Raw genomic sequence first — 57,671 nt, 5'->3', positions numbered from 1 at the left:
AAATCCTGTCAATTTCTTACAAGACACATTACATAAGATGCCGCTCGGCAATAGAAATTGTTTTCCACATTTTTCTTTGAAACACTCAAACAGATCTCTGAATTGTTCTTTTGCAAATTCAATTGCTTTCGTTTGAATGCTGGTATGCGGCCGAATGTTACTCCCTTTCTAACCTGTACCTCAGAACTTTGATTCTATCTGACCACCTATGAATTTAACCGAACTCAAGAAAAAACCGATTGGCGAACTCATCAAGATTGCCGAGTTTATGGGCCTCGAAGGTATGGCTCGTAACCGTAAGCAAGACATTATTTTTGCCATCTTAAAACGTCATGCAATGAATGGCGAAGAGATTTTTGGTGATGGCGTTCTAGAAATTTTGTCAGATGGTTTTGGCTTTTTACGCTCAGCCGCAGGTTCTTATTTAGCAGGTCCTGACGATATTTATGTCAGCCCTTCTCAAATTCGTCGTTTTAACCTCCGTACTGGCGACACCATTACTGGCACCATTCGCCCGCCGAAAGAAGGCGAACGTTATTTTGCTTTACTTAAAGTCAATCAAATTAACTACGACACACCTGAAAATTCACGTAACAAGATTCTGTTTGAAAACTTGACGCCATTATTCCCGACTGAACAGTTGGTGATGGAGTTGGGCAATGGCACCACTGAAGATTTAACCACCCGTGTGATCGACTTAGTTGCACCGATTGGTAAAGGCCAGCGTTCAATTATTGTGGCTCCGCCGAAAGCGGGTAAAACCATGCTGCTGCAAAGCATTGCACAGTCCATCGTTCGCAATAATCCTGAAGTTATTCTGATCGTTCTCCTAATTGATGAGCGTCCAGAAGAAGTGACTGAGATGGAGCGTACGGTTCGTGGTGAAGTCGTGGCTTCTACCTTTGATGAATCTCCTGCACGTCACGTTCAAGTCGCTGAAATGGTGATTGAAAAAGCAAAACGTCTGGTTGAACATAAGAAAGATGTGGTGATTTTGCTTGACTCGATTACCCGTCTGGCACGTGCTTATAACACTGTGATTCCTTCATCAGGCAAAGTACTGACTGGTGGTGTGGATGCACATGCCTTAGAACGCCCTAAACGTTTCTTCGGTGCTGCACGTAATATCGAAGAAGGCGGTTCACTGACCATCATTTCTACTGCCCTGATTGAAACCGGTAGTAAAATGGATGAAGTGATTTACGAAGAATTCAAAGGTACAGGTAACCAGGAAATTACCCTTGATCGTCGTATTGCTGAAAAACGCGTGTTCCCTGCAATGAACATCAAGAAATCTGGTACTCGTCGTGAAGAACGCCTGATGTCAGAAGACAATCTGCGTAAAGTCTGGATTCTGCGTAAGCTGCTGCATACTCAAGACGAATTGGCGGCAATGGAATTCTTACTGGATCGTATGAAAGAAACCAAGACCAATGATGATTTCTTTGATCAGATGAAACGCAAAGCTTCAAATTAAAATTTTAAATGAAAGGTCATCTAAACGGTGGCCTTTTTTAGGTTGACATAAATTACAGAATGAAACAATGAAGCCTGATTTATGTAAACTTATTTTTAAGTTTTTGATTAATAAAATATTCAGATTAAAAATTGTATAACTTTTAAGTATTTAATAAGCCTTTCTCCAATCTAAATCTTTCATTCCATTGTTATTTTCTGTTAAAAACTTCTTATTTTTTATCGTTTTTCCGTACTTTTTTGATCATTGCCAGTAGCAATTAAAAATGCGCAGTGATAGCATATTTGCAGACCAGTTAGACTGCTCCTGCGTTGTTAGTCCCTAACACAATTAGGAACAATAAAAGCACTTAACAGACTAACTTTGGTTTTTTTTAATCTCAATTTTTAGAGAGTGATGCCATGTTATTCAAAAAAATCGCTATTGCTGCTGCAGTTGCTACTACTCTAGCTTTCGTTGGTTGTGCTAAAAAAGCTGACGACGCTGCTGCTGACGCTAACCAAGCTGCATCTGAAGCTGTAGAAGCTGCTTCTGAAGCTGAAGCTGCTGCTGATGCTGCTGCTGTAGAAGCTACTTCTGAAGTTGCTGCTTCTGATGCTGCTGCTGTTGCTGAAGCTGACGCTGCTGCTGCAGTTGCTGTTGACGCTGCTGCTGACGCTACTGCTGCTTCTGAAGCTGCTGCTCAATAATCTTCTAGATTATTCAGTACAAAAAAAGAGAGCCTTTGGCTCTCTTTTTTATTTTAAAAACTGAAAATTAAAAATATTAGATTCCAGTTTTTAAAAAAGCAGATCAGTTGACCTGCTCATTTCCCACACGTTGACGGAACTTCTGTCCGGCACGAAAGGTGACCACGCGGCGTGCAGAAATCGGAATCTCTTCACCCGTTTTCGGGTTACGGCCTGGACGTTGACGCTTGTCACGCAACTCGAAATTACCAAAACCCGAAAGTTTTACTTGCTCGCCTGAGATGAGCGCCTGGCTAATCTCATCGAAGAACAACTCAACCATTTGTTTTGCTTCACGACGGTTTAAACTCGTGAGCTCACTTAAATGATCAGCCATTTCTGCTTTAGTTAGTGCTGTCATGAAGCCCTCAATGTCGCTTGGTAAGTGTTTTCTAACACTTGAAGGATATTATCCATACCTGATTTAATTTCAGCATCTTCCAGTGTACGGCTTGGATGCTGCCAGAGAAGTGCAAATGCCAGTGAGCGTTTCCCTTCTTCTACTCCTTGTCCAGTGTACACATCGAACAACCAAGTTGAGTCTAAAAGCTCTCCGCCTGTTTTTTCGATAAGTCCCTGAATTTCGCTAACATTAATCTTATCACTAATTAAAAGCGCAATATCACGTCGAACCGATGGAAAACGTGATAATTCTGTAAAATTAGATACATAAGTTTGCAAAACAGCCGCTTGATCCAATTCTGCTACCCATGTGGTTGCCAGATCAAGTTCGTCTTCAAGTGAGGGATGTAAACGCCCCAAGTAACCAATTGATTGACCATTCACGAGAATTTCTGCGGATTGCCCTGGGTGCAACCAGCTACGCTCTGAACGCACATATTCTACGTTGACACGACCAGCAGCCAGAATTTCTTCTACATCACCCTTAAAGTCAAAGAAGTCCATTGGCTGTGCCTTGCCATGCCAAGACTCAGGGGTACGTGAACCTGTTGCAATCAGGGCAAAGGTTGGAATCTGTTTTAAATCATGGATGCTGCGAGCTTCTTGATAGTCAAAACGCAGACCCAGTTCAAAGAAGCGTACACGACTTTGCTGACGGTTAACATTGTACTGCACACAAGGAATCAGGCTAGACAGCAAGGTTGAACGCATCACCGCCAAATCACTTGAAATTGGATTGGCTAATGCTAATGGATTCACACTGGAATTAAGTTGCTTTTCAAGTTTTAGGTCTGCGAAGCTAAAGCTGATCGCTTCTTGGTAACCTAAAGTTACGGCAGTTTGACGGAGTTGACCCAATTCAAATTGATCTTGGTATTTCGCCAATTTCACATCAATCACAGGCAGGCTGATTTGAATATTGTCATAACCGTGAATACGCGCCACTTCTTCGATCAAGTCCTGGTAAATCACCATATCATAACGATGTGACGGTGGAACCACTAACCACTCGCCTTCTGTTTTAACAGTTACATCACAACCTAAACGGGTTAAAGCATCAGTAATGAACGCTGAATCAACACTATAACCTAGCAGTTGATCGACTTGTGCTTGATTCAACTCAATTGCGTCGCGTGTTGGCAATAGGGCTGCATTTTCGGCAACTGTAATTGGTCCGAACTCACCGCCAGCAAGTTCCGCAATCAATTGTGATGCGCGGTGCATAGCGATCAATGGCAATTCAAAATCGACGCCACGTTCATAACGCTGAGAAGCATCAGTATGCAGGCCAAAGCTACGTGCACGACCGGCAATATGCAGTGGTGCGAAGAATGCTGATTCCAGGAAAATTTCAGTGGTTGCATCGCTGACTGCTGAAGACAAGCCACCCATAATACCGGCAATGGCCAATGCTTTTTCATCATCTGCAATCACCATCACTTTTTCGTTGAGTTCAACTTCTTGTTCATTGAGCAAAACTAACTTTTCAGCTTCCGTCGCTTGACGTACGTGTACCGCGCCTTGCACTTTACCACCATCAAATGCGTGTAGCGGTTGACCAAGCTCGATTAATACATAGTTGGTAATATCGACCAGAATGCTGTGCTGACGGATACCTGAACGTGCCAATGCACGCTCCATCCATTCAGGCGTTGGTGCTTTGGTATTCACATTCTTGATCACACGACCTAAGTAACGTGGGCAGCCTTCAGTTGACACAACGACTTTCTTTTCGTCGCTAATAGTTGCAGTAACTTCTTTAATTTCAGGCGCAGTCACCGGAAGCTGGTTAATCACACCAATTTCACGTGCGATCCCGCGAATACTGAAACAGTCACCACGGTTTGGTGTGATGCTGATGTCAATCACGTTATCATCAAGATCCAGATATTCACGGATGTTCATACCTACTGGTGCATCTGCAGGCAGCTCTAACAGACCATCGATTTTATCTTCCAAATCGATTTCTGAAGCGCCGCACAGCATGCCTTGTGACTCGATACCACGAAGCTTGCCTTTCTTGATTTTGAAATCACCCGGAAGTACTGCACCGATAGTCGCAACTGGCGCTTTCATGCCGGCACGTACGTTTGGCGCACCACATACAATTTGCAATGGTTCACCAGAACCGATATTGACAGTGGTCACACGCAAGCGATCTGCATCAGGATGTTGTTCTACTGTCAGGACTTCCCCCACTACTACACCAGTAAAGGGTTTCGCTGCAGGAGATAAGTCATCAACTTCAAGACCTAACATGGTCAATTGATCAGAAAGTTTATCGCTATCGATGGCTGGGTTGACCCATGTGCGTAGCCAATTTTCGCTAATTTTCATTGATATAAAACCTGTAATTCAAATCTCTAGAATCCCCCTCTGCCCCCCATTTTCCAAAGGGGAAGAACTCCATCTATTTCGCGGAGTCCCTCTCCTTTTTAAAAGGAGAGGTTAGGAGAGGATTATTAAAAAGTTTTAAGCAAACTGGCGTAAGAAACGCACATCGTTTTGGAAGAACATACGTAAGTCATTCACGCCATAACGAAGCATTGCAAAACGTTCAACACCCAGACCAAAAGCAAAGCCTTTGTATTTTTCAGGATCAATGCCTGCAGCTTGCAGCACATTTGGATGTACCATACCGCAGCCCAATACTTCCAACCAGCGACCGCGTTCATCCATAATATCCACTTCCGCACTCGGCTCGGTGAACGGGAAATAAGATGGACGGAAACGTACTTTCAAATCTTTTTCGAAGAATTCGTTCAGCAGGTTAATCAGCAAACCTTTCAGTTCCGCAAAGCTGGTATTTTCAGCCACGTATAAACCTTCGATCTGATGGAACATCGGCGAGTGAGTTTGATCCGAATCACAACGGTAAACACGGCCCGGACACACGATCTGGATTGGTGGCTGCTGTGTTTCCATGGTACGAATCTGCACACCAGACGTATGCGTACGCAACAAATGGTTCACATCGAAATAGAAAGTATCGTGCATGGCACGCGCCGGGTGATGCCCCGGAATGTTCAGTGCTTCAAAGTTGTGATAGTCATCTTCAACTTCAGGACCTGTTGCAACCGTAAAACCTGCCTTGGTAAAGAACTGGCAAATACGCTCTTGCACCTGGGTCACTGGATGGATACTGCCCACCTGCTGGCCACGACCTGGTAAAGTAATATCAATGGTTTCGCTTGCCAGTTTTTGTTCTAAGGCAGCTTTATGCAGTTCTGCCTGACGTGATGTCAATGCAGCGGTAATGGTTTCACGTACAGCATGGATTTGTGCGCCGAAGACTTTACGTTCTTCAGGATCCATTTTACCAAGCGACTTAGATTGTTCCGCGAGCTGGCTTTTTTTCCCCGTAAATTGCACTCGTACTTGATCAAGTGCAGCAAGGTCTTGAGCTGCTGCAATCGCAGCGAGCGCTTCAGTGGTCAGGGCTTCCAGTGACATAGTAACTCTCAAAGCAACAGGTTAAAAAATATTTTAAAAACCCCACATTCTAACAGTTTTTAGACACTTTGATGAAGATGCGTTTTAAGGAAAATTAGATTGGCGTGATTAAATATAAAAAGTATAAGATAAACACAATATCAATCAGATCAAATCACTATGGCACTCGATCAAATTTGGAAACAGCAACTGACCCTCGTCACTTACGGCAATGAGTATTTGACTCAGGACCTGAGTTTCAATCGTTGGATTCAACATTCCATTTTTAATCAGCATCAGTTTGCCTTTCGGGATCTGATGTCACAACATCTGCTGGCCCAGCATTTCCAGATCTGGCTGGAAGGTCTGAAAAAACAAGGTGTACGCCGACTGAGTTTGCATCGCTCTGATTTACTGGTTGATGAAAAAAATCCGAATGCCAATGTCGAGCTATTACCACTAGCGCATTTTATTGTCAGTCATGATGCCAAAACCAAAACTGCCTGGATCATTGGTAAAGAACTGCCTGAATGGTACAGCGCGGACAATGACTACGAAGCGCCTAAATCACAACAATCCCCTTTACGCCATGAAACATTCTGGTGTTATGAGTTAAATCCCAAACTGGCCAAGCGCATTGATGTGGATCTAGAAGCGCCAAACTGGGATGATATCCAGACCTATACCGATCATGAACTGTTTGAAAGTAGCCTTGCCCAAGATTTTATCGAGCCGGCGTATACCAATTTGCCTTATTACGGTACCATGCCTGCCATTCAGGCCGATAGCGAAAGTCATTTGGCCTTAATTCCCACTGACTATTCAGCGGATTATGCTCACCAGACTTTGTACCGCCTAGACGCCTTAAACGACTTTATTCAAACTAAAATCCAGCATCCCTATCGTGCAGATGGCGAAGTACTCAGCCCGGAGCAGCAACTCAATCTGCGACATTTTTCGCAAAAAATTGATGATTTAAGTGCTAAATTCATCAGCAAAGTCGCCAACCACTATAAAACTGCACAGCTAACACCTAAAGTTGCACCTGACCCATTTGTCGGTATGAGTACTGAAGATCGTTCACCAAAAATTTCTAAAGCAGAAAAACCTCAAGATCCAGGTAAAGCCAGTTCTTCTGCAAATGTAGTGACCTTAATTGTGATTACCGTGATTATCTGTCTGATTGGTTACTATTTCGGGCTTTAAAAGAATTTTAAGAAGCTATTTTTTTAGCAGCTTTTTTAAACACAAGAAATTTTAAAAAATTAATGGACAAAGTCAAAATTGGTTGACTTTTTCTATAATCAGAAATAATTTGGTTGACGTTTTTATAAAAATGAAATAAATTAAAAATTCGCTACTTAGGATTTCCACATTACATTAAGTAAAGGATACGTTATTTATGGTCAAATACCCCCACCCTTCAACATTTGATAAAGAGTTAACAGATGACAAGTTAACTTATATTGCAAAATTAATGCTTCAGTGTTTCGATAAAAGTTTTCGAGACACCCGTGATATTGATGATGACAATTATACCTTTGGTACTGTTTTCTTTAAGAGAACTCATAATTGTTTGAAAAGAGAATTCCTCAATGATTCTTGTCCTTACAAATTTGAAATAGTTGATAAAACGAATAAATTTATTTTCAAAGTAGGACAAACACCTTGTCGTTTTTTTGAGGAAAAGAATTATTTTTATCCAACCAAGAAAGGTGCATTTGTCTTAACAGAACAATTAAGCCTTTTCAATGAAGTTGGCTTACCTTGCTATTCCAATTTCTTACTCATGTATTCAATTGATGAAGATGGATTCCCATTAGCCACTGTCCGTTTTGTCAGCTATGACATTAACGAAAATATAGTCGCTTTCTGGGAATATAATTCATCTAGCTTTGCTCCTTCAATTCAAACAAATGATTTGTTTACCCCTGATAGTAATGGCAAAAAACGCACTAGAAATCTATCTAGTAAACGTAATAAAGCTAACAAATCACAAGAGAATTGAATCAATTATTAGGTTCCACAATGTTTAATTCCTTTAATGGATTAGAACTAAAACTGCTGCGTTTATTTAATGAGTTATCACTTGAAGACGTAGCAGCTAAAGTTCAAAAGTCAAAACAATATATACATAAACTCGAAACAGGTCTTAGTTATCCTACTGAGGAACTGTTAAATGAGTTATGTGATATTTTTAATGTAAAGAAAGATTTTTTCTATCAAGTACATTCTCCTTTACAAGAAGACCAAATCCATTTTCGTAGTCTTAAATCATCACGACAGTTTGCAAAACAAGTCGTTATTTCTAGAGCAGAACAATTAAATCGGTTAATTAGATATATTGAACATCATGTGGATTTGCCCGAATATTTAATTAATTCTATTGAAATTGATCATAATCAATTAACAGGTGAGCAAATTGAGAAAATTGCAGAGGAATTTAGAAAACAATTTGATTTAAATTTAGCTCCCATCGAAAATTTAACGGAGTTCTGTGAAGATATTGGCATTGTTATAACTGATTTTGACTCTATTTCAAGTGAAGTTGATGCTTTATCATTGATTTGTCAAAGACCTATTATTGTTCGAAACACTAGTAAAAAAAGTGCCTGCAGACAAAGATTTGATATTGCACATGAGATAGGTCATATGGTACTTCATAATGGAGTTACTACTGGCGACAACCTAACTGAGTCTCAAGCGCATAGATTTTCTAGTGCACTACTATTACCTCAATCCATGCTAAGAACAAATTTTCCAATCTTATTTAAAGGTGGAAGGTTTGATTGGAATAAAATGAGTGAATTCAAAAGAATTTGGGGAATTAGTAAAGCAGCTATTCTATATAGAGCAAAGCAACTTAATCTAATTGATGACAATCAATATAAAACTGGTGCTATCCACCTAAGAGTCAATGGCGAGGCAAGACAGGAATCGGAGGATATTAGTATGCCTATCGAAACTCCTACTCTTCTTCAAGAAGCTTTAAATATTATATTAGATGATGGTATTTCTGCTGAAGAAATTTCCAATGAGTTAAATATTTCTATTTCTATGCTCGAAAAGCTTACCAATATGAAATTTCATACTCAGGAAAGGAAACTTAAAATTATCTAAAAAAAAGACCGCTAAAAGCGGTCTTTTTCAAGTCATAAAGACTTATGCAGCCAATGCATCTTTAGCTTTAGAAGCTAAAGCAGCAAACGCAACTGCGTCATGCATAGCGATGTCAGCAAGTACGCGACGGTCGATAATCACTTGAGCTTTTTTCAAGCCAGCGATCATACGGCTGTACGACAAACCATTTTGACGAGCACCAGCATTGATACGTGCAATCCACAAAGCGCGGAATTGACGTTTCTTCTGACGACGGTCACGGTAAGCATATTGACCAGCTTTGATTACCGCTTGGAACGCTACGCGGTAAACGCGTGAACGAGCACCATAGTAACCTTTAGCGCGAGCAAGAATTTTTTTGTGACGGCGATGAGCCTGTACACCACGTTTTACACGAGCCATTTATAATCTCCTTAGATGTACGGGCACATACGACGAACTGAAGCAACGTCACTTACGTGAACCATTACACAGCCGCGCAATTGACGAATACGCTTAGCAGATTTTTTGGTCAAAATGTGGCGTTTGAACGCTTGTTTACGCTTAAAACCGTTAGCAGTCGCTTTAAAGCGTTTAGCTGCACCACGGCGAGTTTTCATCTTAGGCATAACAACCTCTTTTGAACACCTGTTCGGCTCGTTTGCACCATTACAAAACGACCTGCAGGTAAGGGAGCGAGTATTCTAAAGCATCTTTGTTTAAAACAAAAGCATCTTCATTCAATAAGCGAATTTAAAGAATGATTTTAGGATTTAAGTCTGAAAAAATATCCAAGACTGAATCAGGAAAACTATTTTCAAGTTTAGAACATGGCAAAGGCCGCATAGACAAATAGATAACGGCCAACTTTGGCAATACTGACCATCAGCAAAAAACGGGCAAAATTTTCTTTTAATAGTCCCGCAATCAAAGTAATCGGATCACCAATGATAGGCACCCAGCTCAGCAATAAAGACCAGTAACCATATTTCTGATAGGTCGCTTGCGCTTTAAGCATCTTGTCTTCTGAAACCGGAAACCACTTTTTATTTTTATAATGCTCAATCTTGAGACCCAGATACCAGTTCACACAAGACCCCAGAATATTGCCCAGACTGGCCACGGCAATTAACAGCACTGCATGCTGCTTGTTCTGCACTAAAAGCCCCAGCAAAACCGCTTCAGACTGTAAAGGTAGTAAGGTCGCTGCACCAAAGGCCGACAGAAACAGTAAAAATAGGCTCATTACAGCATTAATGGCTCAAGCCCATTTTTTTCTTGGCTTTACTGTATTCCCAACTGGACCAAACGACTGCCGTCACCATCGCCATGATCCGCGCCCACTTATACTGCTCATTGAGCGGTGCAATTGCAGTACGGAGAATCTGCTGATCTTTGGTATTTAGGGCAGCAATCATCTGATCGATATGCACAATTTCAGCAACATACAGCACTAAACATGCAGCAATGCCGAAAAGAATGCTCCAGTAAATTCGGGTATTACTTTCAACAATCTTGGTAAAGTTCAGAAGAAAATCGTTCATATATCCATCCAATAAAAAACCACCGTAAGGGTGGCTTTATTTGCTTAAGGCTATTTTAACATAAAGGCAGACGCTTAACTGACCTGTATTGCCAACGCTTTCTGAACCGCAGGACGAGCATTCAAACGATCGATATATTTGGAAACTTCAGGATAGTCTTCCAGAGTGATCTGCTGCCAGTCATGCCGTAATAACCAAGGGAAAATGGCCATATCTGCAATCGAGTATTCGCCAGCCACATACTCCTGCCCGACCAGCTGTTTATTCAACACCCCATATAAACGCTTGCTTTCATTGACATAACGCTCTGTGGCATAAGCAATCCGCTCAGGTGCAAAACGGCTAAAGTGATGATTTTGCCCGAGCATCGGCCCCAAACCGCCCATTTGCCACATCAGCCACTGTTCGACCTGAATACGCTTCACTTCATCGGCTGGATAAAACAGACTTGTTTTGCGACCCAGATATTGCAAGATCGCACCTGACTCAAAAATTGAAATGGCGCGGCCATGTGGCCCATCCTGATCAACAATTGCCGGGATTTTATTATTGGGAGAAATAGCCAGAAAATCGGACTGGAACTGGTCATTTTCCAGAATATTGATGGGAATAATTTGATATTCCAGCCCCATTTCTTCTAGAGCAATACTAATTTTATGGCCGTTGGGGGTGCCCCAATAATATAAATCGATCATTTTCTTCTAATACTCCCTGCACTTTTACTATGCGACGATGTACTCAACATAGAGGATTTAGAAAGAAACAACAAGTCTGCATTTTAAAATTATTTTTCAATAAATATCAAAATCTTATTAAAAATTTATATATTTTTTTCTTTTTGATCTTGAAAATTTCAGCTCCAAACACATATTTATTTCTGCATAAGGATTGCGTCAATCTTATGCGCTGTTGATGTCTGACATGACAGATCTTATTTTCTTGTTTTTATAACTTTGCTTTAGTGAGAAGGTTCTAATCATGAGTAACTTAAATCTTCATCCATTATTTCGTCGTAGTATTGGCTTTGATCGCTTGAATGACTTTATTGACTATGCCATGCAAAGCGATGCACCGAATTACCCACCGTATAATATCGAAAAGCGTGGTGAGAATAATTACCGCATCGTGGTGGCAACTGCGGGTTTTCGTCAGGAAGAACTCGACATTCGTCTGGAAAATAAGTTGCTGACCATCCTAGGCAAGCCTGAAAACCAGAGCAATGACAGTATTGAATTCCTGTACAAAGGCATTGCGCGACGTGCATTTAAATTGTCTTTACGTCTGGATGAATATATTGAGGTACAACAGGCAGACTATGAAAATGGTTTATTGATCATCGACTTGCAGCGCATTATTCCAGAAGAAAAATTGCCACGTCAAATCCCGATTGGCAATAAACTGCTCATTGCAAACGATGAAAAATCAGTGGAATAAGCTTGATTAAGTACGCAAAGGAAGGTCCGAAAGGGCCTTTCTTTTTGGCTAGAGATTACCTAAGCTCATGGAGGCAATACGCTTTCTGATCATAAAAATAAACCATGAATGCGCCAGAAAACATCCTGTTTCATCAAGCTAGCCCGATCATGCGCACTACGGGATATTTGCTGTTTTGTTATCCGATCGGAATATTCAGCATTTTTTATTTCAGCAGTGTGCGTAGCAATTCCAGTTTTTTCCAAGGACTATTATTTTTATGGCAGGAGTCTCCTAGCTTTTATGTTTATATTGGCGGCTTTCTTGGTCTTTCGCTGCTTATGCTGGGAACCAAACTCAAAATAACCTCATACTCTATTTATTATACTTTGGCCGGTTTCCGCATCAGCCTGTGCTTAAAACGACATTCGGTACAGTATAGCTTTCTGAATCCACGCTATGCTTCTCTCAAAGCACATCTCAAAAGCTGGCTCTATAACATGCCAGCGCATGTGATTAGTCAACGTGATGGCACTTTGGATTTTAAATTGCATCAATCCGGTCTAATAAATCAAATTTGTCTTGGATTTTTCCGGATTCAGCTGTCGATGTTTTCCCGCCCGCAAGCTCAACAGATTATGCAGGCCATACAAAGTGCCTGGAACTTTAGAGCATAAAAAAAGCCCTGCATATGCAGGGCTTTTTTCGCTTAATGAGTGCTTACTTTTTCTTTTTAGGACCAAGTAGCATACCCATTTGACGGCCTTCCATTTTCGGCATCTGCTCAACAGTACCGAATTCAGCCACGTCAGCTTCAATTTTTTGCAATTGAGCTAGACCCAACTGTTGGTGCGCCATTTCACGACCACGGAAACGAAGCGTGATTTTCACCTTGTTACCTTCTTCAAGGAACTTGATGATTGCACGTAGTTTTACGTTGTAATCACCAACATCAGTACCCGGGCGTAGCTTGATTTCTTTCACCTGGACTTGATGTTGTTTTTTCTTCGCTTCTTTCTGCTTTTGCTTAAGATCAAACAAATGCTTGTTGAAGTCCATGATCTTACATACTGGTGGCTCAGCGTTTGCTACGATCTCAACAAGATCAAGCTCAACACTTTCTGCTGCGCGTAGGGCGTCAGCTAAGCTTACAATCCCTTTTTGCTCACCATTTTCGTCTACAAGACGGACTTCTTTCGCACGAATTTCATCATTCAAGGCAGGACGGTTTGATTTGTTACCGCCCTGTTGATTACGGTCAGGCTGTTTAATCGCTGTTACTCCACAATGTACCGGCCGCGTTCGGCTACGGCTGCTTTTACTAAGTCAACGAAAGCATCGATTGACATAGTACCCAAATTTGTTCCTGAGCGGGTACGCACGTTTACGGTACCTTCCTCTACTTCACGGTCCCCAAGTACCAGTAAGTAAGGAATACGCTCTAATGTACGTTCACGAATCTTAAAGCCGATTTTCTCATTTCTCAAGTCAGAAATTGCACGGATACCGTTTTCTTTAAGTTTTGCGACGACTGACTCACATGCCTCAGCTTGAGAATCGGTAATGTTCATCACACATGCTTGCATTGGTGCCAACCAAGGTGGCATGAAGCCTGCGTAGTGTTCGATCAGTATACCAATAAAACGCTCGAAACTGCCAAGAATTGCACGATGTAACATTACTGGCTGATCGCGGTCATTATCTTCAGTGACATAAGACGCATCTAGACGTTCTGGCAAGTTAAAGTCACACTGAATGGTACCACACTGCCAGACACGACCTAAGCAGTCTTTCAGAGAGAATTCAATCTTCGGACCATAGAATGCGCCCTCACCCGGTTGAAGCTCCCACTCAAGACCCGCAGCATCTAAAGCATCTGCCAAAGATTTTTCTGCCATATCCCAAAGCTTGTCATCACCCACACGTTTTTCAGGACGCGTCGACAACTTCATTTGTACTTCTTCGAAGCCAAAATCTTTGTATACATCCAGTGTCAATTTGATAAAGTCTGCAACTTCAGGACCAATCTGTTCTTTGGTACAGAAAATGTGCGCATCATCTTGAGTAAAGCCGCGTACACGCATAATGCCATGCAAAGAACCAGATGGTTCGTTACGGTGACATGAACCAAACTCTGCCAGACGTACCGGAAGATCACGATACGACTTCAAGCCTTGATTGAACACTTGTACGTGACAAGGACAGTTCATTGGCTTCACCGCATAGTTGCGATTTTCAGAATGCGTGGTGAACATGTTGTCTGCATAGTTGGCAGCATGTCCTGATTTTTCCCAAAGCGTGAAATCAACAACCTGTGGTGTACGAATTTCTTCGTAGCCGTTGTCTTGTTGTACCTTACGCATATATTGTTCAAGCACTTGATAAATGGTCCAGCCATTCGGATGCCAGAACACCATACCCGGTGCTTCTTCTTGCATGTGGAACAAATCAAGCGCTTTACCGATTTTACGGTGGTCGCGTTTTTCTGCTTCTTCAATACGTTTTACATAAGCAGCAAGCTGTTTTTTGTCTGCCCACGCTGTACCGTAAATACGTTGTAGCTGTTCGTTTTTCGCATCACCGCGCCAGTAAGCACCAGAGATTTTAGTCAGCTTGAATGATTTTAAGAATTTGGTATTTGGTACGTGCGGACCACGGCACATATCCAAATAGTCTTGATGGTAGTACAAGCCCATTTGGGTTTCTTCAGGCATGTCTGCAATCAAACGCAATTTGTATTCTTCGCCACGCGCAGTGAATTCAGCAATCACTTCATCACGTGGTGTCATTTTTTTCACAACATCATAGTCTTGATCGATGAGCTTTTTCATACGCTCTTCAATCGCTGCCATGTCGTCTAAGGTAAACGGACGTGGCATCCAGATGTCATAGTAGAAACCTTCTTCAATGACCGGACCAATGACCATCTTTGCTTCTGGGAACAGTTGCTTAACCGCATGACCGACCAAATGCGCGCAAGAATGGCGAATGATCTCAACACCGGCTTCGTCTTTAGGCGTGATAATTTGTAGTGTTGCATCTTCAGTGATGAGATCAGACGCATCAACCAAACGATCGTTGACACGACCAGCAACTGTATTTTTTGCAAGACCAGGACCAATGCTAAGTGCAACGTCCATCACAGATACGGCGTGATCAAACTGTTTTTGATCGCCATTTGGCAAAGTGATAATTGGCATAAGAAATCCTTAAGGAGTGATGCCCCGTACCATGGAGCATATCACCGCGAGATTATGATCGAGGCACAGCCTCAAAAGATAAAAACGGTGGATAAATAAAATCGATTCGAATTTTACACGGCTTAGCCGCATGATTAAACCTTTTCCCAATAAAAATAAGATTTACCGCCAAATCTGTGCCTGATCTTTAAAGGCTTAAGCTCATTTTTGCCTTCAGAATGTAGTTACTCCCGCAAAGTCTGCCACTGGATAAACTCTCCCTCTGTATAAACATAAAGCTGAGCGAATTGCGGGATGATAGCTTCACTTTGTGTCGGTCTTAAAAACACATAATCATCGACATGAATATCGCACTGCATGGGCACCTGAAGCATTTCCTGATTACTGCTTCGGCCATACAATACATGCGGCCGGCTTTTTTCAGGGTAGATATAATCTGCTCGCCAATAACCCCCGTAAATAAATACGGCTTTATATTTTTTTGGAAAATGATTCAGCAGCTCCAGACCGGGAATCTGACTACAAGGCAACACTTTTAAAATGGGTGCGGCAATCCAGAGTGCACATTGCAGTTCAGCCAGATTCGCCAGATCAAAATCACTGGGCTTAAGCAGCATCGAGCCAAAGGCTAGATCATTACAAACACTTTGCTGGCAATGCTGCATAAAGGTCGGACTACCACCACCATTAAAACACAGCCCCTCATGCCATAAATCGGGGAATTGCTGCTGAATCATCGTTTTGTATTGTTGATACATCTGCTGTGATTGCTGATAACTTTTGTCGGGACTTTTCAAAATTTTTGGCAGTTTGGCGACATGTGCATCATAGCCCATTAGACCCGAAAGTTTGAGATAAGCCGCGTTGTGCTGAATCAGCTTCATTAAAGCTATAAATTGCTGCTGCGTTTGTACGCCGCCACGATGCAGTCCTACATCAATTTCAATATTGACATTCAGGCAGATATTCAAGCTTTGCGCGAGTTGCAGATATTGTTTTAATCGTTCCACATCATCAATCAGCCATTGAATATTTTCTTGATCATTGGCTTTATTTTGCTCAGGTGAAGTTTGATAAAAACGTTTTACCGCCTGAATCGGCATCGGTTTACCCAGCAAGATATCGGCCTGTGGAAATGACGCACTTATGCAGGAAAGATGCGGCAGATGAAAGACCATAAAGCGCTGGGTATTTAGTTTTTCACTGGCCAGTTTGAGTAGCTGAATGCTGGCTAAGGATTTCACCACCAGGCGCGGTTGTAACTGCGCAGGCAATTTTGACTGTACATAGTCCAAATTACGTTGATAGGTTTTTAAATCTAAAATCAGTTGCGGTGTGCCAGTGCCCTGCCGTTTTAAGTCTTGTGTCAGTTGCTGAAAATAATTTGATTGCATCGCCCTCTCCTCATTTCCCAGATAAAAACAATTCTTTTAAATATGGATTCAGCCATTTTTGCTGTGGATCCAATTGCTGACGTAGCACCATGAAATTATCCCATTTCGGGTAGAGTTCGCGCAGTGATGCTGCGCTCATACTATGTAACTTGCCCCAATGCGGTCGTCCCTGATATTTCTGTAAAATCGGCTCGACCAGATCAAAAATCGCATGATAATCCTGTTTATAGAACTGATGAATGGAAATGGAAACTGAATCGCGCTGATAAAAAGGACTCAGCCAGATCTCATCGCCTTTGACATAACGGAACTCGATCGGGAAAAACATCGGCACCTTATGCTTCCTTAAAGTCGCTAAAACCTCTTCCAGACATTGCAAACCTTGCTCAACCGGAATCTGATATTCCATTTCATTAAATCTGGTATTGCGCGAGGTCGGAAAAATCCGGGATGACCAATCTACATAGCAAGTCGATTTAACAAACACACTCAGCAGTTTTTGCAGATAGGGATTTGTCTTTGGGAAAAGTCGCGTCAATTCCGAACATACGGTTAATAAAGTATCTTCCGAAGGCCAGCTTTCCTGTCTCGGCTGAATGTCATCCTCCGTGTCATCCAGGGTTTTCAGTATCACCTGATCGGCATGCAGAAAAGCCCAAAACTCAATATGTCGGTGCTGATGTTTCCATTGACCAATATGGGTAAATATGTCTTTTAATGAACAGAGCTGGATCTGTTCTTTTAGTTTATATCGTGGTCGATTTTGCAGGGTTATTTGGGTCAATATGCCTAAGCTGCCCAATGCCACCCGTCCAGCCTGAAATATCTCAGCATTCTGCTCACGATGACATTGCAACAGCTCTCCATCCGCGGTCAGCAATTCAAAGCCTTCCACAAAAGCAGAGATGCAAGGTAAATCGATGCCCGTGCCATGCGTTCCGGTAGAAATCGCTCCGGCCAGACTTTGCTGGTCTATATCGCCCTGATTGATTAAGGCCTGATTGATCGGTACCAGATCTTTCCCCAAATCATATAAACGCGTCCCGGCCCGCACGGTGCATTGGGTTTTCTCTTGATCAAAGGCAACGATACCTTTTAACAAATCGAGATTAAGCAACACCTCATCTGTTTTGGCCAATGGGCTAAATGAATGTCCTGCACCCACTGCACGAATGTGTGCATGGGTCTTCACTAAACTTTGTAATTCACTGATCTGGCTGGGCTGAACAATCCGAGCGGCACTGAACTGGCTCCCCGACCAGTTTCGCCAGACGTCATTCGCCTGTTGTATTTTCATTATTCTTCCTGGGCTCATATTATTTTAATGGCTGAACTAGAGTAAAATACCTAAAAAATCAAACTTGGGAACCCATGCGTTCAAAACATTTAAGTAGGGTTAAATATTTTTATTAATATTCAAATACTTAAAATTTGTAAAATCGTACTCGACTAAAGCATAAATGCAAGATTTCTGAGAAATACATATCTTTTCAACAGGATATGAAAATAAATATAGAACGGAGTTTTACAATGGTTAGCGCATATGATGAATTACCGCGTACCCCCGCGAATTTTGTAGCCTTATCACCTTTACGCTATCTTGATCGTGCAGCTTATATCTATCCAAACCAGAACGCGATTATTCACGGTAAGCGTCGTATTACCTGGCGTGAGAAATACAACCGTTGTCGTCAGTTTGCCAACCAACTCCAAAAATTAGGCATCGGTAAAAATGATACCGTGTCTGTCCTGCTGCCTAACGTCCCTGCCATGATCGAAGCGCATTTTGCTGTACCAATGGCAGGTGCCGTCCTGAATACCTTAAATACCCGTCTGGATGCCAAGACCCTTGCTTTCATGCTGGAACATGCTGAGAGCAAAGTATTATTGGTTGATCCTGAATTTACTGCACTTGCGACTGAAGCACTCGCTCTAGTTTCACAAGACATTTATGTCATTGATGTGGCTGATGCAGAGTTTGAAGGTGAAGACCAGCGTATTGGCCAAATCGAATATGAAGACTGGATTGCGCAAGGCGATGCAAACTTTGAATGGCATTTACCTCAAGATGAATGGGATGCCATCAGCTTAAGTTACACTTCTGGGACCACCGGCAACCCGAAAGGCGTGGTCTATCATCATCGTGGTGCCTACATTAACGCAGCCAGTAATATTATTGCCTGTGGCATGACACCACGTGCCACCTATTTATGGACACTGCCGCTATTCCACTGTAATGGCTGGTGCTTTGCCTGGACCATGGCGGCCAACGGTGGAACCAACGTTTGCTTGCGTAAAGTTGATGCTGAACGGATCTTTAAGCTGATCGCTGAACATAAGGTCGATTACTTCTGTGGTGCACCGATTGTTCTGTCGATGTTGATTAACGCGCCTGAAGAGAAAAAGACCAAGATTGATCACCGTGTCGAAGTGATGGTGGCGGGTGCCGCACCTCCAGCAGCAATTATTGAAGGCATGCGCAATATCGGTATTAACGTAACGCATGTTTACGGCTTGACTGAAACCTATGGCCCTTCTGCACTCTGCGCTTCACAGGCAGGCTGGAGCGATCTGTCTATTCAGGAACAGGCACAGTTACATTCACGTCAAGGCGTCCCGTATCCATTGCAAGATGGCATGAAAGTGCTTGATCCGGATACCATGCAGGAAGTGCCACATGATGGTCAGACCATGGGTGAAATCATGTTCCGTGGCAATATCGTGATGAAAGGTTATCTGAAAAATCCTGAGGCGACAGCAGAAGCCTTTGCCGGTGGCTGGTTCCATACGGGAGATTTGGCGGTATGCCAACCGGATGGCTATGCCAAAATTACCGACCGTTCCAAAGATGTGATTATTTCTGGCGGAGAAAATATTTCATCGCTTGAAGTGGAAGAAGTACTGTATCAGCATCCGGCGGTGCTGACTGCAGCGGTAGTCGCCAAGCCTGATCCACGCTGGCAGGAAGTTCCTTGTGCCTTTATTGAGCTCAAAGAAGGCACCAAGGCCACTGAAGAAGAAATTATGGAATTTTGCCGTGAACATCTGGCCCGCTTTAAAGTGCCTAAGGATGTGGTGATTACCGAAATTCCAAAAACCTCGACCGGTAAATTACAGAAATTTGTTTTACGTGAATGGGCCAAAGAACGCGCGCAAGGTGAATTTTCTTAATTCCAGACCAGCGGGTTCTTTTAAAATTGACTCCATAAAAAATCGTGCTAAGAAAACTTAGCACGATTTTTATTTGAAATAACCTCTCCCAAACCCTCTCCTATAAGGAGAGGACTTTAAGGAACTTACATCTCTACCATTTCCACGCCATCAATACGGGCAACGGTCATCAAGTCCTTATCACCACGACCTGAAACCGTCGCAAGAATAATTTGATCCTTGTCCATGGTCGGTGCAAGTTTGGTCAGGTATGCCATGGCGTGTGCGCTTTCCAACGCCGGAATAATACCTTCAATCTTGGTCAAGTCGCGGAAACCTTGTAGCGCTTCTTGGTCATTAATTGGTACGTATTTAACACGATCCATATCTTTCAGGAAGCTATGTTCCGGACCCACACCCGGATAATCCAGACCTGCAGAAATTGAATGGGTTTCGATAATCTGACCTTGTGCATCCGACATTAAATAAGTACGGTTGCCATGCAGTACACCGACATGACCGGCATTCAACGGCGCAGAGTGCTTGCCTGATTCAATCCCATGACCTGCTGCTTCAACACCATACATTTTCACATCTTGGTCATTCAGGAATGGATAGAACAAGCCCATGGCATTGGATCCACCACCGACACATGCCACTAGGGCATCTGGTAAACGGCCAGCCTGTTCCAGAATCTGACGGCGTGCTTCACGACCAATGATCGACTGGAAATCACGAACCAGTTGCGGATATGGATGTGGACCTGCCACGGTACCAATGACGTAGTAAGTTGAATCAACATTGGTCACCCAATCACGCATGGCTTCGTTCATGGCATCTTTTAATGTTTTGGAGCCACTTTCTACCGGCACAACCGTCGCACCCAATAAACGCATACGGTAGACGTTCATCGCCTGACGTTTTACATCGTCTGCGCCCATGAATACTACGCATTCAAGACCTAAACGTGCTGCGATGGTGGCCGTCGCCACACCGTGCTGGCCTGCCCCTGTTTCGGCAATAATACGTTTCTTGCCGGAAAGCTTCGCCAGTAAGGCCTGACCGATTGTATTATTTACTTTGTGCGAACCGGTATGGTTCAGGTCTTCACGTTTCAGGTAAATCTGTGCGCCACCCAACTCTTTCGACCATCGTTCAGCATGATATAAAGGACTCGGACGACCGACGTAAAACGCCATGTCACGGTCAAATTCTGCCAAAAACTGCGCATCATCTTTCATACGGAAATAGAGCTTTTCCAAGTCTTCTAAAGCCGCCATGAGTGTTTCTGACACAAAACGTCCGCCATGAATACCGAAATGCCCGCGTTCATCCGGGAATTGGGTATAGTCAACTGCCTGACTGTTCTGGCTAGTACTTTGCTGATCCACGATGGACTCCTTGCATAAAGCGTTCTATGAGTTGTTGGTCTTTAATACCTTTTGCGGACTCGACACCGCCACTCACATCCACGGCATAGGCCTGTGTGGTGAGAATTGCCTGTTCGATATTGTCAGGATTTAAACCGCCTGCCAAGACCAAGGGAAGATTGAGTTTGGGAAATGTATCCCAATCGAAGCTGTGCCCTGTGCCGCCTTTCAGGTCAGGATGCCATGCGTCTAATAGTACTGCACTTGCGCCTGCATCTTGATAACGCTGAATTTCTGCAACCACATCCAGATCAGGTTTTACCTGAATGGCTTTATACCAGCGGCGTCCGACCTGCTGGGTGATGGCCTGACACTGTTCAGGTGTTTCATCGCCATGAAATTGTAAAATATCCAGTGGAACGGTTTTAAGAATATCCTGAATTTCATCTGCGTGACTATTCACAAATAAGCCCACCGCCTGTACATAAGCTGGAACCGACCGGATCAGGATTTCAGCCTGCTCTAAAGTAACATGTCGTGGACTCGGTGGATAAAATACAAATCCTATCGCGTCACAGCCAGCATTGACTACGGCATGTACATCTTCAACTCGGGTGATTCCACAAATTTTGGCACGGGTTCGCATATTATGTTGGCTCTAGATCTACCAATGTATTGAACAATCTATAAGATTGGGGCAAATCATTGTAATGCAATTTTTCTGACTTGCGTAAAGTTCATCTGGATTATTCTCTATGCAGATTGTGTATAACTCATATTGACTTTATACTGCGCTCACTTTGCAGCAAGTCCAAGCCTTCAGGCTTTAGGGAAGCTGGTGTAAATCCAGCACTGCCCCCGCAACGGTAAAAAATGAAACGTATCTCAATTTAAACTCTTTGGTTTACACCACTGCATCTTGATGTGGGAAGGTGGATATACAGCAAAGTCGCTGCTTTGCACATTTAAGTCCGGAAACCTGCTTGCTGTGTTCTATAACTCAATCATTCACGGGGAAGTGAATGTATGGAGCTTTAACATGTCACTTCATTGTCAACCTACTGCCTTGGTAGGTGCGATCGCACTTGCGTTGGGTACCACTTCATCTGTTTTTGCTAACGAGCAAAAAGTTGCGAAAGCATCTTTAGATACCATTGTGATCACGGCATCACGCAGCGAACAAAATATTGAAAATGTGCCGATGCGTCTAAATGTGATTGATGAAAAAACGATTCAACAATCCCCTATTGCTGACTTACCTTCATTATTAACGAAAGAAGCAGCGCTATCAGTCAAACAAGTGGGTGGCTATGGTCAACCAGCTTCAATTTTCTTGCGTGGCAGCAATGCCGCACATACCTTAATTTTACAAGATGGTATGCGCTCAAATACCGCAACTGTTGCAGGTACAAATTTACATTTAATTGATACGACAGACATTAAGCAAATTGAAATTCTAAAAGGCCCTGCATCGGTACAATATGGTACTGATGCAATTGGAGGTGTAATTCAACTCATTTCCAAAACACCGACAGAAAATAGTGCGTTTACAACGGTCGAAGTCGGTGAAAAAAATACCTACAAATCACTTGTCGGTGTTGATGCTGCTGAAAATGGCTATTACGCCCAAATTCGTGGGCAACGCCTAGAAACAGATGGTGACCAAATTATTAGCAATCAAGCTAAAAAAGCAGGTTTCGATCAAAAAGGCTATTCAGCGAAATTAGGCGTTGATCAAGACAACTTTGGATTGTCAGCGGAATTTAAAGAAAATGAAGGTCACGGCGACTACTTCTCTTCTGGTGCACCAGAAGCTTATGATTTCACCAATCGCCTTTATAATATTAAAGGTTATTTTAAGCTTAATCCAAATTTAGTGTGGGAAACTCGCCTATCACAATTTGAAGATGAATACGTAATTGTACAAAGCGCTTATCCATCGACTGTAATCACTGAACAACAAGAAATAGATTCCAATATTCAATGGCAAATCAACGCCGAGCATAAACTTCTTGCGGGTGTACATTACAATAAGACAGAAGCTGAAAGTTTAAACACCTTTAAAGATGAAAATGATAGCACTGGCTATTATTTACAGCACCAATATCAAAATGATGTCATCAGCACCCAAGCGGGTATTCGAGTTGAAGACAATCAGCAATTTGGTACACATAGTGTAGGACAACTCGCTGTTCGACATACCCTAAGCCCTACATCAAGTATTTATGCCAATGTCGGAACAGCATTTCGTGCCCCAGTTGTCGGGCAAATTATTAGTGAACCCGCTTGGTGGGGCGGTAATCCTGACCTACAACCAGAAGAAAGTGTATCTTATGAAATTGGTTTTGATCATCTAATCACCCCATCAATGACATTATACGGTTCTGCTTTTCAAACCCAAGTCGACAATATTATGGTCTCTAACGGAGATACCAACTGGGTATTTGAAAATATGGACAGCGCCACCTTTAATGGTGCTGAATTGGGTTTAAAATTGACACAAGATGACTTCTATGCCAATGCTGAATATGCGTATATTCAAGCCAAGAACGATGATAAAGATAAAGATTTGCCAAATCGCCCACGCCAAAACTTCAACCTAACCTTGGGTTGGGATAATGGTCAGTATGGTGCGTCCACGTCTTTAGTAGCTAAAGGTAAATCTAAGGAGGATAAAGGCCTTATTCCAGGCTATGCAGTCATTGATATGAATGCCTATTGGCAAGTGAATCCTCACTTAAAAACCTTTGTGAATATTCGTAACCTAGGTGATACCAATTACAAAACAGCATTTAATGATGCCACATCTTATTACATTGCCAGTGACCGCCTCGCTTCTATTGGAATCACTTTTAAATACTAAGCTCTAAACAGCAAAAAACTTTAAAACAGCGCAGTTTATGGATAATGTTATGACCGACATTATCCTTTTTTATTATCTTCATTAAAAATTCAAGGAACACATATGGGCCACCGTTTAAGTAAAATTTACACGCGCACAGGCGATTCAGGCACTACCGGACTCGGTGATGGCTCACGTGTTGCCAAAGATGATTTACGTATTGATGCACTCGGCGATGTCGACGAACTGAATGCCGTGATTGGCGTATTACGCGCACAAATTTCAGCAAGCACTATTAAAGATCAAGCCGCTTGGGATAAATCTTTAAGCCTGATTCAGCACTGGCTATTTGATCTGGGCGGCGAAGTCTGCATTCCGGGTTTTAATCTGGTGCAACCGGTATCGATTGAGTTTTTGGAAAATGATATCGACCGAATGAATGCGGCCTTACCAATGCTCAAAGATTTTATTCTGCCGGCAGGCACATTGGTATGTAGTTTTGCCCATCAGGCTCGTGCGGTTTGCCGTCGTGCAGAACGCAGCGTAATGTCAGTTCATCACCGTGACCAAAATATTCAGGCAGCGTCACTGCAACTACTTAACCGTTTATCGGACTGGTTATTTGTAGCATCACGCACCCTGCAACGAAGCGAGGGCGGTTCCGAAGTGCTGTGGCAAAAAAATATCAATGACAGCATCGAAAAGTAAAATTATGTTTCAAGTTAGCATCTGAAAATACCCATCAGATGTCTCTTGATTTTACAGAGCATCTGACGAAAATAGAAAGTGTCATCCTTCTGTCACGTAGCCCTCGCAAAATGAACTTAACTTTCCCACTCATGAGCATCTTATGCGCATAATTGGTCATCGTGGTGCACGTGGCGAAGCCCCTGAAAATACCTTGGGCGGTTTTCAATATATTCAGGAGATCGGCATTCGCGCCGTTGAGTTTGATGTCCGTCAGCTCAAAGACAATGCCTTAATCATCATGCATGATGACGACTTTGTGCGTACCACCGGTTTGCAGAAGCATCTATACGAGTGTAACCGTCAAGATCTTACCCAATATAATCACGCAGTGGCCTGGTCAGAATGGAATAAAATCGAAGCGACCCCATTGCTCGATCAAACCTTAAATGTCATTCGAAATTTCGAGCATATTGAAGTCGAAATTAAAAGCGTAGCATCTGAAGCAGCAGCTGAAAAAATCGCGTTTGAAGTCGAACAGCAGTTACAAGGCTATGAGCAGGCAGCCATTATTACCAGCTTTGATGCCAAAATTCTGGATGCCTTCAAACAGCAAAACTCACGTTTAAAACGCGGTTTATTGATTGAAACCGATGTCAAACATCAGGCCATTGATCAGGCGCTGGAACTTGGATGCTGTCATATTGGCTGGATGGACGAAATGGCCAGTAAAGACCTGATTCAAGCCACGCAGGCTGCCGAGTTGAATATCAGTGTCTGGACAGTCAATGATATCACCCGTGCGAAACAGCTGCGAGACTGGGGCATTCAGGGGCTGATTACCGATTATCCAAAACTGATGCTACAACAACTCTAAATAATCTCTCTTAGCCTTGATTGATCTAGGTATTTCTTGACCCAGTTCATTTCGATGACGCAATAATGAAAGTGTGAACCTTCCTTAATCAGATTTTATTTAAAAGTGAAATTAAGTTGCCCAACCTCTATATTCTGCAAATTTCCTGATAATATTGTAGAAATTATGAACAACGATTTTCATCTGATTCATTCCGTTTCCATTTTCTGAAAGAGTGATAATCCTCAGTTACTTAGTCGGAAATCAGAGCCTGTCTACGCTCGCAAAATGGTCACTTCTGCCCTACTTATTCTGTTACCGACAAGTACAATACAACCGTACAATAATGCTAGTGATGCCTTAGGGCGCATGCTAATATGGACAAGATAGGCTGCTGTTAAAACCAACAGTAGTTTCTGCTTTTTGTTATACCTTCCGAGGTTCTAGGAGTGCTGTTGGAGATGAATGCTCCCTTACCCAAAGCCCCCATCAACTGGATTGCTGTGTTTGCATTGGTATTTTTACCAATCGTAGCCCTGATCGCGATTCCGTTGTATGCGTATCACCATGATTTTAGCGCTGCCGCTTGGATCAGTATGTTTGTTTTACTGGGCGTAAGCAGCCTCGGCATTACAGCAGGATACCATCGCCTGTGGGCACATCGTGCTTATGAAGCCACTTTACCATTAAAAATCATCTTGATGATTATGGGTACATTTGCTGTACAGAACAGTATTTTATTCTGGGCATCTGGTCACCGTACCCATCACCGTCATGTCGATGATGTTGATCAAGACCCGTACTCGATCAATAAAGGCTTCTGGTATGCACACATTGGCTGGATGTTACGTGATTATCCATCTGGTGCTGCCAACTATAAAAATGCGCCAGATCTGTTAAAAGACAAAGTGGTAATGTTTCAGGACAAATACTACGTTCCTTTAGTGATTGCTGTTCATGCTGCGATTTTACTTCCAATCGGCTGGGCAGTCGGCGATGTCTGGGGCGTGTTGCTATTGGGTGGATTAATGCGTTTAATCCTGAGCCATCATGTGACCTTCTTCATTAACTCACTGTGCCACATGTGGGGAAATCGTCCTTATACCGACGAAAATACTGCACGTGACAACTTCGTACTCGCGGTTGCAACTTGGGGTGAGGGTTATCATAACTATCACCATATTTTCCAATACGATTACCGTAACGGCGTGAAATGGTGGCAGTACGATCCAACTAAATGGTTGATTTGGACTTGTTCTAAACTTGGTTTAGCTAAAAACTTGCGCCGCATTCCTAGCTTTAATATCAAAAAAGCGGAATTGGCAATGAAGTTTAAATATGCTGAACAGGATCTTGCGGTATATGGCCATGATGTTTCTGAAGATATCTCGGCGGTAAAAACCAAGATCGCACAGGAATATGATGCATTTACCCAAACTTTAAATGACTGGGCGAAGCTGAAAGAACAGGAAATTCAGGTCAAGAAAGCATCGATGGCTGAAAAAATCCATCAGATGGATGACAAGCTGAAAGTTGAATTCCAGCTGGTTGAACAGCGTCTTTCCCATCATCGTCAAACCTTGAATCTACTGGTTCGTAATCTGAAAAAATCTGCAGTTTCTCAATAAAAGCTGTTGAACACTAAAGCCCCGATTGGGGCTTTTTTTATGTCCGAAAGATAACGTGAACTCTCGCTTATACAACAGTTTTATACAGCTATCTTTGTTATAGTTCATGTATTCCAATCCTGTACTGATGCTATGTATTTTAACTCTCGCTATCAAACACTACCTGCTCGCCTCTATCATCATCAAGTTCCGCTGCCGTTAAAAGGTGCAAAAGCCGGGCACTTCAATGCCGCTTTGGCAGAACAACTACAATGGTCGGATGAAGACAAGGCGCAATGGGTCGAGATTTGTAGTGGTCAGAAAGTCTTTGCTGAGTTTGAACCTTTGGCTATGGTCTATGCAGGCCATCAGTTTGGGCAATGGGCAGGACAGTTGGGAGATGGTCGTGGGTTGTTGATTGCTCAGATTCTGGATCAGAACCAGCAGACCATTGACCTACATCTAAAAGGTGCTGGTGCAACGCCATATTCACGCATGGGCGATGGTCGTGCCGTGCTGCGGTCAGTCATTCGTGAGTATCTGGCGGGTCATGCCTTAAATGCCTTGGGTGTAGCATCCAGTAATGCGGTCGGTTTTACTTCATCAATGCAAGGTATTCAGCGTGAGAAGCTAGAGCCGGGCGCGATGATGTTGCGCACTTCGGATTGTCATATCCGTTTCGGTCATTTCGAATGGATCAATCAGTATCAGCCAGATCTGCTGGCTGAATTTACCCAGAAATGTATCGAATGGCATTATTCGGAATGTCTGCAAGACGAACAGCCGATTCTGAGCTTTGCCACCAAAGTTATTCAGCGCACTGCGGTGATGATTGCCAAATGGCAACTGGTCGGTTTTGCACATGGCGTGATGAATACCGACAACCTGAATATTACCGGTTCAACTTTGGACTTTGGTCCTTATGGCTTTATGGAGCGCTTCCGTCCGAACTGGATCAATAACCACTCGGATTACCAAGGGCGTTATACCTATCAGCAGCAGCCAAGTATCGGACACTGGAATTTGTGGCAATGGTTAAACAATCTGGTGCCGCTCTGCCCTACAGATTATGACAAAGAACAATGGAAACAGGATTTAGCAGCGTGTCTGGAGCACTATGAGCCAACATTTTTAGAGCATTATAAACATGGTTTAAACCAGAAAATGGGCTTGCCAAGTTTCCATAAAGACAGTTTTGACTGCGCAATGGCCTTTCTGCGCATTTTACAGAGTGAACAACTGGACTACACCCAAAGTTTTATCCGGTTGCAAAATAAAGACTATGAAGCCATGAAAGATGATTGCTTAGACCGTCGTCAGTTTGAAGCATTCTTGGCGCAATATGAATCTATCCGTGAACACCAAGATATTGAAGAATTAGACGCCGCCATGCAACTGGCCAATCCGCATTATATTCTGCGTAATCATATGGCACAGAAAGCCATTGAACTGGCAGAACGGGATGATTTTTCTGAAGTCGACCGTCTGTTTAAATTACTCAGTCAGCCTTACCTGAAACAGCCCGATTTGGAACAGCCTGAAGATTTAGCGCCATTGCCGAGTGACGTGCCTGAAGTCATGGTCAGCTGTTCGTCTTAATTTATTCACATCCCAAACAAAAACTGTGGATAATTTAAGCATTATCCACAGTTTTCTGATGATTTATCCATAGCTTATGTCTTTACATCAAATTGCATCATTTACTGCTTTAAAACTTCCTGAAGTCACTGTGACTCAGCCTTTTGCTGAGGGCTGTGATGTTTATAAAGTCATGGATAAAGTCTTTATGCTGACTTTTCATTTGCAAGGAAAAGCTGCGATTAATTTAAAAGTCGAGCCTGAACACGGCGCCATGCTTCGAGACATTTATCCTTATATCCGTACAGGCTGGCATATGAATAAGCAGCACTGGATCTCAGTTTATGAAGATGAAGAACTAGATGGGTCTTTGGTTGGAGATTTGGTGCTAAATTCTTATGAGTTAGTAGTATTAAAGTTAAAGAAAGTCGATCGGCAGCGAATTGAGCTACTTAAAACAGTACGATAAGTTCCCACCTTGTATAGGAATAATGTATATAAAAAATTTAAGATTCATCATTAGAATAATATTCAATATACCGTCAGTTATTTAGTTGCATTAAATGCTTCATCATAAAATACCTGGGCTTTCGGAAAAGCCCCATCAAAACTGATCGCTTGAAAATATTCAGCTGGTACATTTTCCAAAACTAAATCGGCAATGGGTTGAAAGCCAAAACGAGCATAATACTTGGGATCGCCTAATAGCACACAGCCTTTTGCATCCAATGCTTTCAGTCTGTCCAGTGCTGCATATACAAGCCTTGAACCAATGCCTAAACCTTTTTGATCAGGCAAAACTGAAATAGGGCCTAATCCAAACCACCCTGCTGCACCCGAAGACATTGATACGGGAGACACGGCAATATGCCCAACAACAATATTATTTTCAAGAGCAACTAACGATAACGTCAGTTGATGCTTTTTCCTTAATGCATTGATAATAAAATGTTCAGCATGACTTGAATATTCAATGTTTTTAAAAGCGGCTGTTGTTAACTCTTCAATTGCCTGAATGTCATCTATTTGCTCATCTCGAATCATGATATTCATTATTTTTAACCCTCTTATACTTGCCAGTTTCAGATATAAAAAAAGCGAATAAGTTCTCACCTATTCGCCTCTCTTAAACATTAAAAACTTAATCAATCTTCAGGATATTCAAAACGGTAACCGACCCCATACACCGCCTGAATCCACTCATGACGGTTACCGGTTTCAGCTGCATCTGAAATCTTACGGCGCAAATTCTTGATATGACTGTCAATAACACGGTCAGCCACATCAAAACTGTCCGGATTAATATGATCCAGCAATTGCGCACGTGAATATACCTGTCCGACATGTTCCAGGAATAACTCCAGTAAACGGAATTCGGTCGGCGTTAAATTCAAGGCTTTTTGTTGATACCAGATGCGCTGTTGTGATTTGTCCATGCGGAATAAATCATTGCTTTCCGGTTCTGATTTACGATCCAGACGACGTAACACAGCCTGTACGCGCGCGACCAGCTCCTTCGGACTAAACGGTTTACAGAGATAATCATCTGCACCCATATTCAGACCCAGTACACGGTCGATTTCTTCAGTACGTGCGGTTACCATGATAATTGGCAAATCTGACTGTTCACGTACCTTACGGCAAATGGTCAGGCCGTCCATACGCGGCACCATCAAGTCCAGAATCATCAGACTCGGTTTACGCTGGGTAAAACTGTTATATGCTTCCTGCCCATCATGAAACATACTGACCTCAAAACCAGCAGCTTCCAGATAGTCTCGCACCAACTGTGCAAGTTCGATTTCATCTTCAACCAGCATGACATGTTTCATCAATCTATTCCCTTCATGGTTTCATTTGTTTAGGAAAGCTCAGCTTGCATCGTAAACCACCCAGTGGTGAATGTGCAAAGCTTAAGCTGCCGCCCAGCGCCTGCGTAATTTTACATGATAATGCCAAACCCAGTCCGGTTCCGCCAGTCGCCCGGGTACGAGAATCATCGACACGGTAGAAACGCTCACCAATACGCGCCAGTTGTTCATCAGTCAGACCAAACGGACTATCATCGATATATAAGGTCCATTCTTTATCATCTTGTGTCGTATGAATATGCACTTGCCCGCCTGCTTCAGTATAGCGAATACTGTTACTCAGCAAGTTCGCCACAATCTGTTTAAAACGATCTAGATCCAGATTTAAATCAGTCCCTTCGCCATCTGCAGTAACCACTAATTCAGCCTGTTCAAAGTTCGGCTGGAAGTTAATGAGTTCCTGCTGCACAACCTCCCACGGATTCACCGTCGAGAAATAGAATTGCAATTGCTGGGCATCGACCTGTGCCAATGCGGCCAGATCTTGGGTCAGTTTTTTCAGACTGTTCACCTGAGCCAGCATGGAAGCAAAATGTTCAGGCGTTGGTTTACGGATTCCGTCCTGCATCGCTTCAATCTGTGCCTGTAAGACTGCTAGTGGCGTTTTTAACTCATGTGAGGTATCTGCCACCCACTGACGGCGTGAGGTTTCATGCTGATCCAGAATCACCGCCAATGCATTTAATTCATTGAATAAATCACCTAATTCATCATTCCGGTTCACTTTAACCTGATATTGATAATTTCCCTGAGTCAAGGCACGCGTACCATTGAGCAAACGTTGAATCGGTTTTTTGAAATAAGTCGCCAATAACAGGGAAGCTATCAGACTCGCCAAAATACTGAGAGCATAAACCAGAAATAAATAACGCTTTTGGTTACTGAAGAAATTAATACTGAGCGCATCATCCTGATCTAGTACCGGTTTTAAGCCCAAATAGCCGACAATCTGATTATTCACCATAATCGGGCGATAAGAAATCTGTTCATCTGAAGCCTCACCCACTACGAAACGACGCTTGGCATCATACAGTGAGAGACGTGAACTGAGGCCAAGACGGTCCGGCATCTGAATAAACTGTTTTTTACCAGTCGGTTGCTGGGCTGGCTGCTTACCATTTTTGCGATCAGTTCTAAACAGATTTTGATTAGAACTGAGCGGGAATTTCAAGCCTTCAAAAGGCTGAAACTGGGAAGGCAAATTAGATGCTAGTAAACGTAATTCTTCTTCATTGACCTGACGTTGTGGCAGCTCTGGATTCACCATACTCGGTGCCACTTGAGCCAAGGTCTGTTCCTGAAAATAACGCTGCTGCAAGGCAATATCATACTGGCGGCGTAACCACCAGCGTGATAATCGGTCATAATCATCTGGTGCGGCTTCACCTTCCATCTGGAGAATCTGTGCCTGAATCGCGTTGCCCCAGTCCTGATAGACTGCATAGACATCTGCCAGATTTTCAATCACATAATCCAGCTTCTGCATTTCGACATCAGCGACATAGCGGGCGAAATTACGCTGCATATTCAGATGCAATACACCTAGGCTCACCGTGGTAATGACCAGCGTGGTCAACAGCACGGTCAAAAATAGACGTAATGCAATGGGAATACGGCGAATGTTCAAAAGTAAAATCTCAATTTTTCTTCTATATTCATTATTGTAGCGAACACCGAGGCAAAAAACTCTTCATTGTTTCTTCATCTTTATTGTTTAATCTTTATCTAACATAGAATCAGCTTCTTGACAGGATAAATACAATGCAAACCATGACAAAAATAGCTTTAATCAGTGCAAGTGTTTTATCAATGGGTGCGTTGACTGCCTGTCAATCCACCAGCAATGTGCCAAGCAATGATCATCCCCACATGATGAAACATCATGAAGGCAAAAAACAGCATCTAACTCCCGAACAGCGTGAGCAGTTTAAGGCAAAGCGTGCAGAACGCATGCAGTTTGCCAAACAGCTTCAACAGGCCTGCGACAATAAAGCTGTGGGCTCGGCCGTTCAAATCAAGACTGGCGATAAAACCATAGACGGCACCTGCAAGATGGTCTTTAAAGCAGATCGTAAAGAGATGAAAAGCCATCGCGACATGAAAGCTGAGCATCGTCCAATGCGTGCTGATATGCGTAGAGGCATGATGCACGGTGAAGTCTTGACGGATGCCAAACGTGCAGAATTGACTAAACAGTTTGATCAGCGCCTCGCTCAACATCAGGCACATCAACGAGCCATGCTGCAAGCCTGTCAAGGCAAAAAAGACGGGACTGCTGCACAGATCAAGATGAGCGAACAAACTATCAATGGCAAATGTCATGTCCGTTTCCAGCCCACAGCCTCTACCTATTAATGCATAGGAATCAAGGCTTCACGACTAGCACCTTCGGGTGCTTTTTTATTGCGTGCTCTTTCATGCATACAGTTGACTATTCGTTTCCTGCAGAATATGGCTAAAGTCTTTATACTCAAGACCTTTAATGCGTCATGCAGATTAATCTTTGACTTTACAGTCACCAAGAAAACACCCCGAAAAGCTTGTACCGCAGGGGAAGTTGTTGCACGATTAGATCATTCCAAACCGTGTCAGTGAAGACAGGTTTTAGTTCATCTAAGATTATAACGCTGGTTCAACCAGTATTGAGGAAACCGATATGCCACAATACAAAGCGCCTATACGTGATATGCAATTTGTGTTGCATGAATTATTAAATGCTGAACAACACTATGCAAATCTCCCTGCATTCCAAGAAAACGTAAGCCGTGAGCTGGTAGATCAGTACTTAGAAGCTGCGGCCGACTTCTGTGAAAACGAATTGTCTCCGATCAACCAGACCGGTGACCGTGAAGGCTGTACCTGGAATGACGGCGTTGTTACGACTCCGACTGGCTTTAAAGAAGCGTACCAAAAATACATCGAGCTTGGCTTCCCTTCTCTTTCTGCTGAAGAACAATACGGCGGTCAAGGCTTACCGAACTCTTTAGGTATCGCGATTTCTGAAATGGTGGGTACTGCGAACTGGGCATGGGGCATGTACCCTGGCCTGTCTCACGGTGCGGTTCGTACTTTAGAACATCATGGTTCAGCTGAACAAAAAGACGCTTACCTGCCTAAACTGGTTTCAGGTGAATGGACGGGTACCATGTGCTTAACTGAATCTCATGCGGGTTCTGACTTGGGTATTATCCGTACTAAAGCTGAACCACAAGCGGACGGTAGCTACGCAATCTCTGGCGAGAAGATCTTTATCTCTGCTGGTGAACACGACATGGCAGAGAACATTATCCATATCGTACTTGCTCGTCTGCCAGGTGCACCGAAAGGTACCAAAGGTATCTCATTATTCATCGTGCCAAAATTCAACCTGAATGCTGACGGTTCTATTGGCGAGCGTAACGGCGTACGTTGTGGTTCGATCGAACACAAGATGGGTATCCATGGTAACGCGACTTGTGTCATCAACTTTGACAATGCTAAAGGCTTCCTGATTGGACCTGAAAACCGCGGCTTGAACTGCATGTTCACGTTCATGAACACAGCACGTATCGGTACAGCAGTTCAAGGTCTTGCAGCATCTGAAGGTTCATTCCAAGGCGCGCTTGCATACGCAAAAGATCGTCTGGCAATGCGCTCTTTAAGTGGCCCTAAAGCACCAGAAAAAGAAGCAGATCCAATCATTGTACATCCTGCTGTACGTAACATGCTGTTGACGCAAAAAGCATATGCAGAAGGCGGTCGTGCACTGGTTTATCTATTAGCACAATATGCTGACGTGGTTGAACATGCTGCAGAAGAAGCAGACCGTAAATTTGCAGACAACATCCTGTCATTGCTAACACCAATCGCAAAAGCATTCCTGACTGAAACCGGTTCTGAAGCTGCGAAACACGGTGTTCAGGTATTCGGTGGTCATGGCTTTATTTCTGAGCACGGTATGGAGCAGATCGTACGTGATACACGTATTGCTTGCCTGTACGAAGGTACCACTGAAATTCAGGCACTAGACTTGTTAGGCCGTAAAGTATTGGGTACGCAAGGTGCAATGTTGAAAGACTTCACCAAGATCATCCATAAATTTGCTGAAGCGCACAAAGACAATGCTGCAATGAAAGAATTCGTTGAACCATTGGCTGCCTTGAACAAAGAATGGGGCGATCTGACCATGCAGATTGGTATGCGCGCGATGCAAAACCCTGAAGAAGTGGGTGCGGCTGCAGTCGATTACCTCTACTTCTCTGGTTATGTCACTCTAGCTTACCTATGGGCACGTATGGCATTGGTTGCTCAGGAGCAACTGGCTGCGGGCACCACTGAGGTTGATTTCTACAATGCCAAAGTGACGACAGCACGCTTCTACTTCAAGAAAATCCTGCCACGCGTTCGTTCACACGTTGAAGTGATTGCGACAGGTGTAGAGCCATTGATGAACCTGGATGCGGAACACTTTGCATTCTAAGTTAGTCTCAGACTAGCTACATTTCAGAAAAAGGACGGTCAATCAACAGGCAGTCCTTTTTCTTTATAAAGAGTTACAGAATTAACCTTTAGTCGTCTAACATTCAGATTTTGAGTGTTTTAGACTGATTAAAACTCATTTAATCAAACAATAAACAGGTGACACACCATGCCAATTTATAACGCGCCACTTGCCGATATGAAATTCATCCTGAACGATGTCTTCAATGCAGAACAATTCTGGCAGGCCAATGAAAATCTAGCGCATCTGGATGCTGCGACAGCAGAAGCGATTCTTGAAGAAATGGCAAAATTTTCTCAAAACGTCATGCTTCCTCTGAACCGTACCGGCGATGAAGAAGGCGCAAAAATTGAAAATGGTAATGTGACCACACCTGCTGGCTTTAAAGAAGCGTTCAAACAATATGCAGAAGGTGGCTGGATTGGTCTGGGCGCAGATATGGAATGGGGCGGCCAGGAAATGCCGAAAATGCTAACGGTACTTTCTGATGAAATGCTGTTTGCCACCAACCCGTCTTTTATGCTGTATCCACTGCTTTCTGTTGGTGCGGGCATGGCGCTGAACAGCTATGCTTCACAAGCACAAAAAGAAACCTATTTACCTAAAATTTATTCGGGTGAGTGGTCAGGCACCATGTGCTTAACCGAACCACATGCCGGTACTGATCTGGGTATTATCAAAACCAAAGCTGAACGTAACGAAGACGGCACTTATAGCATCAGCGGCACCAAGATTTTCATCACGGGTGGTGATCATGACCTGGCGGAAAATATTATTCACCTCGTTCTAGCGAAAACCCCAGATGCCCCTGCTGGCTCTCGTGGTATTTCCCTGTTCATCGTACCGAAATTCTTGGTCAATGAAGATGGTTCTATTGGCGAACGTAACCCGGTCGGCCCAGGTTCAATCGAACACAAGATGGGAATCAAGGCATCTGCGACTTGTGTCATGAACTTTGACGGTGCCAAAGGTTACCTCGTTGGTAAAGAAAACGAAGGTCTCGCTGCGATGTTCGTGATGATGAACTACGAACGTCTGTCGATGGGTATTCAAGGCCTAGGTGCTTCTGAATTCGCTTATCAAAACGCTGCGCAATATGCCACAGACCGTTTACAGGGTCGTAGTGCGGCTGGCGTTCAGTCACCAAGCAAACCTGCGGATAGCATTCTGGTGCATGGTGATGTACGCCGTATGCTGCTGAATGTACGTGCCAATAACGAAGCTTCGCGTGCCTTTGCAGTTTATGTAGGTCAGCAACTGGATATCACCAAATTCTCTACTGATCCTGAAGCGGTGAAAAAAGCCAATGACCGCGTTGCGCTATTAACACCAATCGCGAAAGCGTATTTAACGGATACCGCATTCCAGGCGACCCTAGATGCACAAATGGTCTTCGGTGGTCATGGCTATATCCGTGAATGGGGCTTGGAGCAATGTATCCGTGACCTACGTATTTCCCAGATCTATGAAGGCACCAACGGTGTACAGTCACAAGACTTGATCGGCCGCAAAACCATTAAATGTGGCGGCGAATATATCTCTGAATATATCTCTGAAATCCGTGACTTTGCCAATAGTCTGGATGCGGATCTAAACTTTATTAAAGATGCCACACTGGATGCAGCAACTGAAGTTGAATCGGTGACTCAGTACATTCTGGAAGCAGCACGAGAAAGCCATGACTTCCCGAATGCAACCGCAGTTGACTATCTGCACGCTGTAGGTCTGTTGAGCTTCTCTTATATGTTCGCGCGCATTACCAATGCAGCGAAAAATAAAGACGGTGAGTTCTATCAAAATAAAATCGCTCTGGCACGTTACTTTGTACAACGCATTCTGCCTGAACTGGCATTACGCATTACTAAAGTGAAATCAGGTTCTGACGTCATCATGAACTTCTCTGAAGATTATTTCACGACTCAAGCTTAAGCTAAAAATCTGCAATAAAAACGCCTGCATCAGCAGGCGTTTTTTATGAAAATGCAACAATTAAACTTTTTGAATTAGCAAGGTATCCGTCTGATTATTGCTTTTCGGATTCGAATGTTTATTCACAATTTTGATATTCCCCTCTGACTCTAAAGACTCGCAGAGCTCCACCACCTTTTGCATATCTTCAGCCTTAATGCCTACGCCGAGGATTAATTTTTTTCCGGCTTCTAATTGGCTAATTTTTGTTTGAATTTTATCTAACACTTTTTTCTCCTATTTATTCAATGTACCACCCATACAATATAGCAATTTAGTCTAAAATAAGCGCAAAAGTTCAAATAATTTAATCTTTATTTTTCATTCAATCATTCTGTGCATGATCTTTGCACGCTATTCTGTAACTATCTTTATTTCACATGAAAAATCAGGAGGATAATATGTCTAAATCACGTCCGAAAATTGAAAAATTTGAAGCGCTCCTCGACCGTCTTGGTAATCTTGCTGTAGAAAGCTTTCATTATATTGCGCTGTTTATTATTGGCTGTATGGTGATCTGGTCCGCTGGCCATACGGTCATCGACATTCTGACCGTCAAACAGTTCGCCACCATTGACGACATTCTTCTGTTGTTTATTTATCTGGAACTGGGTGCCATGGTCGGCATCTATTTTAAAACCAACCATATGCCAGTACGTTTCCTGATTTATATTGCCATTACTGCACTGACCCGTTTGCTGATTGCAGATATTCAACACACGCATAAAGCCAGCATGGATCTGGTGATTATTACCGGTTCGATTCTGATTCTGGCCTTTGCGATATTAGTGGTGCGCTATGCCTCATGGACCTATCCATCCGTGATCCGTGACAAACATAGTGAAAAGCCATTGCCACTCGGTAAAACACCGCGCCCAGAAGATGATGAATTGGCCTAGTCTTTTAAGCCCTCTTTTTTTTGCACTTCAGCTTAAAGTAATACTTAAGCCTCGTTCAGGGTTTAGGACTATTTATCTCAAGCAACCTCTCCCTTGCGTAGCAGTGCTACTCATCTCCTCACAGGAGAGGGAACTATTTTGGTCTTTTTAGTTATTTACGCTTATTACTGAATTATTCGTTCAGAATTTAAAGCAGTTTAACGATTCGGCATCAGTACATAGCGTCCGTTTTCATAAATCCAGTAGCTGCCACGTGGCGGTGCTGGTAGTCCTAAACGCTGCCAATCGGTAATTACCGTATATCTCGAACTTTCAATCCGGGCAACATTCGGATCACCATTGACCCAGCTATAACTATTCGAATTTTGATAAATGGTGGTCGGTGCCTGATACTGAATATTTAATCCACTTTGACTCTGCGCAGGCGGATAACCCCAATGTGGTGGTCGTTGCGGGTAATGTGGTCGCGGTGGCAGTGGACGTTGCGGATAATGCTGCCGTGGTGGATCATAAGATCGTGGTGCGCTGCGATAATTCGGTACAGATCGGTCTACACCACCATAACCCACCCAGGCATTGCCAGCCATCGTCTGTGCAGAAGCCCCCAATAGCAAAGCAGCGAATATTGCACTCGATAGTACGATTCTCATTTGAGCTTCCTCCGAATAATCTGCTTATATTTTAAACAAAATAGATGCAGAAAATATGGATAAGCTCGTTGGAGCTGCAATTTTTTGTAATGCGCTTGCCTATTTTCAATCTGACAGGCACGTCGGCAGGCTGCTGCTTTATGCTAAAATTGCTTTTTTTAATGTTTCGAGTTGAATACTGTGTCTGATTTAAATTTCGATCGTTTACATGAATATTTTTCTAAAGTACCAAGTGTTCAGAAAGAACGGATTGATAGCTATGGTTCAGATGGCAAACAGGCATGGTGGTTTAAGTTCCAGATCAATGTAGATCATCCGCTGGCTTGGCAAACTGTGCAAGAACTAGGTCATGTCCTGAATTATATTTCTAAAAATGAACGTCTCCCAACTCAGTTTCTTCCAGTTTCGCCACCGCCATATATGAATGGTGTAGCCAAAGATTTCCTGTCTTGGGTAATCCAGTGTAATCACGCAGATTTCCCGCCAGATGTGGTTTGTGACTGGTTAGAAGCGCGTCTGCCAAATCCAGTCGATGATGAAACCCAATGGAAAATTAAAACCGATATTTCTGAGCTGGATGAATTAACGGATAAAGAGCTGGATCAGCTGGTTCCACCGAATCCAGAATCAAAAAGCTGATCATAAAAAATCTCCCTAAATCCCTCTTTTTCAAAGAGGGACTTTCCTCCCTTTAAAAAAAGAGAAGTCAGGAGGGATTTAAAATCAAAACGTTGACCAGCCGCTCCATTCCATAAAGCGATACAGCCAATATTTAAAGAATGAGTTTTCTGCATATTGCGTGTAGTCCACACTCATAGAACGGCCATTCAGATTTGACCATGCCCCCTCAAAATATTGCTGGGCCTCCCTGAAAACTTCAGCCTGAGGTTGACCGACCACGCGCATATTGGTTTCTAGATTATAGTTTTTCAAATTGCGCACCGTAAAATTGGCCGAACCTAAAATCATTTCAGCTTGCTGAGCGCTGCGCTTCATTAGTATTTTGCTATGACATTGCTCACCCTGAGTACGACACCAGCGCACCTCGATACCTGCCTCGTGCAATTCTGAAGCCACCTGCCGGTTTGGAATTCCATTCTTTTCACGGCCAAAAGCATCTTTATTTGGGTCGAGTAAAATCCGGACTTTGACACCACGTTCATGGGCCGCGATCAGACTTTTGATAATTTTGCGCTCAGACAGATAAAACATCGCCAGATCAATCTGCTCATTGACTTTCGCCGTCTGAATCAGATTCAGAATTGCATCATAAATGGCTTTTTCAGTCAGCACCTGAGCTTGTGGCTGGCTGCTGTCTGCCTGAAAATCTCCGGCGACAATGGCTGGCATATTCGCTTGTGACATCCTGCCCACAGACAGTTCTGTTTTCAGAATATCGACGGCTGTGCTGCCCCAGACCAATAAGCCAATATTGGAATGCCGCGAACTGCCATCATGCGGGTTCATGGACGTGACCAGTGCTTTCCAGCCTTGATCGGTATCCACCACCATGGTTTTGCGATGATTGGCTTTAAAGTTAAATAAATCAAAATAACTGCGCAGAGTAATTTTTTCTGTTCCAAATGGATTCGGCAACCAGCCTGTTTCCGGATTATTGCCAATGCCCTGGCAACAGATATACCAGAAGCCTGACCAGCTTGGATTGGAAGCCCGCAACGGCGTCAGATTGGTTTCAATGACATCGATGCCGTGCTGACGTAATTCCCGATACTGCTCGGATCTAATCCCGCCATAAACTGAATTGATCGGATCGGTAATAAACTTGATTTCCACCTCAGGCTGCAGCAGACGCTTACTGATTAAAGCATCACTCAGCTGTTGACTCAGTGCCTGATGCTGCTGCGTAGATGCACCGGTTTGCTGATTAAATAAAAACATGTCCAGCACAATCAGTGATTTGGCTTCTTCAATCATTTTCAGCATTTCATTAAAAATGCGATGATCTAAATGCTGTTTTCCTTCGGCATCCAGATAAGTCTGATCGGCTAGAAATTTGACTTCGGCATGACGCAACTTGCCCGTGTAATTCAGACCTTCCGGCAAAGGCTTATACGTGTGGTAGATCGCCGAAGCCAGATAACCCACGGCCAGCATACTAATGATCAAAGTCGCATAACGGCGATTCGACCAGTTCAATTTATTGTGAATTCGTTGAAAGATACGCATAAGAAAAAACCTAACCCAATATACTCAGGCTAGGTTTTATCTTATGATTTTTCAAGTAGATTTCAGTGAGATCTAGATGATTTGATCGATTATTTCAGTAGACCTGTTAGAAATCATACTGCACGCCGACGGTAAAGTTGCGGCCGACTTGCGGAATATTCGACAGGAAGGAAGTATGTGAATACACCTGATCATCAAGCAGGTTATTGGCCTTGAAATAAACACGATAAGCATTGTTATCTGCAAGGTTATTGGCATAACTCAGGCCAACATTCACCATATTGTAGCCTTGGGTTTCATCTTCATAGCTGGCGATTTTGTCCTGATTAAAGACATGATAATACTCAGCCAAACCTGACCAGCCATTGGCAAAGTCTGCTTCGACTTTAGTGCCTAAGCGACCTGCAGGTACACGTGGTGCATTCTCAGCTTCAATCTTGCCACGTACATAGTCCCCAAAGACGCTGAGCTTATACATATCATTGATCTGATACCCGGCTTGTGCTTCTGTACCATAGAATCTGGCTTTGTCTTGGGTATAGTCGACCAAGCGGAAGTCACCTTCACTATCAGTCGTTGAACCATAAATATAATTATCAAACCAGTTGTGATAGACATGCACGTGATAATCCAATTTATCGCCTTCATAATGCAGACCTAATTCAAGATTATTTGATTTCTCGACATCCAGATCTTCATTCCCTCGCTCATAAGTATTGGTTGCGAAGTGAATCCCGTCTGCATAGAGTTCCTGAGCAAGTGGCAAACGTTGTTGATGTGAACCCACTACAGAAAGCTTATAGTTTGGTGTAAATTCCCAATTGGCAGCCGTGGATGCAGATACACCTGTATCGGAATAATCTTTTTTACGACGAGAGTCGACATCCACTTTTTGATGCTCAACGCGTGCGCCCAACTCAACATGCACATCGCCAAGTTGCTTATGCTCTAACCCAAATAAACTGTATTTTTCAGTTTTGGTATCAGGCATCACGACAGCCTCATGGAAATGGTCATCATGTGGCTCTAATTGACCTGAAAGATCAATCTTTTGTTGGCTATATTGCGCTCCAACTACACCTTCCCAACCTGCAACTGGCACATGTACCAACTCTAGACGACTATCATAACCCTTACTTTTAAAGTTACTGATGATTTCATTTTCTTCCAGTTCATCATGTTCATAGTCAGTAAAACTGGCATGTGCACGTAGTTTTTCTACACCGGCAAAAGGGTTATTCAGTTCGGTACGCAGATCATAACGATGTGACTCTAAACCGACCCACGGTCCGCCATGCGCATGTTCGCCTTCTTCAGTACCATCATCATGTGGAGGACATGCCAATTGATTGCGATCATTCTCATCAGGCCCACAACCATGATATTCATGACTATGTCCCGGCAAGCCATATTGATCCTGACGGTTACTATAGGACAATCCAACAAAACCACGGTCATGAATCCATGCTCCACCAATATTGACTGTCTGCCCTTCAGTAAAAGTATTGCCCACACGACGTTCTTTATGAAAGTGTGAGTGATCTCCATGCGGCTCTTCTACTACATAATCCGGCGCAATATAATCATTGGCTTTACGCTTTGAGCCTTCTACCCGCAAAGCAAAGTTTTCACCAATACCCGCTGTCACACCAGCACTTGCCAGTTTTTCATCACTGCCTGAATTATAACGCAGGCCGACTGTACCTTCCAGACCACCTTCAGGCATTTGAGTTGGGATTTTTTGATCAGTGACATTCACCAACCCACCGACTGTACCGGCACCATAAAGCAATGTAGATGGACCGCGAATCACTTCGACCTGTTTCGCCAGAATCGGATCAACGGTGACAGCATGGTCAGGAGACAAAGTGGATACATCCGCTGTTTCAGAAGCATGCTGCAACACTTTCACGCGTGGACCATCTTGACCACGAATCACCGGACGGCTTGAGCCTGAACCATATTGATTAGAATAAACACCAAGCTCATCTGCCAAGGCATCACCAATGGTAGTGGCACGTTCAGACAGCGCTTTCTGATCCACGACCTGATCCGCAACCGCAAAATCCGCCGCAGTCTGCACCAATGGATGAGCTTGCACCTGAATCGTGTCCATGGTCTGAACCGGGATAGAAGATGAGGATTGCTCTGCAAATACTGTAGGCGCAACTACAGCAAAAATTGACAATGTTATTAGATTCTTAGGGAAGGACATGACCGAAGCTCAAATTCAGTAATCTGGATGAATGTTATAATATAACATTTCATTGTTTTTGCAATCCTTTACGACACTCAGTGATATATTTTATCAAATGGAGCGTAAAACTCCGTCCTTCATGACAGAGATATAAGTGACACGACATAAAATGTCGTTGGATTTTTTTTAAATTCACACTTTTAATTTAACATGAGCTAATATAAGCCCATGAAAACACTTAAATTACGAATAAAAGACAAACATTGCAAGGTGCTAGACCAATTAGCATCTGAGGTGAACTTTGTCTGGAATTATGTCAATGATTTAGGGTTCAAACATTTAAAAAGAAAAGGTGAATTTCTATCAGCTTACGATGTATCGAAATACACAAAAGGCGCATCTAAAGAATGCAGCCTACATAGTCAAACCATTCAGGCTGTGACAGAAGAATTAGTAACAAGACGCAAGCAATTCAAAAAAGCAAAGCTAAAATGGCGTGTAAGTAACAAGAAATCAGCAAGGCGCTCTCTTGGTTGGATACCCTTTAAAAAAGTAGCCATCAAATCTGCTGATGGATCTGTTCAATACGGTAAGCACCAATTCAAGCTATGGGACAGCTACGGATTAAGCCAATACAGCATTAAAACAGGCGCATTCGTTGAGGATGCTCGCGGGCGCTGGTATGTCTGCCTGGTGGTGGATAGCCCTAAAGCTGAGAAACCCACCACTACCAAAGCGATTGGTATTGATCTTGGCTTAAAAGATATTGCGACCTGTTCGGATGGAACTATCATTTCCAATCCCAAGTTCTATCGAAAATATGAACAGAAACTAGGAATTGCTCAACGAGCGAGAAATAAAAAGCGTGTCCGTGCATTACACGCCAAAATTGCAAACTGTCGTAAAGACCATTTGCACAAGGCCAGCACCCAACTGGTGAGGGAGAATGCACTGATTGTTGTAGGTGACTTGAGTGCGAAGAAACTGCTCAAAACCAGGATGGCGAAGTCGGTCCTGGATACAGGATTTTCAGCACTCAAAACAATGCTCAAGTATAAATGCGAGAACGCAAGCGTATTGTTTGAAGAAGTCAATGAGTCCTATACCACCCAGATCTGCTCGTGCTGTAAGCAAATATCAAGCAGTAGTCCGAAAGGTAGGGTTGATCTTGGAATGAGAGAATGGACATGCCAGAACTGCGGTACAGCCTGGCAGCGGGATTTAAATTCTGCCCTGAACATTCTTGCGCTTGGGCATAAGCGTCTAGAAGTAGGAATCTCCCTCTTTTAAGAAGGAGAGGATGTCAATAGAATGTCCTTTGAATATTTTTGATTACATTAAAACATCATTTTTATGCCTTTTACCTTGTCGCATGCTGTGCTTGCTCCCCCTATTTCATATTTGACTGGGAATAGACTCCCTGTTGCTGCGCTGGCCATTGGGAGCATGGTTCCCGATCTACATCGTCTGTTTACTCATACTAATTCTAATATTACCCATTTATGGTCTTCGTTGATTCATCCGGATCTCTGGATTGGTCTGGCTTTTTGCGCAGTCTGGTACCTAATTTACCGGCCCGTGATTTACCGTTTCATCGGTATTCAGCATGATTTAAAGATTCACAATATCCTTTCAGCACTAAAATTCATCCTGGTGATGTGTCTTGCACTCATCATTGGTACAGCCACCCATTTAATCTGGGATGGACTGACTCACGTCGATTTTCGAACTTTTGCCTTCCATGACGTCTTAGCCCAACATTTTCAGTTGTTTGGACAAAGTTATCCGCTGCACCGGATTTTACAGATTGGTACCTCAGTGATTGTCTTGCCTCTTATCTTGTGGATGAGCCTGCATTACTATAAAACTCATCAGCAATATCTTGCAGTCAGCCTAAGAATCAAGTCTTTCGCCTGGGGCTTATTGCTCTTTTCTATATTTACCGGCCTATTTTCGGTCTGGGATTATGCGCGCTATATTTCTACGGAAGTCTGGCAATCGGACCTCTATTATTTTACTGGTCGCTCTATCAATGAATTTAGTCAAGGCTTTTTGATCACCTTCAGTCTGGGCTGTTTATTGTTTTTATTTTTAGACAGAGATCGCAGGATGGGTTAAACAAAGCACTGGCTTTGCGCCTATTCACTTTAAAATGATATTGTTTTTGACCCAAGTTCTTGTGACAACATGCCCAAAGAGGCATAATCCTACCTTTACTCAAAGCGGTACGCTGTTTACGTATTCGCTGACCTTAACCCATATAGTTGGATTTCTAACGCTATGATGCGAACTCATTACTGCGGTTCTTTAACCGAAGCTCAAATTGACCAAACCGTAACATTATGCGGTTGGGTACACCGTCGCCGTGACCACGGTGGTGTAATCTTCCTTGACATGCGTGACCGTGATGGTCTTGTTCAAGTGGTTATTGACCCAGATACTCCTGAAGCATTCGCAACTGCTGATAAAGTACGTTCAGAATTTGTATTAAAAATTACAGGCCGTGTACGTCGCCGTTATGAAGGCACAGAAAATGCCAATATGGTGAGCGGTCAAATCGAAGTCTTGGGTAAAGAAATTGAAGTTCTTGCTCAGTCTGAAACTCCGCCATTCCCTTTGAATGACGAAAACACCAATATTTCTGAAGAAATCCGTTTGAAATACCGTTTCCTGGATATCCGTCGTCCAGAAATGCTAAATCGTTTACGCTTCCGTTCTAAGTTAACCAACCTGATTCGTAACTACTTCGAAGACAATGGCTTCCTAGACGTTGAAACTCCGATCTTAACTCGTGCGACTCCTGAAGGTGCACGTGACTATCTAGTTCCAAGCCGTGTATCTAATGGTAGCTTCTATGCACTGCCACAATCTCCACAGCTGTTCAAACAGTTGTTGATGGTGGGCGGTATTGATCGTTACTACCAAATCGCTAAATGTTTCCGTGATGAAGACTTACGTGCGGATCGTCAGCCTGAATTCACCCAAATCGACGTTGAAACATCGTTCATGAGTGACGATGACATCATGGATTTAATGGAAACTTTAACTGTGAAGATGTTCAAAGAACTTCTAAACGTAGAGTTTGATAAATTCCCACGCATGACCTATAACGATGCAATGCGTGACTATGCATCTGACAAACCAGATATGCGTATTCCTTTGAAACTGGTTGACGTTGCAGACTTGATGCAAGACGTTGAGTTCAAAGTATTCGCAGGTCCTGCAAAAGATCCTAAAGGCCGTATCGTTGCGCTTCGCGTACCGGGTGCTGGTTCACTTCCACGTAGCGCGATTGATGAATATACGAAGTTTGTAGGCATCTACGGTGCACGCGGTTTGGCTTACATCAAAGTCAACGAACTTGAAAAAGGTATCGAAGGTCTTCAATCTCCAATCGTGAAATTCATCGAGCCAATCGTGCTTGATCTATTGAAACGTGTTGGCGCTGAAAATGGCGACATCGTATTCTTCGGTGCAGACAAAGCGAAAGTTGTAAACGATGCCATGGGCGCGCTTCGTGTGAAGATCGGTCATGACATGAAACTTGCAACTTGCGAGTGGGCGCCACTTTGGGTTGTTGATTTCCCAATGTTCGAAGAAACTGATGATGGTAAATGGACATCTGTGCATCACCCATTCACGCTGCCTAAATCTAGCGTAGAAGAAGTGAAGAACAACCCAGGCGCTGCGCTTTCTGTGGCTTACGATATGGTATTGAACGGTACTGAAATCGGTGGTGGTTCACTGCGTATCCATAACCTTGAAATGCAAAAAGCGATCTTTGAAGCGCTTGGCATTGGTGAAGAAGAAGCAGAAGAGAAATTCAGCTTCTTGTTAAATGCATTACGTTACGGTGCTCCTCCGCATGGTGGTTTGGCATTTGGTCTTGACCGTCTTGTGATGCTCATGACTGGCGGTTCTTCAATTCGTGACGTGATTGCGTTCCCGAAAACCAAGACTGCTGAATGTCCATTAACGCAAGCACCTGCTCCAGTTGAATCAAACCAGCTGCGTGACCTTGGTATTCGCTTACGTGAAAAACCGAAAGCTGAATCTCAAGAATAATTCTTGAAGTATTAAGTGAAAAAGCTCTGCCTCGTGCGGGGCTTTTTTTGTAAGATTGAGTCGTATCTGGAACAGTGGCATAATAGCGACAGTTTTCAATCTAAGGTAATTAGCAATGGCTATGCGTCCTGCAGTTCGTAATCGCAGCATTATGCTTATTGTATTTTCAGTGGTTCAATGGCTGTTCATGCGCTATATCCTTGCCAACAACCTGTTCAACCTCGATACCAATGACCGTATTGTGTATTTTTGCCTGAGCAGTATTTTAGGCGCCCTGCTGATTTTTGTAGGTTTGATATATATGGTGCTGAAGGGCAATCCGGACAAAGACCTATAATCTGACCATCTGGATACCATGTACACCCTACTTAAAAATTTCTCCAAGCTTCCACTAAGATTCATTCAAAATCTTGCGCAACTGGCTGGATTGCTTTTGTATATCAGCCATTCTTCTGCACGCCAAGTGACCGAAATTAATCTGGCCTCTGCTTATCCTGAACTTTCTGAATCTGAACGGGCTGATTTGACTAAATGCAGTCTCAAAAGTCAGTGCATGACGTATGCGGAATCAGTCAAGATTTGGGGTTCATCTTCTGAATATGCGCTTTCTTTAATTCGAGATGTGCATGGTGCAGATCTATTTATTCAAGCTTTGCAAAATCCTCAGGGCTGCTTGGCTGTAGTTCCACATTTTGGTACGTGGGAGCTGTTGAATGTCTGGGTGAATCAGCATACCTCTCCTGTGATTATGTACAAGCCCAGCAAGAATCAGGATGTTGACCGCTTCATGCTTGAAGCTAGGCAACGCCTGAATGCCACACTGGTCCCTACAGATGATTCTGGTGTACGTGCTTTGTTTAAGCATTTAAAACAGGGTGGCTTTTCTGCAATTTTACCGGATCATGTACCTAAAGAAAGTGGTGGTATCTACTCACTTTTTTACAATCAGAATGCGCTATCTTCTACCTTACTTTCCAAACTGGCAGCTAAAACACAATGTTCTGTAGTTGGGCTTAGTTGTTTAAGACGTGAAGATTTTTCCGGTTATGATATTTACGTGACTAAGTTATCAAATGATATTTTATCTAAAGATTTACAACTGTCGGTTGATACCTTAAATAAAGAAATGGAGCGCATGATTAATGTCGCTCCAGAACAGTATTTGTGGGGGTATAAAAGGTTTAGGAAACTAAAGGACTCTAAAAATCTTTATAAACATTAATCCTCAACATTTTTTAATTCCCACATTACTAACATACAAACTGCTCAATATTAAAGGCTAATAAACTATATGAGTAGAATAAAATTTGGACAAAACATTTATGAATATTTTCTTTTTAAGAGAAAAATTTCTAAATTAAATAGCACTTTAATAATCGGATTTTTTTGATTAATAAAATCTTGATAAAACTCATTCAATAAGTCATACCGTTGTAGTTTAATAAAATGTTTTACTACACTTGCACCATATTCAATTTGTTTTAATTTAAATTTTGCTCTTTCATGTAAATAAATTACTAGTGCTGCTCTTTCAGTAGCAATAAATAATTTATTATTTATATTGTTAGCGGTTAAACCTTGCATTTGTAACTCTGTAAAAGTTACCCCACCTTCAAAAAAACTAAAGTCGATATATTCACTTAATTTTGCGAAGAAACGCCACTCACCTCCCCCTCGAATATGTTCAGGAAAGCGTATTCTTGTATCGGCTAAAATTTTTTGAGATAAAATATGAGTAGTATCTCTACGAATACATTTCCCAATTAGAGAATCCTTTAAATAATTATAACTGTCTTTTACTATATATAACTCAGTGAGTGACTTATTAGTATTATGAAAAACACGTCTTGACACAAACCATTGATAATTAATATTTTTTTTAATATATTCGTTTGCCTTAGACAAACAATTAATATCAAAATAATCATCATCATCTAAAAAAATAATGTAGTCTATTTCTTGCGAGCAAAGGTAATCTATACCTTTATTACGAGATATACCTACCCCTGAATTCACTTCATTCTTAATATAAACTAATTTATCACTTCCAAGTCTAAGATTTTCGGTTTCATGAGTTGTTGAATCATCAATAATAACATGAACCCAATTTGAATATGTCTGATTTTCAACACTCTGAATACATCTCTTCAATAGCTCAGGTCTATTAAAAGTCGGTGTAATAATTCCAAATTTAATCACTTCATTATTCCATAATATTTACTTACATAAGTCTAAATATGCTTTAGTAGCAACTAACTGCGTGAATTTTTGATTCAAATACGATACTTCTGTATCTTTTTCAACAAATAAACGGATTCGAGAAGCAAGTTCATCTACATCCTGTACTGCTACTAAATATTGATTTGCAAGAATTTCGTTGGGACCCGAAGGGCAATCAGTACTAATAACAGGAGTCCCCAAAGCTAAAGCTTCTAAAATTACTAACCCCAAGCCTTCAAAATCAGATGATAAAACCATCAACTTTGCATGCTTCATATATGGATAGGGATTTTTTTTGAAGCCTGTAAAAATCACCTTATCTTCAATACCTAAATCTTTAACCAATTTTTTAGAAGCTTCTAATAGCTCACCGGTCCCGACCAAAACCAGTTTTTCTTGAACATTAGCTTTTGCATAAGCTTTAATTAAAATATCATGTCGCTTCTGCTGCTTAAATTTTCCAACATTTACAATATACGGTTTTTCAATATCAGGGATATATTCATTTGATGTTGAAACAACCTGTTCAACATCAATCGGGTTATAAATTGTAGTGATCCGACTTTTTGAACCAAATATTTCAATAAAGTCTTTTTCGACCCCCTTACTCACAGCCACACAAGGCTTGGCTAAATAAACTTTATCTAGCTGTTTTCTCATTCCCGCTAATTGTTCACCATATTCCAAACTCGTCGTGTTATGAATGACTAAGTGAACATTCGGCAACTGACTTTTTGATAATACAAAATCAACAGGAAATAAGTTTGATAGAACAAGATCAGGAGTACCAATATTTTTAATCACAAATCGATCAAAAGCTTTTGCTGCAAAACCGGCACGCATAAATTTGGGAATCGCCCGATACTTTTGATAATCAAAAAAGTGAAGTTTTACGCCTTCAGGGATCGGTAAATCAATAATGTTTTTAAAATAAATAATATGTGCTTCATGTCCAGCATCAACCAAACCTTTTGCAAGTGTTAATGCGAATCGCTCTGCTCCATTCCCTTGTAAGGTGAATATAGCTATTACAATTTTTTTCATCTGAAGATTTACCATTTATCAATATCCAAGACTTACCACCAGCTTGTGCGTTCTCTTTTATGACGCTGTTTCGAACGTGAATAAATATTATTATTTTCTTCACATTGTAGACGTTTAAAGATTTCAATAACAATTGCACCTAATTGATGTTCTGAACAAACCTGATCTAAGCGCCAACGCATATTTCGAAGTGTATCATCTGTGCCAACTGCCAAAGCTGATGTTCCATCAAAGAGAGCAACCCGTTGACTTTGTAATTTTTCTAAGGCGGTTTTGTTTTCCACATATCGTTGATTACACAAAATAGCTTCTGTTTCCTGAGCTTTAATTGTATTTATCAATACTACCGCTATCATCAATATTGCTCTCAGAGTAGTATCTTTTTCATAATCTATGAAAGTATCACAAGCAGAAACCAACCATCGCATATTCAAAGAGTTTAATAAAAAATCTCGCTCACTTAACCACAAATCTTTGAATTTATTATAATTTTTATCAATATCAATTTCACGACGAATCAAAACAATTAAACTGGCGTGAAAATGATTGATCTCAGGCTGCCCAACAAACTCTCGCTTAAGATTTTCTATATGCTTATTTAAATCTTTTTCAGAGCCATAGGTATATTCAATGTCATTTCCAACAATCAACTTTTTCTTAAGTGTCTCTATATCAGTTTGCTCCAAGCTTTCATAAATTTTATCTGCACCAAAACGACGTTGATGTCGACTAAATGAAAACCATTGCTCAAACTTGGATTTTTTTCTAGGAGGCATCACACACCACTACTTATTTAAGCTATTTCCTTGGGACTTTTCCCAAAGAATCAAATATTTATCAAATGTATAAAACATCAAAACTAAAGATGAAATGATCCCATATGCACCAGATAAGAATGCGCCGCGTATCCAATATTCACGTATAAACGAAAAACAGGTCCGCAAGAGTATACTAATCAAACTAATGTTTTTCTGATATTTGTATTTATCACAAGCCCAATCAAGACTATAACGATTACGCTTCACCACATAATGAAATAAATCTTCACTAGTAAAATGGAGATGCAAACCTTTTAATTTGACAATCTGAGCTCTGTTTGTATTGACAGACTCATGCACATCCAAATCAGAATAAGAAAAAAAGTGACGAGCATAAAGGCGATTTTCCCAATCACGATACCAACCTCTTAAATGCGTCGGTATACCTGAAAAATAATTCACTCTAGCCAAGCTAAAAACGCAATCTGTTTGTACTGACTGGTTTAAAATCTTGACTATCGACTCACGTAAACTTTGACTCAATCGCTCATCAGCATCTAATACTAAAATATAGTCACCCGTTGCATAGTGCTGTGCTAATTGACGTTGTTTTCCAAATCCCTGCCAATCTGTATTCACATACCACCGAGCATGATATTTTTCAGCTATCTGAGCAGTTTGATCATGACTACCTGAATCTAAAATCACAATTTCATCTACAATATCATGTACTGTATTTAAACAAGCTGCTAAATGTTTTGCTTCATTCTTAACAATCATAACCAAAGACAAAGTAGACTTTTTTTGTGATTGATCAATTGGGGTTAAAGTTTTTGCAATATCTACAGATTCCTGAAATGCTAGTTCTGCCTGATTATTAACTAAGTCATATAAAATTGCATATTTATTGAAAGTATATTGAGTAAATAGTAACGAATAAACCAGCCCATACTTCCCCATAAGGAAACGACCATCTATAAAATACTGCTTAAAAAACGCCCAAAAAGTATGCACAAAAATGCTTAATGCACCACAAGTTTTATTTCGTAGTGCACGATCATCAGCCCAAGCCTTGGCATAAGATAAACGCTTATCTATCCAAAAATATGGCGTTTCTGCAGTATGATGTAATAAAAGACCTTGTAAAGTAGAAGTATGAGCATCTTTGATTTCTATTGATTCGTGTACTAAATTATCATTATATTGAAAATTTGCTGGATACAATCGCCAATGCGCCTTTAACGGCCAATATGGATTATCAATTGCATGACCAAAGATACAATCGATTCGTTTAATACCATAAACTGTATTGGCAGGTGGCTGCGCAATCACCTCAAGAATGCTTTGCTTCAACTGAGGGGTGATTTCTTCGTCTGCATCTAGTGCTAAAATCCAGTCACCCGTTGCATAACTCTGCGCCAATTGTCTTTGCTTGCCAAAACCTTGCCAATTTGTATTCACGAACCATTGACCACCAGCAGATTCCACTAGTTGCCGACTATCATCAGTACTACCAGAATCAAGAACAATAAGCTCATCAATCCAACCCCTTAAAGCAGGTAAGGATATGGCTAAATTTTTTGCCTCATTTTTTACCATCATCACAACACTTAAGCGAAATGGCCGAGGTTGTTGATTTAATACAAACGACATAAGATTACTGCCAAGCCTCTTTAATCCAATCTGATGGCAACACATAGCGATACCATTTCCCCCCCCCACCATTTACCGCATCTGGTGGATTAATTTCACCATGGAAAACAATAATTTTTGCACCTTCGGGTTTTACTGGTGCTTTAAAGTACGCCAAAGGTATTTTTTGCAAGCAATGATACTTATAACTTTTACACCAACTGTCAGGCCAGTAAGAGAGCTTTTTCTCTTGATCGACATACCAAGACAAATAAGCTTGCTCATTGCGGAACTTTTGACGAATTTCATCAAAATGTTCACGGAAATAAGGTAATAGGCCCGGGAAAGCACCCAGCTTAAACCGGTAAACCGAACTATTACCGGTAATACGCCACGGCCGTTTCCAGTCATGAATAATCAGAAAGTCGCCCGGATAGGTAAAGAACTCATCGATATTATCGACAATCACTACATCAAGATCGAGGAAGAGTGCATTGCCTTCCAAACCATACAGATCAGGCTCAAAAGTAGATAGCTTGTTCCAGCCACGCTCAGGAGCACCTTCAGGCAATGCCAGAGGTGGAATAGGGAAACATTGTACTGCAGGATCAATGCCTTCAGTACGATCCGTCAGACAGACCATTTTAAAGTCGACTGTCGTATGTCGTTTAACCATATTGTATAAACGATTGACGTATTCCGAACCGTATTTGGTTCCCCATTTCATACAAATAACGATGTTACTCATTGCGTATGCCTAAGCTCATCTTAAAATCTTCTTGATGGTGAATATGATGACATAAGTTCGGCAGAATAAGTACATCACTTAAAAAAAACCTCTCAAATGAGAGGTTTTTTCAATCAGTAAATTCTGAATTACTTCACATACGTTAACCAGTGTGCATATTTAGGATCTTTACCCTGAACTGCATCAAAATAAGCTTTCTGGATTTGTGTGGTGATTGGACCACGTACACCTTCACCAATCTGACGGTCATCGTATTCACGGATTGGTGTTACTTCTGCAGCAGTGCCGGTAAAGAATGCTTCATCTGCGATGTAGAACTCATCACGGGTAATACGGCGTTCAATTACGTCATAACCCAAGTCTTTAGCAATCGTAATAATCGTTTGACGGGTAATACCATCCAGCGCACCACCTGCGATATCAGGCGTATGAATCACGCCATCACGCACCAGGAATACGTTTTCGCCTGAACCTTGGCATACATAGCCTTGTGGGTCGAGCAGCATTGCTTCATCATAACCTGAATGCGCCACTTCTTGATGTGCAAGAATCGACAGCGTGTAGTTACCTGATGCTTTGGCCTTACACATGGTCACGTTCGGATGATGGTGGGTAAATGAAGACGTTTTTACGCGAATTCCCTTCGCCATCGCTTCTTCACCGAGGTAAGCACCCCAGCTCCATGCCGCAACTACGGCATGAATGGTATTGTCAGTTGCAGCGATACCGAGTTTTTCAGAACCAATAAAAATAATTGGACGTAAATAGCAAGACGCTAATTTGTTTTCACGAACAACATCAATTTGAGCCTGTTCTAATGCTGCTTGATCAAATGGAACTTTCATTTGATAAATTTTTGCAGAATTCAACAAGCGCTTCGTATGTTCTTTAAGACGGAAAATAGCCGTTCCATTCGGGGTTTCATAAGCTCGGACGCCTTCAAACACACCCATGCTGTAATGCAAAGTATGTGTTAATACGTGAGTTTTTGCCTCACGCCAGTCAACTAGTTGTCCATCTTGCCAAATGAAACCATCACGATCAGCCAAATTCATGCCACAAACTCCAATTTCTCACAATTATTCACTATCCAGTGCAAAGTCTGCACTTGGATCAATCAGTCTTTGCCATAACTTGCAAACGGTCATTCGGGTATCGTGCCAGTCGCTTGCAGACACTTGCATGGATTGATTTGCAAGGGCTAAGCGATGGCTCTCGGCGCGTTCACGGAGATAAGCTTGAATCAGAGCAGTCGCATCGTCGCTGGATAAGCAACCTGATTTTGCGGCATCCTCAAGAATTCGTACATTGTCGGAGAAATGGGCGAGATCTTTATTCGTCCCACTCCAAGCCAACACCGCATACTGTGCCATAAATTCGATGTCTACGATACCACCTGCATCTTGTTTTAAATGAAAAATACCATCTTTTTTTTGCTCTTTAGAAGAACCGAGATGCTCCTTCATTTTCTGACGCATTTTCAGTACTTCTGCCCGTACATAATTTTCATCACGGGGCTGAATCAAAATATCCCGGCGCAAGACTTCGAACTTTTTTCGCAAGCTCATTTCACCCGCAATCGGGCGGGCTCGCACCAAGGCCTGATGCTCCCACAACCAGGCACTCTTGAACTGATATTGTTCAAAGGCTTTTAAACTGGTGACCAAAAGCCCAGCTTCGCCCGATGGACGCAAGCGGGTATCGACTTCATATACGCGTCCATCCAGGGTTTGCGTGGTCATCAGTGACATAAACTTTTGTGCCACGCGCATGGCAAATTCAAAGCCACTAATCGGCTTGAGTCCATTGGTATCGGCCTGTTCACCCATATAGTGAATAAACACCAGATCCAGATCTGAGCCATAACCCAATTCAATGCCACCGACTTTACCATAACCAATGACTGCAAAAGCCGTATGCTCGACTGAACAGCGCTGCCCTTCTGCATCCAGTGGAAAACCATGCTTTTTCGCAACAATCTGATAGGCCAGATGCAGCGCTGCATTCACCGATACTTCAGCAATATCGGTCAAGGCATCGGAAACTTTCATCAGCGGGCTTTCTGCCAGCACATCACTGGCGGCTACAGCAAGTACATTGGATTTTTTAAACAGGCGCAAAACCCGCATCTGGTCTTCGACCTGATCAATTTCAATGCGCAACAGTTGCTGGCGCAAGGAATCTTCCAGATCCTGACGTTTTGGCAATTCAAAATCCATCGACAGGAATTCATCCAAGAGTACCGGATAATGGGTCAGTTCTTCACAAATCCAGGGGCTGACCGTGGCCATCTTCACCAGTCGCTGTAACGCCCCCTTACTCTCAATTAACATCACCAGATATACCGTACGGCGCATCACTGATTCAACTAGGGGCATTAAGCGTACCAACGCCACCTGAGGATCATTTGACTGTAAAACGGCTTCAATTAAATGTGGCCAAAAAGCTTTTAAACGCTGCACTGCTTTGGCTGGTAATTTTTTTAAGGCATGCCCATTCCAAAACTCATAGACAAGATTCTTTGCATTCTCGTCCAAAACTTCTTTGAGTTTCTTTTCCAACTGGGAAAAACTTTCAACCAAGGTGTCAGGACCATTTTCCTTGATTAAATGATCAAACTGATACATCACTTTGTCACGCTTTTCATTGAGATATGCCATAAAGCTGTCCCAATCCGCAAAACCAAGTGTGTCCGTTATACGCGCCCTTAACTCTGGCTCTGTCGGTAGTGATTGCGTTTGCTGATCATTCAGTGCCTGAATCGCGTGCTCAACCCGGCGCAGGAATAAATAGGCATTTTCCAGATCCTGCACCGCCTGTTCATCCAGCAACTCGGCATCATCCAGATGATTCAGATTCACCAGACACTGCCGATCCTGCAATTCAAGTTTGGCGCCGCCGTAAATCAACTGAAACACCTGCACGATAAACTCGACTTCGCGAATGCCACCGGCTCCGAGCTTGATATCATCTTCAATATTACGGCGCTGTACTTCGCGCTCGATCATAGCTTTCATTTCGCGCATGGCTTCAAAAGCGCTGTAATCGACGTACTTGCGAAATACAAATGGACGGGTCATCTCCAGCAGCTCATCGCCTTCCGGACTTGGATTGACAATACGCGCTTTAATCCAGGCATAACGCTCCCATTCACGCCCATGCTGGCTCAGATATTTTTCCAAGGCCGCGTGGCTAATGGCCAGCGCCGAACCATCGCCCCAGGGACGGAGGCGCATATCCACCCGGAATACAAAACCATCCGCCGTGATCTGATCCAGCAAATGAATCAGTTTCTGTCCCCACAGGATGCAAAACTGCTGCACATCAATACATTTGCGCCCATCGGTTTCACCCTGCTCATCGAAGGCAAAAATCAAGTCGATATCACTGGAAAGATTGAGTTCTTGGGCGCCGAGTTTGCCCATCGCGATGACAATCAGATCCTGGACTTTTCCGTTATAGCCAATCGGCTGGCCATACTTGGCAGCGACCGGAATACGGGCAAAATCTTTCGCCGCACAGATGCAGGCATCGGCAAAATCGGAGAGTTCTTGAGTGAGGGTAATAACATCGGTGAGTTGATTGGCATCCTGCCAGATCCAGCGAAACATCAAACGAGCCCGCAGAATACGCATTGCGCGCATCCACGTTGCTTCATCGCTTATATTCAGGATGCAGTGCTGCACCAGCTGATCAATATATTCCCGACTGAGTGAGCCTTGAAACTGATCAATTGCATAATCCTGTTCCAGTAAACTCTGGTGATTGGCCAATACCTGTTCGGTATATTGGCTAGCTCTTAAGGTTTTCTGCAATTGTGCCGCATTCATCACTCAACTCTTCCCCTGAAACATTCTGCTTAGTTTTGACATACTCCCACCACTTTCACGATGTTCAAGTGGGGGATTCTAAAAGTAAAAGCTCTTAGGTGACTTCCTCACGGATTTCACTTGCTTTCTGCTTCGCAAGGCGACCTTTACCGCATCCACCCTCCACAGACAAAACGGTATGTCCTACCGCCAAAATATTGCGAGAAGCATTAATATCTGCATTCTCGCCAAAGCTACACTCGACACAACTAAAGTTTGCTTGAGTAAGCCTATTTTCTTTTGCAACGTGACCACATGAACTACAAGTCTGACTTGTATATTTAGGGTCAACTTTAACGAGTAA

53 protein-coding genes and 1 riboswitch are annotated in these 57,671 nt (G+C 42.6%); of the genes, 24 read left to right on the top strand and 29 right to left on the bottom strand.

Features of this window, described 5'->3' with window-relative positions:
- Window positions 1-208: 208 nt before the first annotated feature.
- Window positions 209-1,477: a transcription termination factor Rho gene (gene rho / locus PV763_RS07140; RefSeq protein ID WP_004278267.1), complete on the top strand. Its 1,269-nt coding sequence runs from the start codon at window positions 209-211 to the stop codon at window positions 1,475-1,477.
- A 401-nt stretch (window positions 1,478-1,878) separates the two neighbouring features.
- Window positions 1,879-2,166, top strand: a complete 288-nt coding sequence (locus PV763_RS07135; protein WP_153566424.1) for a hypothetical protein — start codon at window positions 1,879-1,881, stop codon at window positions 2,164-2,166.
- A gap of 103 nt (window positions 2,167-2,269) precedes the next feature.
- On the opposite strand, the gene PV763_RS07130 is transcribed toward PV763_RS07135, so the two are convergent.
- From PV763_RS07130 to pheS, 3 genes are all read right to left on the bottom strand, one after another.
- The gene (locus PV763_RS07130) at window positions 2,270-2,566 is read right to left on the bottom strand and encodes an integration host factor subunit alpha (protein ID WP_004278269.1); all 297 of its coding nucleotides are present in this window, start codon (window positions 2,564-2,566) and stop codon (window positions 2,270-2,272) included.
- Window positions 2,563-4,944: a phenylalanine--tRNA ligase subunit beta gene (gene pheT / locus PV763_RS07125; RefSeq protein ID WP_191112222.1), complete on the bottom strand. Its 2,382-nt coding sequence runs from the start codon at window positions 4,942-4,944 to the stop codon at window positions 2,563-2,565. Before pheT ends, PV763_RS07130 begins: the two co-directional genes overlap by 4 nt.
- A 135-nt stretch (window positions 4,945-5,079) precedes the next feature.
- Complete coding sequence (gene pheS / locus PV763_RS07120) at window positions 5,080-6,060, bottom strand: phenylalanine--tRNA ligase subunit alpha (protein WP_004278272.1); 981 nt, start codon at window positions 6,058-6,060, stop codon at window positions 5,080-5,082.
- A gap of 159 nt (window positions 6,061-6,219) precedes the next feature.
- Between pheS and PV763_RS07115 the strand changes: the two genes are divergently transcribed.
- The 3 genes from PV763_RS07115 (at window position 6,220) to PV763_RS07105 (ending at window position 9,159) form a co-directional block, all read left to right on the top strand.
- Window positions 6,220-7,245, top strand: a complete 1,026-nt coding sequence (locus PV763_RS07115) for a hypothetical protein (protein ID WP_191112221.1) — start codon at window positions 6,220-6,222, stop codon at window positions 7,243-7,245.
- 196 nt (window positions 7,246-7,441) lie between these two features.
- Window positions 7,442-8,047 (top strand): hypothetical protein, encoded by a 606-nt coding sequence (locus PV763_RS07110; RefSeq protein ID WP_005246034.1) that lies wholly within the window; start codon window positions 7,442-7,444, stop codon window positions 8,045-8,047.
- Window positions 8,048-8,067: 20 nt separating this feature from the next.
- On the top strand, window positions 8,068-9,159 hold the full coding sequence (locus tag PV763_RS07105) for a helix-turn-helix domain-containing protein (RefSeq protein ID WP_191112220.1): 1,092 nt from the start codon (window positions 8,068-8,070) through the stop codon (window positions 9,157-9,159).
- Window positions 9,160-9,201: 42 nt separating this feature from the next.
- On the opposite strand, the gene rplT is transcribed toward PV763_RS07105, so the two are convergent.
- From rplT to PV763_RS07080, 5 genes are all read right to left on the bottom strand, one after another.
- Window positions 9,202-9,561 (bottom strand): 50S ribosomal protein L20, encoded by a 360-nt coding sequence (gene rplT / locus PV763_RS07100; RefSeq protein ID WP_004647525.1) that lies wholly within the window; start codon window positions 9,559-9,561, stop codon window positions 9,202-9,204.
- Window positions 9,562-9,572: 11 nt separating this feature from the next.
- The gene (gene rpmI, locus PV763_RS07095) at window positions 9,573-9,767 is read right to left on the bottom strand and encodes a 50S ribosomal protein L35 (RefSeq protein WP_004278281.1); all 195 of its coding nucleotides are present in this window, start codon (window positions 9,765-9,767) and stop codon (window positions 9,573-9,575) included.
- Window positions 9,768-9,961: 194 nt separating this feature from the next.
- A complete protein-coding gene (locus tag PV763_RS07090) occupies window positions 9,962-10,384 on the bottom strand; it encodes a YqaA family protein (protein WP_191112219.1) in 423 nt (140 codons plus the stop codon).
- 7 nt (window positions 10,385-10,391) lie between these two features.
- Complete coding sequence (locus PV763_RS07085) at window positions 10,392-10,682, bottom strand: hypothetical protein (protein ID WP_191112218.1); 291 nt, start codon at window positions 10,680-10,682, stop codon at window positions 10,392-10,394.
- A 74-nt stretch (window positions 10,683-10,756) separates the two neighbouring features.
- Window positions 10,757-11,377 carry a glutathione S-transferase family protein gene (locus PV763_RS07080; protein ID WP_004732952.1) on the bottom strand — a complete coding sequence of 207 codons (621 nt, stop codon included), beginning with the start codon at window positions 11,375-11,377 and terminating at the stop codon, window positions 10,757-10,759.
- Between the two features lie 283 nt (window positions 11,378-11,660).
- Here PV763_RS07080 and PV763_RS07075 point away from each other — a divergent pair, with 283 nt between their 5' ends.
- Both PV763_RS07075 and PV763_RS07070 read left to right on the top strand, forming a co-directional pair.
- A complete protein-coding gene (locus PV763_RS07075; protein ID WP_004732955.1) occupies window positions 11,661-12,116 on the top strand; it encodes an Hsp20 family protein in 456 nt (151 codons plus the stop codon).
- A 104-nt stretch (window positions 12,117-12,220) separates the two neighbouring features.
- Window positions 12,221-12,772, top strand: a complete 552-nt coding sequence (locus tag PV763_RS07070) for a hypothetical protein (protein ID WP_191112217.1) — start codon at window positions 12,221-12,223, stop codon at window positions 12,770-12,772.
- 43 nt (window positions 12,773-12,815) lie between these two features.
- On the opposite strand, the gene infC is transcribed toward PV763_RS07070, so the two are convergent.
- From infC to PV763_RS07050, 4 genes are all read right to left on the bottom strand, one after another.
- Window positions 12,816-13,367 (bottom strand): translation initiation factor IF-3, encoded by a 552-nt coding sequence (infC, locus tag PV763_RS07065; RefSeq protein WP_071850398.1) that lies wholly within the window; start codon window positions 13,365-13,367, stop codon window positions 12,816-12,818.
- Between the two features lie 5 nt (window positions 13,368-13,372).
- A complete protein-coding gene (gene thrS / locus PV763_RS07060; protein ID WP_004278291.1) occupies window positions 13,373-15,295 on the bottom strand; it encodes a threonine--tRNA ligase in 1,923 nt (640 codons plus the stop codon).
- A 224-nt stretch (window positions 15,296-15,519) separates the two neighbouring features.
- Window positions 15,520-16,689, bottom strand: a complete 1,170-nt coding sequence (locus PV763_RS07055; protein WP_191112216.1) for an alanine racemase — start codon at window positions 16,687-16,689, stop codon at window positions 15,520-15,522.
- A 10-nt stretch (window positions 16,690-16,699) separates the two neighbouring features.
- Window positions 16,700-17,986 carry a D-arabinono-1,4-lactone oxidase gene (locus tag PV763_RS07050; protein ID WP_191112215.1) on the bottom strand — a complete coding sequence of 429 codons (1,287 nt, stop codon included), beginning with the start codon at window positions 17,984-17,986 and terminating at the stop codon, window positions 16,700-16,702.
- Between the two features lie 233 nt (window positions 17,987-18,219).
- Between PV763_RS07050 and PV763_RS07045 the strand changes: the two genes are divergently transcribed.
- Window positions 18,220-19,860 carry an acyl-CoA synthetase gene (locus tag PV763_RS07045; RefSeq protein ID WP_191112214.1) on the top strand — a complete coding sequence of 547 codons (1,641 nt, stop codon included), beginning with the start codon at window positions 18,220-18,222 and terminating at the stop codon, window positions 19,858-19,860.
- A 125-nt stretch (window positions 19,861-19,985) separates the two neighbouring features.
- Here PV763_RS07045 and trpB read toward each other — a convergent pair whose 3' ends face one another.
- Window positions 19,986-21,230 (bottom strand): tryptophan synthase subunit beta, encoded by a 1,245-nt coding sequence (gene trpB, locus PV763_RS07040; RefSeq protein WP_191112213.1) that lies wholly within the window; start codon window positions 21,228-21,230, stop codon window positions 19,986-19,988.
- A complete protein-coding gene (locus PV763_RS07035) occupies window positions 21,211-21,855 on the bottom strand; it encodes a phosphoribosylanthranilate isomerase (RefSeq protein ID WP_191112212.1) in 645 nt (214 codons plus the stop codon). Before PV763_RS07035 ends, trpB begins: the two co-directional genes overlap by 20 nt.
- A gap of 144 nt (window positions 21,856-21,999) precedes the next feature.
- Window positions 22,000-22,211, top strand: a riboswitch (cobalamin riboswitch).
- Between the two features lie 37 nt (window positions 22,212-22,248).
- Here PV763_RS07035 and PV763_RS07030 point away from each other — a divergent pair.
- The 6 genes from PV763_RS07030 to PV763_RS07005 all read left to right on the top strand — a co-directional run bounded on the left by PV763_RS07030 (window position 22,249) and on the right by PV763_RS07005 (window position 29,248).
- Window positions 22,249-24,072, top strand: a complete 1,824-nt coding sequence (locus tag PV763_RS07030; protein ID WP_191112211.1) for a TonB-dependent receptor plug domain-containing protein — start codon at window positions 22,249-22,251, stop codon at window positions 24,070-24,072.
- Between the two features lie 102 nt (window positions 24,073-24,174).
- Window positions 24,175-24,759 carry a cob(I)yrinic acid a,c-diamide adenosyltransferase gene (locus tag PV763_RS07025; RefSeq protein WP_191112210.1) on the top strand — a complete coding sequence of 195 codons (585 nt, stop codon included), beginning with the start codon at window positions 24,175-24,177 and terminating at the stop codon, window positions 24,757-24,759.
- Between the two features lie 142 nt (window positions 24,760-24,901).
- Window positions 24,902-25,615 carry a glycerophosphodiester phosphodiesterase gene (locus PV763_RS07020; RefSeq protein ID WP_191112209.1) on the top strand — a complete coding sequence of 238 codons (714 nt, stop codon included), beginning with the start codon at window positions 24,902-24,904 and terminating at the stop codon, window positions 25,613-25,615.
- A gap of 440 nt (window positions 25,616-26,055) precedes the next feature.
- Window positions 26,056-27,222, top strand: coding sequence for an acyl-CoA desaturase (locus PV763_RS07015; RefSeq protein ID WP_004647507.1), 1,167 nt, complete (start codon window positions 26,056-26,058; stop codon window positions 27,220-27,222).
- Between the two features lie 132 nt (window positions 27,223-27,354).
- Complete coding sequence (locus PV763_RS07010) at window positions 27,355-28,800, top strand: protein adenylyltransferase SelO (protein ID WP_191112208.1); 1,446 nt, start codon at window positions 27,355-27,357, stop codon at window positions 28,798-28,800.
- 76 nt (window positions 28,801-28,876) lie between these two features.
- The gene (locus PV763_RS07005) at window positions 28,877-29,248 is read left to right on the top strand and encodes an MmcQ/YjbR family DNA-binding protein (protein ID WP_129716414.1); all 372 of its coding nucleotides are present in this window, start codon (window positions 28,877-28,879) and stop codon (window positions 29,246-29,248) included.
- Between the two features lie 77 nt (window positions 29,249-29,325).
- On the opposite strand, the gene PV763_RS07000 is transcribed toward PV763_RS07005, so the two are convergent.
- From PV763_RS07000 to baeS, 3 genes are all read right to left on the bottom strand, one after another.
- Window positions 29,326-29,832 carry a GNAT family N-acetyltransferase gene (locus tag PV763_RS07000; protein ID WP_129716412.1) on the bottom strand — a complete coding sequence of 169 codons (507 nt, stop codon included), beginning with the start codon at window positions 29,830-29,832 and terminating at the stop codon, window positions 29,326-29,328.
- A gap of 92 nt (window positions 29,833-29,924) precedes the next feature.
- A complete protein-coding gene (locus PV763_RS06995; protein WP_004278304.1) occupies window positions 29,925-30,611 on the bottom strand; it encodes a response regulator in 687 nt (228 codons plus the stop codon).
- 13 nt (window positions 30,612-30,624) lie between these two features.
- Window positions 30,625-32,277, bottom strand: coding sequence for a sensor histidine kinase efflux regulator BaeS (gene baeS / locus PV763_RS06990; RefSeq protein ID WP_191112207.1), 1,653 nt, complete (start codon window positions 32,275-32,277; stop codon window positions 30,625-30,627).
- 134 nt (window positions 32,278-32,411) lie between these two features.
- Here baeS and PV763_RS06985 point away from each other — a divergent pair, with 134 nt between their 5' ends.
- The 3 genes from PV763_RS06985 to PV763_RS06975 all read left to right on the top strand — a co-directional run bounded on the left by PV763_RS06985 (window position 32,412) and on the right by PV763_RS06975 (window position 37,059).
- On the top strand, window positions 32,412-33,005 hold the full coding sequence (locus tag PV763_RS06985) for a hypothetical protein (RefSeq protein WP_138743080.1): 594 nt from the start codon (window positions 32,412-32,414) through the stop codon (window positions 33,003-33,005).
- A 301-nt stretch (window positions 33,006-33,306) separates the two neighbouring features.
- Window positions 33,307-35,109: an acyl-CoA dehydrogenase C-terminal domain-containing protein gene (locus tag PV763_RS06980; RefSeq protein ID WP_191112206.1), complete on the top strand. Its 1,803-nt coding sequence runs from the start codon at window positions 33,307-33,309 to the stop codon at window positions 35,107-35,109.
- Between the two features lie 168 nt (window positions 35,110-35,277).
- Entirely contained in the window at window positions 35,278-37,059 is a 1,782-nt protein-coding gene (locus tag PV763_RS06975; RefSeq protein ID WP_005103290.1) for an acyl-CoA dehydrogenase C-terminal domain-containing protein, read from the top strand.
- Between the two features lie 60 nt (window positions 37,060-37,119).
- Here the strand turns inward: PV763_RS06975 and PV763_RS06970 are convergent, their stop codons facing one another.
- The gene (locus PV763_RS06970; RefSeq protein WP_005261855.1) at window positions 37,120-37,326 is read right to left on the bottom strand and encodes a hypothetical protein; all 207 of its coding nucleotides are present in this window, start codon (window positions 37,324-37,326) and stop codon (window positions 37,120-37,122) included.
- A 173-nt stretch (window positions 37,327-37,499) separates the two neighbouring features.
- Between PV763_RS06970 and PV763_RS06965 the strand changes: the two genes are divergently transcribed.
- The gene (locus tag PV763_RS06965) at window positions 37,500-37,997 is read left to right on the top strand and encodes a phosphate-starvation-inducible protein PsiE (protein WP_004647497.1); all 498 of its coding nucleotides are present in this window, start codon (window positions 37,500-37,502) and stop codon (window positions 37,995-37,997) included.
- A 197-nt stretch (window positions 37,998-38,194) separates the two neighbouring features.
- Here the strand turns inward: PV763_RS06965 and PV763_RS06960 are convergent, their stop codons facing one another.
- Window positions 38,195-38,647 carry an RcnB family protein gene (locus tag PV763_RS06960; RefSeq protein WP_129716407.1) on the bottom strand — a complete coding sequence of 151 codons (453 nt, stop codon included), beginning with the start codon at window positions 38,645-38,647 and terminating at the stop codon, window positions 38,195-38,197.
- A 180-nt stretch (window positions 38,648-38,827) separates the two neighbouring features.
- On the opposite strand from PV763_RS06960, the gene PV763_RS06955 reads away from it, so the two are divergent.
- Window positions 38,828-39,286 carry a hypothetical protein gene (locus PV763_RS06955; protein WP_129716405.1) on the top strand — a complete coding sequence of 153 codons (459 nt, stop codon included), beginning with the start codon at window positions 38,828-38,830 and terminating at the stop codon, window positions 39,284-39,286.
- Window positions 39,287-39,370: 84 nt separating this feature from the next.
- Here PV763_RS06955 and PV763_RS06950 read toward each other — a convergent pair whose 3' ends face one another.
- On the bottom strand, window positions 39,371-40,834 hold the full coding sequence (locus PV763_RS06950; protein ID WP_191112205.1) for a phospholipase D family protein: 1,464 nt from the start codon (window positions 40,832-40,834) through the stop codon (window positions 39,371-39,373).
- A gap of 106 nt (window positions 40,835-40,940) precedes the next feature.
- Window positions 40,941-43,049, bottom strand: coding sequence for a zinc piracy TonB-dependent receptor ZnuD (gene znuD, locus PV763_RS06945; protein ID WP_420937543.1), 2,109 nt, complete (start codon window positions 43,047-43,049; stop codon window positions 40,941-40,943).
- 210 nt (window positions 43,050-43,259) lie between these two features.
- Between znuD and PV763_RS06940 the strand changes: the two genes are divergently transcribed.
- The 5 genes from PV763_RS06940 (at window position 43,260) to PV763_RS06920 (ending at window position 48,318) form a co-directional block, all read left to right on the top strand.
- Complete coding sequence (locus tag PV763_RS06940; RefSeq protein WP_191112203.1) at window positions 43,260-44,321, top strand: RNA-guided endonuclease InsQ/TnpB family protein; 1,062 nt, start codon at window positions 43,260-43,262, stop codon at window positions 44,319-44,321.
- Window positions 44,322-44,384: 63 nt separating this feature from the next.
- On the top strand, window positions 44,385-45,149 hold the full coding sequence (locus PV763_RS06935) for a DUF4184 family protein (protein WP_114541331.1): 765 nt from the start codon (window positions 44,385-44,387) through the stop codon (window positions 45,147-45,149).
- Window positions 45,150-45,311: 162 nt separating this feature from the next.
- On the top strand, window positions 45,312-47,096 hold the full coding sequence (gene aspS, locus PV763_RS06930) for an aspartate--tRNA ligase (protein WP_420937542.1): 1,785 nt from the start codon (window positions 45,312-45,314) through the stop codon (window positions 47,094-47,096).
- A gap of 115 nt (window positions 47,097-47,211) precedes the next feature.
- Complete coding sequence (locus tag PV763_RS06925) at window positions 47,212-47,433, top strand: hypothetical protein (RefSeq protein ID WP_004278319.1); 222 nt, start codon at window positions 47,212-47,214, stop codon at window positions 47,431-47,433.
- Between the two features lie 18 nt (window positions 47,434-47,451).
- Window positions 47,452-48,318, top strand: a complete 867-nt coding sequence (locus PV763_RS06920; protein WP_420937541.1) for a lysophospholipid acyltransferase family protein — start codon at window positions 47,452-47,454, stop codon at window positions 48,316-48,318.
- 98 nt (window positions 48,319-48,416) lie between these two features.
- Here PV763_RS06920 and PV763_RS06915 read toward each other — a convergent pair whose 3' ends face one another.
- The 8 genes from PV763_RS06915 to PV763_RS06880 form a co-directional block, all read right to left on the bottom strand.
- Window positions 48,417-49,295 (bottom strand): glycosyltransferase family 2 protein, encoded by an 879-nt coding sequence (locus tag PV763_RS06915; protein ID WP_213687672.1) that lies wholly within the window; start codon window positions 49,293-49,295, stop codon window positions 48,417-48,419.
- Between the two features lie 18 nt (window positions 49,296-49,313).
- A complete protein-coding gene (locus PV763_RS06910) occupies window positions 49,314-50,375 on the bottom strand; it encodes a glycosyltransferase (RefSeq protein ID WP_224217201.1) in 1,062 nt (353 codons plus the stop codon).
- Window positions 50,376-50,392: 17 nt separating this feature from the next.
- Window positions 50,393-51,136, bottom strand: coding sequence for a hypothetical protein (locus PV763_RS06905; protein WP_201701596.1), 744 nt, complete (start codon window positions 51,134-51,136; stop codon window positions 50,393-50,395).
- A gap of 9 nt (window positions 51,137-51,145) precedes the next feature.
- Window positions 51,146-52,771 (bottom strand): glycosyltransferase family 2 protein, encoded by a 1,626-nt coding sequence (locus tag PV763_RS06900; RefSeq protein ID WP_213687674.1) that lies wholly within the window; start codon window positions 52,769-52,771, stop codon window positions 51,146-51,148.
- A gap of 4 nt (window positions 52,772-52,775) precedes the next feature.
- Window positions 52,776-53,498, bottom strand: coding sequence for a hypothetical protein (locus PV763_RS06895; RefSeq protein ID WP_224217200.1), 723 nt, complete (start codon window positions 53,496-53,498; stop codon window positions 52,776-52,778).
- A 128-nt stretch (window positions 53,499-53,626) separates the two neighbouring features.
- Window positions 53,627-54,553 carry a branched-chain amino acid transaminase gene (locus PV763_RS06890; RefSeq protein ID WP_004278329.1) on the bottom strand — a complete coding sequence of 309 codons (927 nt, stop codon included), beginning with the start codon at window positions 54,551-54,553 and terminating at the stop codon, window positions 53,627-53,629.
- A 24-nt stretch (window positions 54,554-54,577) separates the two neighbouring features.
- Window positions 54,578-57,328 (bottom strand): bifunctional [glutamate--ammonia ligase]-adenylyl-L-tyrosine phosphorylase/[glutamate--ammonia-ligase] adenylyltransferase, encoded by a 2,751-nt coding sequence (gene glnE, locus PV763_RS06885; RefSeq protein ID WP_420937540.1) that lies wholly within the window; start codon window positions 57,326-57,328, stop codon window positions 54,578-54,580.
- A 94-nt stretch (window positions 57,329-57,422) separates the two neighbouring features.
- On the bottom strand, window positions 57,423-57,671 hold a 249-nt coding region (locus tag PV763_RS06880; RefSeq protein WP_420937539.1), incomplete at its 5' end, for a zinc ribbon domain-containing protein.

Source organism: Acinetobacter sp. AS5, assembly GCF_048957595.1.
Lineage (GTDB): Bacteria > Pseudomonadota > Gammaproteobacteria > Pseudomonadales > Moraxellaceae > Acinetobacter.
Note: the sequence above shows the minus strand (reverse complement) of the source record. Positions and strands in the feature narration are given on the sequence as shown.

What these genes read in the sequence shown, in the direction of transcription:
- rho (WP_004278267.1), top strand. Translation starts at nt 209, where the DNA reads ATGAATTTAACCGAACTCAAGAAAAAACCGATTGGCGAACTCATCAAG.
- PV763_RS07135 (WP_153566424.1), top strand. Translation starts at nt 1,879, where the DNA reads ATGTTATTCAAAAAAATCGCTATTGCTGCTGCAGTTGCTACTACTCTA.
- PV763_RS07130 (WP_004278269.1), bottom strand. Translation starts at nt 2,566, where the DNA reads ATGACAGCACTAACTAAAGCAGAAATGGCTGATCATTTAAGTGAGCTC.
- pheT (WP_191112222.1), bottom strand. Translation starts at nt 4,944, where the DNA reads ATGAAAATTAGCGAAAATTGGCTACGCACATGGGTCAACCCAGCCATC.
- pheS (WP_004278272.1), bottom strand. Translation starts at nt 6,060, where the DNA reads ATGTCACTGGAAGCCCTGACCACTGAAGCGCTCGCTGCGATTGCAGCA.
- PV763_RS07115 (WP_191112221.1), top strand. Translation starts at nt 6,220, where the DNA reads ATGGCACTCGATCAAATTTGGAAACAGCAACTGACCCTCGTCACTTAC.
- PV763_RS07110 (WP_005246034.1), top strand. Translation starts at nt 7,442, where the DNA reads ATGGTCAAATACCCCCACCCTTCAACATTTGATAAAGAGTTAACAGAT.
- PV763_RS07105 (WP_191112220.1), top strand. Translation starts at nt 8,068, where the DNA reads ATGTTTAATTCCTTTAATGGATTAGAACTAAAACTGCTGCGTTTATTT.
- rplT (WP_004647525.1), bottom strand. Translation starts at nt 9,561, where the DNA reads ATGGCTCGTGTAAAACGTGGTGTACAGGCTCATCGCCGTCACAAAAAA.
- rpmI (WP_004278281.1), bottom strand. Translation starts at nt 9,767, where the DNA reads ATGCCTAAGATGAAAACTCGCCGTGGTGCAGCTAAACGCTTTAAAGCG.
- PV763_RS07090 (WP_191112219.1), bottom strand. Translation starts at nt 10,384, where the DNA reads ATGAGCCTATTTTTACTGTTTCTGTCGGCCTTTGGTGCAGCGACCTTA.
- PV763_RS07085 (WP_191112218.1), bottom strand. Translation starts at nt 10,682, where the DNA reads ATGAACGATTTTCTTCTGAACTTTACCAAGATTGTTGAAAGTAATACC.
- PV763_RS07080 (WP_004732952.1), bottom strand. Translation starts at nt 11,377, where the DNA reads ATGATCGATTTATATTATTGGGGCACCCCCAACGGCCATAAAATTAGT.
- PV763_RS07075 (WP_004732955.1), top strand. Translation starts at nt 11,661, where the DNA reads ATGAGTAACTTAAATCTTCATCCATTATTTCGTCGTAGTATTGGCTTT.
- PV763_RS07070 (WP_191112217.1), top strand. Translation starts at nt 12,221, where the DNA reads ATGAATGCGCCAGAAAACATCCTGTTTCATCAAGCTAGCCCGATCATG.
- thrS (WP_004278291.1), bottom strand. Translation starts at nt 15,295, where the DNA reads ATGCCAATTATCACTTTGCCAAATGGCGATCAAAAACAGTTTGATCAC.
- PV763_RS07055 (WP_191112216.1), bottom strand. Translation starts at nt 16,689, where the DNA reads ATGCAATCAAATTATTTTCAGCAACTGACACAAGACTTAAAACGGCAG.
- PV763_RS07050 (WP_191112215.1), bottom strand. Translation starts at nt 17,986, where the DNA reads ATGAAAATACAACAGGCGAATGACGTCTGGCGAAACTGGTCGGGGAGC.
- PV763_RS07045 (WP_191112214.1), top strand. Translation starts at nt 18,220, where the DNA reads ATGGTTAGCGCATATGATGAATTACCGCGTACCCCCGCGAATTTTGTA.
- PV763_RS07035 (WP_191112212.1), bottom strand. Translation starts at nt 21,855, where the DNA reads ATGCGAACCCGTGCCAAAATTTGTGGAATCACCCGAGTTGAAGATGTA.
- PV763_RS07030 (WP_191112211.1), top strand. Translation starts at nt 22,249, where the DNA reads ATGTCACTTCATTGTCAACCTACTGCCTTGGTAGGTGCGATCGCACTT.
- PV763_RS07025 (WP_191112210.1), top strand. Translation starts at nt 24,175, where the DNA reads ATGGGCCACCGTTTAAGTAAAATTTACACGCGCACAGGCGATTCAGGC.
- PV763_RS07020 (WP_191112209.1), top strand. Translation starts at nt 24,902, where the DNA reads ATGCGCATAATTGGTCATCGTGGTGCACGTGGCGAAGCCCCTGAAAAT.
- PV763_RS07015 (WP_004647507.1), top strand. Translation starts at nt 26,056, where the DNA reads ATGAATGCTCCCTTACCCAAAGCCCCCATCAACTGGATTGCTGTGTTT.
- PV763_RS07010 (WP_191112208.1), top strand. Translation starts at nt 27,355, where the DNA reads ATGTATTTTAACTCTCGCTATCAAACACTACCTGCTCGCCTCTATCAT.
- PV763_RS07005 (WP_129716414.1), top strand. Translation starts at nt 28,877, where the DNA reads ATGTCTTTACATCAAATTGCATCATTTACTGCTTTAAAACTTCCTGAA.
- PV763_RS07000 (WP_129716412.1), bottom strand. Translation starts at nt 29,832, where the DNA reads ATGAATATCATGATTCGAGATGAGCAAATAGATGACATTCAGGCAATT.
- PV763_RS06995 (WP_004278304.1), bottom strand. Translation starts at nt 30,611, where the DNA reads ATGAAACATGTCATGCTGGTTGAAGATGAAATCGAACTTGCACAGTTG.
- PV763_RS06985 (WP_138743080.1), top strand. Translation starts at nt 32,412, where the DNA reads ATGCAAACCATGACAAAAATAGCTTTAATCAGTGCAAGTGTTTTATCA.
- PV763_RS06980 (WP_191112206.1), top strand. Translation starts at nt 33,307, where the DNA reads ATGCCACAATACAAAGCGCCTATACGTGATATGCAATTTGTGTTGCAT.
- PV763_RS06975 (WP_005103290.1), top strand. Translation starts at nt 35,278, where the DNA reads ATGCCAATTTATAACGCGCCACTTGCCGATATGAAATTCATCCTGAAC.
- PV763_RS06965 (WP_004647497.1), top strand. Translation starts at nt 37,500, where the DNA reads ATGTCTAAATCACGTCCGAAAATTGAAAAATTTGAAGCGCTCCTCGAC.
- PV763_RS06960 (WP_129716407.1), bottom strand. Translation starts at nt 38,647, where the DNA reads ATGAGAATCGTACTATCGAGTGCAATATTCGCTGCTTTGCTATTGGGG.
- PV763_RS06950 (WP_191112205.1), bottom strand. Translation starts at nt 40,834, where the DNA reads ATGCGTATCTTTCAACGAATTCACAATAAATTGAACTGGTCGAATCGC.
- znuD (WP_420937543.1), bottom strand. Translation starts at nt 43,049, where the DNA reads ATGTCCTTCCCTAAGAATCTAATAACATTGTCAATTTTTGCTGTAGTT.
- PV763_RS06940 (WP_191112203.1), top strand. Translation starts at nt 43,260, where the DNA reads ATGAAAACACTTAAATTACGAATAAAAGACAAACATTGCAAGGTGCTA.
- PV763_RS06935 (WP_114541331.1), top strand. Translation starts at nt 44,385, where the DNA reads ATGCCTTTTACCTTGTCGCATGCTGTGCTTGCTCCCCCTATTTCATAT.
- aspS (WP_420937542.1), top strand. Translation starts at nt 45,312, where the DNA reads ATGATGCGAACTCATTACTGCGGTTCTTTAACCGAAGCTCAAATTGAC.
- PV763_RS06925 (WP_004278319.1), top strand. Translation starts at nt 47,212, where the DNA reads ATGGCTATGCGTCCTGCAGTTCGTAATCGCAGCATTATGCTTATTGTA.
- PV763_RS06920 (WP_420937541.1), top strand. Translation starts at nt 47,452, where the DNA reads ATGTACACCCTACTTAAAAATTTCTCCAAGCTTCCACTAAGATTCATT.
- PV763_RS06910 (WP_224217201.1), bottom strand. Translation starts at nt 50,375, where the DNA reads ATGGTAAATCTTCAGATGAAAAAAATTGTAATAGCTATATTCACCTTA.
- PV763_RS06905 (WP_201701596.1), bottom strand. Translation starts at nt 51,136, where the DNA reads ATGCCTCCTAGAAAAAAATCCAAGTTTGAGCAATGGTTTTCATTTAGT.
- PV763_RS06900 (WP_213687674.1), bottom strand. Translation starts at nt 52,771, where the DNA reads ATGTCGTTTGTATTAAATCAACAACCTCGGCCATTTCGCTTAAGTGTT.
- PV763_RS06895 (WP_224217200.1), bottom strand. Translation starts at nt 53,498, where the DNA reads ATGAGTAACATCGTTATTTGTATGAAATGGGGAACCAAATACGGTTCG.
- PV763_RS06890 (WP_004278329.1), bottom strand. Translation starts at nt 54,553, where the DNA reads ATGAATTTGGCTGATCGTGATGGTTTCATTTGGCAAGATGGACAACTA.
- glnE (WP_420937540.1), bottom strand. Translation starts at nt 57,328, where the DNA reads ATGAATGCGGCACAATTGCAGAAAACCTTAAGAGCTAGCCAATATACC.